At 71.3% G+C, this 55,723-nt stretch carries 55 protein-coding genes (1 of these 55 cut by a window edge); 26 read left to right on the top strand and 29 right to left on the bottom strand.

Going from position 1 to position 55,723, the window contains the following annotated elements:
• Nucleotides 1–298: the 3' portion of a type II toxin-antitoxin system VapC family toxin gene (locus ABEA62_RS10320; RefSeq protein ID WP_286216551.1), read on the top strand. It extends 128 nt beyond the left edge of the window; the window shows 298 of its 426 coding nt (coding positions 129–426); its start codon lies off the left edge, out of view; the stop codon is at nt 296–298.
• A gap of 33 nt (nt 299–331) precedes the next feature.
• Here the strand turns inward: ABEA62_RS10320 and ABEA62_RS10315 are convergent, their stop codons facing one another.
• From ABEA62_RS10315 to ABEA62_RS10280, 8 genes are all read right to left on the bottom strand, one after another.
• The gene (locus tag ABEA62_RS10315) at nt 332–2,338 is read right to left on the bottom strand and encodes an ATP-dependent helicase (protein WP_345379986.1); all 2,007 of its coding nucleotides are present in this window, start codon (nt 2,336–2,338) and stop codon (nt 332–334) included.
• 129 nt (nt 2,339–2,467) lie between these two features.
• Nucleotides 2,468–2,860 carry a hypothetical protein gene (locus ABEA62_RS10310; RefSeq protein ID WP_286216554.1) on the bottom strand — a complete coding sequence of 131 codons (393 nt, stop codon included), beginning with the start codon at nt 2,858–2,860 and terminating at the stop codon, nt 2,468–2,470.
• A gap of 243 nt (nt 2,861–3,103) precedes the next feature.
• A complete protein-coding gene (locus ABEA62_RS10305; protein WP_286216555.1) occupies nt 3,104–3,697 on the bottom strand; it encodes a thymidine kinase in 594 nt (197 codons plus the stop codon).
• A 9-nt stretch (nt 3,698–3,706) separates the two neighbouring features.
• The gene (locus ABEA62_RS10300) at nt 3,707–4,795 is read right to left on the bottom strand and encodes a peptidase C39 family protein (protein ID WP_345379983.1); all 1,089 of its coding nucleotides are present in this window, start codon (nt 4,793–4,795) and stop codon (nt 3,707–3,709) included.
• A 1-nt stretch (nt 4,796) separates the two neighbouring features.
• Nucleotides 4,797–6,362: a dipeptide ABC transporter ATP-binding protein gene (locus ABEA62_RS10295; protein ID WP_286216557.1), complete on the bottom strand. Its 1,566-nt coding sequence runs from the start codon at nt 6,360–6,362 to the stop codon at nt 4,797–4,799.
• Nucleotides 6,359–7,258, bottom strand: coding sequence for an ABC transporter permease (locus tag ABEA62_RS10290; protein WP_286216558.1), 900 nt, complete (start codon nt 7,256–7,258; stop codon nt 6,359–6,361). Before ABEA62_RS10290 ends, ABEA62_RS10295 begins: the two co-directional genes overlap by 4 nt.
• Nucleotides 7,255–8,250: an ABC transporter permease gene (locus ABEA62_RS10285; RefSeq protein ID WP_286216559.1), complete on the bottom strand. Its 996-nt coding sequence runs from the start codon at nt 8,248–8,250 to the stop codon at nt 7,255–7,257. Before ABEA62_RS10285 ends, ABEA62_RS10290 begins: the two co-directional genes overlap by 4 nt.
• 5 nt (nt 8,251–8,255) lie before the next feature.
• Nucleotides 8,256–10,940: an ABC transporter substrate-binding protein gene (locus ABEA62_RS10280; protein WP_345379978.1), complete on the bottom strand. Its 2,685-nt coding sequence runs from the start codon at nt 10,938–10,940 to the stop codon at nt 8,256–8,258.
• Between the two features lie 91 nt (nt 10,941–11,031).
• Here ABEA62_RS10280 and ABEA62_RS10275 point away from each other — a divergent pair, with 91 nt between their 5' ends.
• Nucleotides 11,032–11,784, top strand: a complete 753-nt coding sequence (locus ABEA62_RS10275) for a DUF1684 domain-containing protein (RefSeq protein ID WP_286216563.1) — start codon at nt 11,032–11,034, stop codon at nt 11,782–11,784.
• Between the two features lie 2 nt (nt 11,785–11,786).
• Here ABEA62_RS10275 and ABEA62_RS10270 read toward each other — a convergent pair whose 3' ends face one another.
• Nucleotides 11,787–12,770, bottom strand: a complete 984-nt coding sequence (locus tag ABEA62_RS10270; protein WP_345379975.1) for a LysR family transcriptional regulator — start codon at nt 12,768–12,770, stop codon at nt 11,787–11,789.
• A gap of 128 nt (nt 12,771–12,898) precedes the next feature.
• Between ABEA62_RS10270 and ABEA62_RS10265 the strand changes: the two genes are divergently transcribed.
• The 4 genes from ABEA62_RS10265 (at nt 12,899) to ABEA62_RS10250 (ending at nt 16,214) form a co-directional block, all read left to right on the top strand.
• Nucleotides 12,899–14,026, top strand: a complete 1,128-nt coding sequence (locus tag ABEA62_RS10265) for a MalY/PatB family protein (protein WP_286216569.1) — start codon at nt 12,899–12,901, stop codon at nt 14,024–14,026.
• 41 nt (nt 14,027–14,067) lie between these two features.
• On the top strand, nt 14,068–15,447 hold the full coding sequence (locus ABEA62_RS10260; RefSeq protein WP_286216570.1) for an MFS transporter: 1,380 nt from the start codon (nt 14,068–14,070) through the stop codon (nt 15,445–15,447).
• A gap of 99 nt (nt 15,448–15,546) precedes the next feature.
• The gene (locus ABEA62_RS10255; RefSeq protein WP_286216571.1) at nt 15,547–15,819 is read left to right on the top strand and encodes a type II toxin-antitoxin system VapB family antitoxin; all 273 of its coding nucleotides are present in this window, start codon (nt 15,547–15,549) and stop codon (nt 15,817–15,819) included.
• Nucleotides 15,816–16,214: a type II toxin-antitoxin system VapC family toxin gene (locus ABEA62_RS10250; protein ID WP_345379970.1), complete on the top strand. Its 399-nt coding sequence runs from the start codon at nt 15,816–15,818 to the stop codon at nt 16,212–16,214. Before ABEA62_RS10255 ends, ABEA62_RS10250 begins: the two co-directional genes overlap by 4 nt.
• Nucleotides 16,215–16,225: 11 nt before the next feature.
• Here ABEA62_RS10250 and ABEA62_RS10245 read toward each other — a convergent pair whose 3' ends face one another.
• Nucleotides 16,226–16,618, bottom strand: coding sequence for a ribonuclease E inhibitor RraB (locus ABEA62_RS10245; protein ID WP_286216574.1), 393 nt, complete (start codon nt 16,616–16,618; stop codon nt 16,226–16,228).
• 153 nt (nt 16,619–16,771) lie between these two features.
• Between ABEA62_RS10245 and ABEA62_RS10240 the strand changes: the two genes are divergently transcribed.
• Complete coding sequence (locus ABEA62_RS10240) at nt 16,772–16,942, top strand: hypothetical protein (protein WP_286216575.1); 171 nt, start codon at nt 16,772–16,774, stop codon at nt 16,940–16,942.
• Nucleotides 16,943–17,099: 157 nt separating this feature from the next.
• Nucleotides 17,100–17,324 carry a TM2 domain-containing protein gene (locus tag ABEA62_RS10235; protein WP_286216577.1) on the top strand — a complete coding sequence of 75 codons (225 nt, stop codon included), beginning with the start codon at nt 17,100–17,102 and terminating at the stop codon, nt 17,322–17,324.
• Nucleotides 17,325–17,511: 187 nt separating this feature from the next.
• Here the strand turns inward: ABEA62_RS10235 and ABEA62_RS10230 are convergent, their stop codons facing one another.
• From ABEA62_RS10230 to ABEA62_RS10220, 3 genes are read right to left on the bottom strand one after another with little or no spacing between them, the layout of a single operon-like run.
• Entirely contained in the window at nt 17,512–19,020 is a 1,509-nt protein-coding gene (locus ABEA62_RS10230) for a type III PLP-dependent enzyme domain-containing protein (protein WP_286216579.1), read from the bottom strand.
• Nucleotides 19,013–20,671, bottom strand: a complete 1,659-nt coding sequence (locus tag ABEA62_RS10225) for an FAD/NAD(P)-binding protein (RefSeq protein WP_345379966.1) — start codon at nt 20,669–20,671, stop codon at nt 19,013–19,015. The genes ABEA62_RS10230 and ABEA62_RS10225 overlap by 8 nt, the downstream gene beginning before the upstream one ends.
• Nucleotides 20,664–21,713, bottom strand: a complete 1,050-nt coding sequence (locus ABEA62_RS10220) for a pyridoxal-phosphate dependent enzyme (protein WP_286216582.1) — start codon at nt 21,711–21,713, stop codon at nt 20,664–20,666. The genes ABEA62_RS10225 and ABEA62_RS10220 overlap by 8 nt, the downstream gene beginning before the upstream one ends.
• A 203-nt stretch (nt 21,714–21,916) precedes the next feature.
• On the opposite strand from ABEA62_RS10220, the gene ABEA62_RS10215 reads away from it, so the two are divergent.
• The 5 genes from ABEA62_RS10215 (at nt 21,917) to ABEA62_RS10195 (ending at nt 26,873) form a co-directional block, all read left to right on the top strand.
• Nucleotides 21,917–23,173: an arginine deiminase gene (locus ABEA62_RS10215; RefSeq protein ID WP_345379963.1), complete on the top strand. Its 1,257-nt coding sequence runs from the start codon at nt 21,917–21,919 to the stop codon at nt 23,171–23,173.
• A 70-nt stretch (nt 23,174–23,243) separates the two neighbouring features.
• The gene (locus ABEA62_RS10210; protein WP_286216583.1) at nt 23,244–23,882 is read left to right on the top strand and encodes a biliverdin-producing heme oxygenase; all 639 of its coding nucleotides are present in this window, start codon (nt 23,244–23,246) and stop codon (nt 23,880–23,882) included.
• A complete protein-coding gene (locus tag ABEA62_RS10205; protein WP_345379959.1) occupies nt 23,882–25,030 on the top strand; it encodes a heme/hemin ABC transporter substrate-binding protein in 1,149 nt (382 codons plus the stop codon). Before ABEA62_RS10210 ends, ABEA62_RS10205 begins: the two co-directional genes overlap by 1 nt.
• Nucleotides 25,031–25,035: 5 nt before the next feature.
• On the top strand, nt 25,036–26,100 hold the full coding sequence (locus tag ABEA62_RS10200; protein WP_425558025.1) for a FecCD family ABC transporter permease: 1,065 nt from the start codon (nt 25,036–25,038) through the stop codon (nt 26,098–26,100).
• Nucleotides 26,097–26,873: a heme ABC transporter ATP-binding protein gene (locus ABEA62_RS10195; RefSeq protein ID WP_286216585.1), complete on the top strand. Its 777-nt coding sequence runs from the start codon at nt 26,097–26,099 to the stop codon at nt 26,871–26,873. The genes ABEA62_RS10200 and ABEA62_RS10195 overlap by 4 nt, the downstream gene beginning before the upstream one ends.
• A 303-nt stretch (nt 26,874–27,176) precedes the next feature.
• Here the strand turns inward: ABEA62_RS10195 and ABEA62_RS10190 are convergent, their stop codons facing one another.
• Complete coding sequence (locus ABEA62_RS10190) at nt 27,177–30,038, bottom strand: HtaA domain-containing protein (RefSeq protein ID WP_286216586.1); 2,862 nt, start codon at nt 30,036–30,038, stop codon at nt 27,177–27,179.
• Between the two features lie 253 nt (nt 30,039–30,291).
• On the opposite strand from ABEA62_RS10190, the gene ABEA62_RS10185 reads away from it, so the two are divergent.
• Nucleotides 30,292–32,097 carry an alpha/beta hydrolase gene (locus tag ABEA62_RS10185; protein ID WP_345379956.1) on the top strand — a complete coding sequence of 602 codons (1,806 nt, stop codon included), beginning with the start codon at nt 30,292–30,294 and terminating at the stop codon, nt 32,095–32,097.
• A gap of 7 nt (nt 32,098–32,104) precedes the next feature.
• Here the strand turns inward: ABEA62_RS10185 and ABEA62_RS10180 are convergent, their stop codons facing one another.
• Nucleotides 32,105–32,950 (bottom strand): DUF4432 family protein, encoded by an 846-nt coding sequence (locus tag ABEA62_RS10180; protein WP_345379954.1) that lies wholly within the window; start codon nt 32,948–32,950, stop codon nt 32,105–32,107.
• On the opposite strand from ABEA62_RS10180, the gene ABEA62_RS10175 reads away from it, so the two are divergent.
• Both ABEA62_RS10175 and ABEA62_RS10170 read left to right on the top strand, forming a co-directional pair.
• Nucleotides 32,844–33,374: a DeoR/GlpR family DNA-binding transcription regulator gene (locus ABEA62_RS10175; RefSeq protein ID WP_345380022.1), complete on the top strand. Its 531-nt coding sequence runs from the start codon at nt 32,844–32,846 to the stop codon at nt 33,372–33,374. The two genes, ABEA62_RS10180 and ABEA62_RS10175, sit on opposite strands and share 107 nt — an antisense overlap.
• A 68-nt stretch (nt 33,375–33,442) precedes the next feature.
• A complete protein-coding gene (locus ABEA62_RS10170; protein ID WP_345379952.1) occupies nt 33,443–34,036 on the top strand; it encodes a MarR family winged helix-turn-helix transcriptional regulator in 594 nt (197 codons plus the stop codon).
• Between the two features lie 11 nt (nt 34,037–34,047).
• Here ABEA62_RS10170 and ABEA62_RS10165 read toward each other — a convergent pair whose 3' ends face one another.
• From ABEA62_RS10165 to ABEA62_RS10155, 3 genes are all read right to left on the bottom strand, one after another.
• A complete protein-coding gene (locus tag ABEA62_RS10165; RefSeq protein WP_286216589.1) occupies nt 34,048–34,206 on the bottom strand; it encodes a hypothetical protein in 159 nt (52 codons plus the stop codon).
• Between the two features lie 9 nt (nt 34,207–34,215).
• Nucleotides 34,216–35,673, bottom strand: a complete 1,458-nt coding sequence (locus tag ABEA62_RS10160; protein WP_286216590.1) for an NAD(P)/FAD-dependent oxidoreductase — start codon at nt 35,671–35,673, stop codon at nt 34,216–34,218.
• Between the two features lie 113 nt (nt 35,674–35,786).
• Nucleotides 35,787–36,173: a phage holin family protein gene (locus ABEA62_RS10155; RefSeq protein ID WP_345379948.1), complete on the bottom strand. Its 387-nt coding sequence runs from the start codon at nt 36,171–36,173 to the stop codon at nt 35,787–35,789.
• 292 nt (nt 36,174–36,465) lie between these two features.
• Between ABEA62_RS10155 and ABEA62_RS10150 the strand changes: the two genes are divergently transcribed.
• Nucleotides 36,466–38,088: a cation:proton antiporter domain-containing protein gene (locus tag ABEA62_RS10150; RefSeq protein WP_286216592.1), complete on the top strand. Its 1,623-nt coding sequence runs from the start codon at nt 36,466–36,468 to the stop codon at nt 38,086–38,088.
• 222 nt (nt 38,089–38,310) lie between these two features.
• On the opposite strand, the gene ABEA62_RS10145 is transcribed toward ABEA62_RS10150, so the two are convergent.
• Nucleotides 38,311–38,724, bottom strand: a complete 414-nt coding sequence (locus tag ABEA62_RS10145; RefSeq protein WP_286216593.1) for a carboxymuconolactone decarboxylase family protein — start codon at nt 38,722–38,724, stop codon at nt 38,311–38,313.
• Nucleotides 38,725–38,917: 193 nt separating this feature from the next.
• Here ABEA62_RS10145 and ABEA62_RS10140 point away from each other — a divergent pair, with 193 nt between their 5' ends.
• Entirely contained in the window at nt 38,918–39,145 is a 228-nt protein-coding gene (locus tag ABEA62_RS10140) for a hypothetical protein (protein WP_345379944.1), read from the top strand.
• Between the two features lie 73 nt (nt 39,146–39,218).
• Nucleotides 39,219–41,972, top strand: a complete 2,754-nt coding sequence (gene valS / locus ABEA62_RS10135; RefSeq protein ID WP_425558021.1) for a valine--tRNA ligase — start codon at nt 39,219–39,221, stop codon at nt 41,970–41,972.
• A gap of 140 nt (nt 41,973–42,112) precedes the next feature.
• On the opposite strand, the gene ABEA62_RS10130 is transcribed toward valS, so the two are convergent.
• The 4 genes from ABEA62_RS10130 to ABEA62_RS10115 all read right to left on the bottom strand — a co-directional run bounded on the left by ABEA62_RS10130 (nt 42,113) and on the right by ABEA62_RS10115 (nt 46,199).
• Nucleotides 42,113–43,054 (bottom strand): endonuclease domain-containing protein, encoded by a 942-nt coding sequence (locus ABEA62_RS10130; protein ID WP_286216595.1) that lies wholly within the window; start codon nt 43,052–43,054, stop codon nt 42,113–42,115.
• 367 nt (nt 43,055–43,421) lie between these two features.
• On the bottom strand, nt 43,422–44,678 hold the full coding sequence (clpX, locus tag ABEA62_RS10125; RefSeq protein ID WP_345379939.1) for an ATP-dependent Clp protease ATP-binding subunit ClpX: 1,257 nt from the start codon (nt 44,676–44,678) through the stop codon (nt 43,422–43,424).
• Nucleotides 44,679–44,907: 229 nt separating this feature from the next.
• Nucleotides 44,908–45,624, bottom strand: coding sequence for an ATP-dependent Clp protease proteolytic subunit (locus ABEA62_RS10120; protein WP_345379937.1), 717 nt, complete (start codon nt 45,622–45,624; stop codon nt 44,908–44,910).
• Nucleotides 45,621–46,199 (bottom strand): ATP-dependent Clp protease proteolytic subunit, encoded by a 579-nt coding sequence (locus ABEA62_RS10115; RefSeq protein WP_286216705.1) that lies wholly within the window; start codon nt 46,197–46,199, stop codon nt 45,621–45,623. The genes ABEA62_RS10120 and ABEA62_RS10115 overlap by 4 nt, the downstream gene beginning before the upstream one ends.
• 563 nt (nt 46,200–46,762) lie before the next feature.
• Between ABEA62_RS10115 and ABEA62_RS10110 the strand changes: the two genes are divergently transcribed.
• The 3 genes from ABEA62_RS10110 (at nt 46,763) to ABEA62_RS10100 (ending at nt 48,011) form a co-directional block, all read left to right on the top strand.
• Complete coding sequence (locus tag ABEA62_RS10110) at nt 46,763–46,981, top strand: DUF4190 domain-containing protein (protein ID WP_345379935.1); 219 nt, start codon at nt 46,763–46,765, stop codon at nt 46,979–46,981.
• A 115-nt stretch (nt 46,982–47,096) separates the two neighbouring features.
• Nucleotides 47,097–47,552, top strand: coding sequence for a DUF4190 domain-containing protein (locus ABEA62_RS10105; protein ID WP_286216597.1), 456 nt, complete (start codon nt 47,097–47,099; stop codon nt 47,550–47,552).
• Between the two features lie 99 nt (nt 47,553–47,651).
• Nucleotides 47,652–48,011, top strand: a complete 360-nt coding sequence (locus tag ABEA62_RS10100; protein ID WP_286216598.1) for a DUF4190 domain-containing protein — start codon at nt 47,652–47,654, stop codon at nt 48,009–48,011.
• Nucleotides 48,012–48,087: 76 nt separating this feature from the next.
• Here the strand turns inward: ABEA62_RS10100 and tig are convergent, their stop codons facing one another.
• Together tig and ABEA62_RS10090 are read right to left on the bottom strand one after the other, a co-directional pair.
• The gene (gene tig / locus ABEA62_RS10095; protein ID WP_286216599.1) at nt 48,088–49,419 is read right to left on the bottom strand and encodes a trigger factor; all 1,332 of its coding nucleotides are present in this window, start codon (nt 49,417–49,419) and stop codon (nt 48,088–48,090) included.
• Between the two features lie 140 nt (nt 49,420–49,559).
• Nucleotides 49,560–50,378 carry a hypothetical protein gene (locus ABEA62_RS10090; RefSeq protein WP_286216601.1) on the bottom strand — a complete coding sequence of 273 codons (819 nt, stop codon included), beginning with the start codon at nt 50,376–50,378 and terminating at the stop codon, nt 49,560–49,562.
• Nucleotides 50,379–50,481: 103 nt separating this feature from the next.
• Between ABEA62_RS10090 and ABEA62_RS10085 the strand changes: the two genes are divergently transcribed.
• Entirely contained in the window at nt 50,482–50,886 is a 405-nt protein-coding gene (locus tag ABEA62_RS10085; RefSeq protein ID WP_286216602.1) for a DUF1304 domain-containing protein, read from the top strand.
• A gap of 37 nt (nt 50,887–50,923) precedes the next feature.
• Here ABEA62_RS10085 and ABEA62_RS10080 read toward each other — a convergent pair whose 3' ends face one another.
• From ABEA62_RS10080 to ABEA62_RS10070, 3 genes are all read right to left on the bottom strand, one after another.
• Nucleotides 50,924–51,481, bottom strand: coding sequence for an NYN domain-containing protein (locus tag ABEA62_RS10080; protein WP_286216603.1), 558 nt, complete (start codon nt 51,479–51,481; stop codon nt 50,924–50,926).
• A gap of 22 nt (nt 51,482–51,503) precedes the next feature.
• Nucleotides 51,504–51,830, bottom strand: a complete 327-nt coding sequence (locus ABEA62_RS10075; protein WP_425558024.1) for a DUF2200 domain-containing protein — start codon at nt 51,828–51,830, stop codon at nt 51,504–51,506.
• A 68-nt stretch (nt 51,831–51,898) separates the two neighbouring features.
• Nucleotides 51,899–52,387: a MarR family winged helix-turn-helix transcriptional regulator gene (locus ABEA62_RS10070; RefSeq protein ID WP_286216605.1), complete on the bottom strand. Its 489-nt coding sequence runs from the start codon at nt 52,385–52,387 to the stop codon at nt 51,899–51,901.
• A gap of 89 nt (nt 52,388–52,476) precedes the next feature.
• On the opposite strand from ABEA62_RS10070, the gene ABEA62_RS10065 reads away from it, so the two are divergent.
• From ABEA62_RS10065 to ABEA62_RS10055, 3 genes are read left to right on the top strand one after another with little or no spacing between them, the layout of a single operon-like run.
• Nucleotides 52,477–53,508: an LLM class flavin-dependent oxidoreductase gene (locus ABEA62_RS10065; protein ID WP_286216607.1), complete on the top strand. Its 1,032-nt coding sequence runs from the start codon at nt 52,477–52,479 to the stop codon at nt 53,506–53,508.
• Between the two features lie 3 nt (nt 53,509–53,511).
• Nucleotides 53,512–54,192 (top strand): NADPH-dependent F420 reductase, encoded by a 681-nt coding sequence (locus ABEA62_RS10060; RefSeq protein WP_345379927.1) that lies wholly within the window; start codon nt 53,512–53,514, stop codon nt 54,190–54,192.
• Nucleotides 54,193–54,229: 37 nt separating this feature from the next.
• Complete coding sequence (locus ABEA62_RS10055; RefSeq protein WP_345379925.1) at nt 54,230–55,045, top strand: MerR family transcriptional regulator; 816 nt, start codon at nt 54,230–54,232, stop codon at nt 55,043–55,045.
• Between the two features lie 458 nt (nt 55,046–55,503).
• Here ABEA62_RS10055 and ABEA62_RS10050 read toward each other — a convergent pair.
• Nucleotides 55,504–55,723: IS3 family transposase (locus ABEA62_RS10050; RefSeq protein ID WP_345379923.1), on the bottom strand; the 220-nt coding region annotated here is incomplete at its 5' end.

Here is a 55,723-nt window from a genome sequence, read left to right as displayed (position 1 = left end):
GGCCGGGATCGGGCGACTACCCGCCGGCGCCCGCAAGGACGCACTTGCTGCGCGGGTGGGCGCAGCGATCGAACCATATCGCGGGAGCGGATCCGTGTTGCCGTTCGACGACGCGGCCGCGGTCCACTACGCGGACGTCCTCGTGTCCCGCGACCGGGCGGGAGCGCCGATCAGCATGGCCGACGCGCAAATCGCCGCGATCTGCCGTGCCCACGGCGCCACCTGCGCGACCAGGAGCGTCAAGGACTTCGCCGACACCGGCATCTCACTGGTCGACCCGTGGGCGCCACAGCCGTAGTCGCACCGCGGCGGGCGGGGCCGGGCACAACCGTCAGAGCTCTCCCAGGTCGACGCTGAGGTCCACCTCCGCCGGCACCGCGAGGCCCGGCGGGGGTGCGGGCCGCGGTGCGCGACCCGGCACGTGCACCGTCTCGCGCACGAGCAGCTCGGGCAGCGTTCCCAGGAAGTACGCGTCCTCGACAAAGCCGGCGCTCGCGCCCGTGCCGACCCACGCGCGCACCGGCGTGTGGGCGACGGTGCGGGTCACGGCGAGCCGGTCGCGCGCCCGCGTGAGCGCGACGTAGAGCACGCGCCGCTCTTCCTCGAGTTCGTTGACGTCGCCCAGCGACCGCGCCGAGGGATACGCGCCGGCCGAGACCCCCGCGCAGAACGCCCAGTCCCGCTCGAGCCCCTTCGCCGAGTGCACCGTCGACACGATCACGTGGTCGCCGTCCTTGGGCTCGGCGGTCAGCTCCGAGGCGAACACGGGCGAGAGCAGGAACTCCTCGATGAACTCGGTGATGCTCCCCCGAGTCGCCGCGAGGCGCTCCACGTGCGCGAGGTCCCTGGCCCGCGCGTCCCAGTTCTCGTTGCGGTACTTGTGCGCGAGGACCGGCTGGAGCATGGCCGCGGCCCTGCCCACGGCATCGTCCACTTGCCCGGCCGCCTCCTCGATCGCGTCGAGCCCCGCGCGCAGCCAGCCGGGCAGTGCGGCGAGCGCGCCGGCACGGGCGTCGCGCGCGGAGGCGCCGTCCGCCCTCGCGGCGAGCACCGCATCGAATGCCCTAGCAGCCGTGACGTCACCCACGCGCGGCACGAGCGTGAGGAGGCGCATCCACGCGACCTCGTCGTCAGGATTCGCGATCACCCGGAGCGCGGAGAGCACGTCGCGCACGTGCCTGCTCTCGAGCAACTTGGTGCCGCCGAAGAACACGTACGGGATGTCGTTCTCGACCAGCCGCGCCTCGATGGCCCGGCCCGAGTAGTTGGTGCGCACCAGGATGAGGTGCGTGCTCCACGGCAGCCCATCGTCGCGCGCACGGAGCAGCTCGCCCGTGATCCAACCGGCCTCGTCCTGCGGGGTCTCGAAGCTGTGCAGCTCGGGCTTGGCGCCGCTGCCGCGCACCGCGCGCAGGTGCTTGCCGTAGTGCAGCGGCGACTGCTCGAGCAGCCAGTTGCTCAGGTCGAGGATCTCCTGCGTGGACCGATAGTTGTCCTCGAGCCGCAGCACTCGCGCGCCCGGCACGCGCTCCCCGAACGAGTGGATCGACGCGAAGTCCGCCCCGCGAAAGCCGTAGATCGACTGGGCATCGTCACCCACGCAGTAGAAGCGCGTGTGCGTGACCAGCGGGTCGATGATCGCCCACTGCAGCGGGTTGGTGTCCTGCATCTCGTCGATCAGGATCTCGTCGTAGTGGCCGCCCACCCAGGCGGCGACGGCCGGATCCTTGAGACGAGCGGCACACACCGCGAGGACGTCGTCGTAGTCGAGATAGCGGCGCTCGCGCTTGCGGGCCTCGTACGCGCGCACCGCCTCGCCGAGCACCTTCGCGTCGATCTCCGCATCCGGGTGCTTGGCCGCGATCGCGTCCGCGAGCGTGCGCCGCGTGTTCCTCGCGAAGGACAGCACGCCGATGATCTGCGCCGCCTTGAGGCCCTCCACGCGCTTCCCGCGTCCGAGCACGCCACGCATCACCTGCAGTTGGTCGTCCGCGTCGATCACGCTCCAGCCGTCGTAGCCGAACACGTCCGGGCTGGTCCGCACCTCCCTCATGGCCCACGCGTGGAAGGTCATGGCGGGCACGGGGGACGATGCCCTGGCCGGGTCCTGCACCCGGCTGCGGATCTCCGCGGCGGCCCTTCGCGTGAAGGTGAGCGCGAGGATGCGGTCAGGGGCGGCGCCGCCCTTGATGAGGTGGCGGATGCGCGCGACGATCGTGGTGGTCTTGCCGGTGCCCGCACCCGCGAGCACGAGGTTGTGGCTCGCGCCGGTCTCGACGGCGGCGCGCTGGGCTTGGTTGAGGCCGTCGCCGCCCTCGCTCGTGCCCGCTCCTGCCATGCGCGCCAGTCTAGGTGGGGGTGGGGACAGGGCCGCCTCCCCTGGCTGCGGGACCACCGCTCCGGCAGAACCCACCGCGCCCGTGCGAGGATGCCTCCACGCTGTTTCACTCCACGCTCAAATAGGCCTTCACGCGACCACAGAGGGATGCCGATCCCAGATGGGCCGGATCCCCGCCTTCAACTCCGGGTACTGGGGGTCGTGCCAGATCAGCCCGTGCTTCTCCGCCAGCGCCGCGACCACAGCCGTCGCGATCCGCCACTCCGAGAAGACGGACTCGCAGTCCCACACCGGTCCGCTCGCAGCGTCGACCGCCGACCACTTCCACGGACAGCCCGGAACCCGATGATCGGGCGTCTCGGGCCAGATCGACTGCAGCTCCGCGACGAAGGCAGCCATCTTCTCGGTCGGCGGAGTCGGCGGTCCGCCAAGGTACGTGTCGGCGAGTCGCACGAAGTGGCGGTGCGCCTCGAGGTCCGAGTGCGGCATCGGACCCTCCCACACATGCAATCGATGTCCCATGCGGCGACCGTAGGCAGGCCAGCAACGCCCCTTCCACGACTCACGTCAGATCTGTGGACGGCACACCCAGCGCCGTGACCCCGGAGCATCGGCCGCGCTTCGTGCGTGAAATGCGCGAGCGTCGCGGAACCACTCGCCGCGCTTCGTGCGTGAAATGCGCGAGCGTCGCGCAACAACGGTCGGGGTCCGGCGGCGACGGGTCGAGCGCCCGGCGCCCGGAACCCGCCGCGCCCAAGAAGCCAACTAAGAACCGTGCGCGACCGGACCCACCTTGTCGACGTAGCAGCGACCGCACAGCGACTCGTACTCCGCGTGCTGCCCGTCGATCGCGACCTGCTCGCCGTGCGTCACAAACTGTCCGCCCACCCGGCGGCCGTTGAAGATCGCCTTCGACCCGCATCGGCAAATGGTCTTGAGCTCCTCGATCGAGTGCGAGATCTCGAGCAGACGCATCGATCCGGGGAAGGACCGCGTCGTGAAGTCGCCGCGCAGCCCGTAGCAGAGCACCGGGACGCCGTGCAGGACGGCCACCTCGAAGGCCTCGTCCACCTGGGCGGGGGTGAGGAACTGGGCCTCGTCGATGAAGACCGCGTCGATGTCCGCGTACGGCCGCAGCGCGAGCAGCCGCTCGCGCAGCGACTCCTCCGCCCCAAGCACCACGTCCACCGGACGCTCGACGCCCACGCGCGAGGACACCGACTGCCCCGCCTTGGTGTCGACTCCCGGCTTGACGATCACCGGATGCTGGTCGCGCTCCTCATAGTTGTGAGCCGCGGTCAGCAACAGCGCCGTCTTGGACGAATTCATCGCTCCGTAGCGGAAGTACAGCTTGGCCATGCAGGAACACTACTGGCGTCGCAGGAAGACGATGCCGCGGTACCCCTCCGGCCCCCACGCCACCATGCGGTCCAGGTCCTCCGCGGCCACGGGCATCGCGTGCGTGTCGACCCACGTCTCCCCCGCCGCGTCCTCGACCCACGGGTCCTCGACCACGAACATCCCGTCGCGCGCCGCATGCGCCACGATCCAATGCGCGCCGGTCACCCCATGCATCGGAGCCTCGTCGACCAAGAGCAGCGCGACCTCGCCGCCCGTGAGGCGCGACTCGAGCTCCGCCATCGAGACGCGCTCGCGCCCCACCGGCACCCCGAGCGCCTCGGCCCGCGACAGCGACTGCTCCTGGAGCTCCGCCCGGTACTCGCGCTCGAAGCCCTCGTACCCCTCGAGCAGCACGGGGCCGTCGGCATCGAGCGCCACCTCGACGCCCGCATCGGCCCCCACGTCCTCCCGCAAGCGCACCGCGAGACCCACCGGCTCGCACGCCGGGTGGTTGGTCGCCGCGCGCCAGAAGTCGAGCTCGCGGTCGCGATCGGCCGCATCACCGGCGAAGCCCCGCGCGCCGCGTGCCTCGACCGCCATGAGTGCGGCGACCGCGCCACACGTGTAGAGCGTGGTCTGGGCGTAGTACCCGAGCTCGTCGTGCGGAAGGTCGACCAGCCACAGTACGCCGCCACCGAACCGCTCGGTCCCCTTCGCGGCCCACGGAGAGCGCAGCGGCACGAAGCCCCGCTCGACCGCGAGCGCGGGCAGCTCCTCGCCGGGCGAGAGCTCCCACTTCACGGCCGCGTCCTGGTGCAGCCACGACGCGGCCACGACGGTGTCGAGCAGCGCACCCGCCTCCGCGAGCCCTGCCTCGGACCCGTCCCACCACAGATCGACGATCTTCACCGCGGCCGTCGCCGGGCGACCCGAGGTCAGGACCGCCGCCACCGGCGCGCCGTCGACGCGAGCCACCCGGATGGTCGGACGGTACTGGCCGCGATTCACGAGCCAACGCGCCGCCCTGTCGGGGCCGAGCGCCGCCTCCAGGGCATCGTCCCAACCGCTGGGACGCACGGGGGCCTCCGGCCGCGCGGGTGCACTGAATCCAGACACGTCATTCCCTCCCGATTTGAGGCGCCGTGTTCTCACGGAGCGCCGCCGCCACCAACAGGCGGGTGTATTCATGCGTGGGCGCCGTGAGGACGTCACGGCACTCTCCGCGTTCGACCACGCGGCCGTTCCACATCACCACCACGGAATCCGCGATCATCCGCACCACCGCGAGGTCGTGCGAGATGAACATCACCGCGATCCCGAGCTCGTCGCGCAGCCCCGCGAGCAGCCGCAGGATGTCCGCCTGCACCGACACGTCGAGCGCGGACACCGACTCATCGCAGATCAGCAGCCGTGGCCGGGGCGCGAGCGCGCGCGCAATCGCCACCCGCTGACGCTGCCCTCCCGACAACTGCGCGGGGCGCTTGCGCACGAACTGCGCCGGCAGCCCCACCGTCTCGAGCAGCCCGTCCACCTCGGACGCGTCCCGTCCGGCGACGCGCAGCGCCTCCGCGAGGATCGCGCCCACGCTCATCATCGGGTTGAGCGACGAGTACGGGTCCTGAAAGACGATCTGCATCTGGTCGGGAGTGCGCGAGGCTCGCCCGGGGGCCAGCGCCACGCCGTCGATCGAGATGGTGCCGCCGTCCTCGTGCTCGAGGCCCGCCACGCAGCGCGCGAGCGTGGACTTGCCCGAGCCGGACTCGCCCACGATCCCCAGGATCTCCCCGCGGGACACATCGAGGCTGACGTCGTCGAGCACCCGATGAGTGCCGAATGACTTCTCGAGGCCCATGACGCGCACCACGAGCTCGCCCTCGACCGGCTGCGCCGGCGACAGGCGCGTGCCGCTTTGCGCCGCGACCACGGGATCCGCCTCGATCAGCGCCCCGGTGTACGGGTGGCTGGGAGCGGCGAGCACCGAGGCGGTCTCGCCGCGCTCCACGACATGGCCCTCGCGCATCACGAGCACCTGATCCGTGCGCCCGCGCACCACGCCCAGGTCGTGGCTGATGAGGATCACGGACAGCCTGCGCTCAACCTGAACCGCGCGCAGCAAGTCCAGGATCTCCGCCTGGTTGGACGCGTCGAGCGCCGTCGTGGGCTCGTCCGCGATGAGCAGCTGCGGATCCGACGCCAGCGCGGCCGCGATCGCGACCCGCTGGCGCATCCCGCCCGACAGCTGATGCGGATACGCGCGCGCCGCACGGGCCGGGAGCTTGACCTCGGCGAGCCGGGCCTCGACGACGGCGTCGCGTTCGCTCCGTGCGAGCCTGGAGCCGGTGGCGGCCTCGACGGTCCACGCGATCTGATCGCCGCACCGATGCACGGGAGACAGGCTCGTGAACGGGTCCTGGAGCAGCAACGATGCCGTGCGGCCGCGGATGGCGCGCCACGCCGACTCGCCGCCCGCGAGCGGCAGTGCCACGCCACCCACCTCCGCGGCGCCGGTGGCCGTGAAGCCGCGCGGGAGCAGCCCGACGAGGCTCTTCGCGGTGAGGGTCTTGCCCGAGCCCGATTCGCCGATCAGCGCGAGCGTCGCGCCCGGCTCGACGGTCGCGGACAGCGGCTCGACCATGACCCCCGCGGGGCCCACCACCGACAGTTCCGAGATGCGCACGGTCATCGCACGTCCTCCCCCACGCGGGACAGCCGCTGGCCGATCCAGTCGCCCACGAGGTTCGCCGCGACCGCGACCACCACGATGAGCAGTGCAGGCATGAACACCGCGGCCGGGTTGACGAACATGATCGCGCGGCCGTCGGTGAGCTGGCGGCCCCAGTCGGCGATGCCGGGCGAGACGCCCACGCCGAGGAACGACAGCGACGAGAACGCGACCAGCGCGAACGCCACGTTGAGCATCGCGTTGGTCACGACCAGGCTCGTGACGTTGGGCAGGATGTGGCGGAACATCACGCGCCAGCGCGACAGCGACAGCATCTGCGCGGCCTCGATGTACGGCCGCGCGGACTGCTCGAGCACGCCCGCCCTCACGATGCGGATGTCGGACGGCGAGAACAGCACGATGAGCAGCACCACGGTCACCCAGTAGCCGCCGCCGAACACGCCGGAGACCACGATCGCGGCGAGCAGCACGGGCAGCGCGAGCAACAGGTCGGTCCAGCGGCTCACCGCGAAGTCGATCCAGCCGCGCTGATACCCCGCGAGCGTGCCGAGCACGACGCCGCACGCCATCGACCCCAGCGCGACAATCACCGGCCCGAGCAGCGCGGAGCGCGCCCCCGCGACGGACATCTGCAGCACGTCGCGGCCCAACTCGTCGGTGCCGAGCGGATGGCCGGGAGAGCCGGGCGGCAGCTGCGACGCGAGGATGTCCTGCGTCATGGCATCGGGAAAGATCAGCGAGCCGAACGCCGCCGCGCCGAACGCGATCCCCAGCACGAGCAGCGCCAGGGCGACCAGGACCGGCCGGCGACGGCGCGGGCGCCGTGCGCTCGGGCCGCGCAGCGCGGGCGGCTGTGGGGAGGTGGTGAGGGACGATGCCCCGAGCGGCTGGGTCATGACGCGGCTCCCATCTGACGGCGCACCCGAGGATCGAGCAGCAGGTAGGCGACGTCGGCCAGCAGGGCGATCACCGCGATCACCGCCGCGACGAAGAGCGTGAGGGACTGCACCACGGGCAGGTCCTTGAACAGGACCGAGTCCTGCAGCAGCGTCCCGAGCCCCGGCAGCGCGAACGTCGTCTCGGCGAGCACGGTCCCTCCCACGAGGAAGGTCAACACCAGGCTCGCTCCCGTGACGATCGGGATCGCGGCGTTGCGCAGCGCGAGGCGGTTGACGACGCGCGGGCTGAGCCCGCGCGCCCGCGCGAACGTCACGTAGTCGGACTCGAGCTCGCGCAGCATCGCGGTGCGCGTGAGCTTGACGATGATCGCGCCCAGCCCGAGCGCGAGCGTCACCGCGGGCAGCACCAGGTGTCGGAGCGTGTCGAGACCGCCGTCGCCCCCGCCGTAGATCGGGAAGATCGGCACGTAGTACGCGAACAAGTAGAGCAGCACGAGTCCCACGGCGAACGTGGGGGCGCTGAGGCCGAGCACCGCGAGGGCGCCGCCGATGCGGTCGAGCCACCCGCCGGCCTTGACCGCGCTGCGCACGCCCAGCGGCACCGCGACGGCGACCGCGATGAGGAACGCGAGCGCGCTGAGGGCCGCGGTGAGCGGCAGGCGGTCGCCGATCGCGTCGATGACGGGCACCTGGAGGCGGATCGACTGGCCCAGGTCGCCGGTCAGGACGCCGCCGAGCCAGTGCAGGTACTGCTCGACCACCGAGTCGTCGAGGCGGTACTGTTCGCGCACCGCGGCGATCGCCTCCGGCGTCGACGGCCGGTTGCCCAGCAGGTTCTTCACGAGGTCGCCCGGCGCGAGGTACATCATCGCGAAGACCACCATCGACAGCACCCACAGGACGCCGAGCACGCCGAGCACGCGCACCGCCACCATGCGGCCCAGGGGCCACCGGCGGGGTGCGCGTGCTCGCGTGGCGAGGAGGCTCACTCCTGCTACTCCCCCGCGCGGTACAGCTGCGTGGGCCACGTCGACACGAAGGTGAACGGGCTGAAGTCCGTCACCCCCAGGTCGTTCGCGAAGCCGGTCGCGGACTGACCCCACCACAGCGGGATGTTGATCGCGTCCTCGGCCTGGAGGGTCTCCGCCTCGACCAGCAGGTCGATGCGCGCGGCGGGGTCCGTCTCCGCGCCCACCTGGCTCAGCAGCTCGAGCACCTCGGCGTTGTCGTACTGCGCCGGGTTGCCCGCACCGATCAGGTACGTGGGGATCTCGGCCGGGTCGCCCAGCGTCGAGAAGTACCACATGTAGTTGAGGCCGTACCCGGCGGACGGGTCGAGGCTCGCGAGCCACTCCTCGATGGGCACCTCGCGCACGTTGAGCGTGATGCCCACCTCGGCAAGGTCCTGCGCGAGGGCCTGAGCCGCCGTGCCGAGCTGCGGTCCGGTGTTGGGCGTGAGGATCTCCGTCGTGAAGCCCTCGGGCACGCTCGACTCCGCGAGCGCGGCCTTGGCCGCCTCGAGGTCGTACTCCCACTGCGGGATGGTCGCGAGCAGGGCCCGCGCGTCCTCGGGGCTGTGCACCGAGGTCAGCGACTCGGGCGTCATGATCGCGGTGGCCGCCTCGCCGTGGCCGTCGAGCAGCGTGCTGACGAACGCGTCACGGTTGACGGCGTGGGCGATCGCCTGGCGCACCGCCGGGTCATCGAAGGGTGCCACGCCGATGTTGAAGTAGAGCCCCACGTAGCTGAGGTCGTTGACGTACGTGACCCGCATGTCGTCGAGAGCCTCCCACTGGGCGGCCTGCGCGAACGGCACGTTGAACGCGATGTCGACGTCGCCCGACTGCGCGGCGAGCAGTCGCGTCGACTCGTCGGAGATGAAGTCCACGCGGATCGACTTCACGGCGGGCAGCTCTCCCCACCACGTGTCGACGCGTTCGAACGCGACGTGCGAGTCGGGCACGAACTCGGTGACCTGGTACGGGCCGGAGCCGAGCAGCAGCGAGGTCGACGTGCCGACGTCGCCGCCGTGCTCCTCCCAGAACGCCTGCGACGTGATGAACGCGGCGCCGGCCGAGGTCATGTTCGCCGCGAACGCGGCGTCGGGCTCGAGCAGGCGGATCGTCACCTGCGCGTCGCCCGACTTCTCGATCGTGTCGACGTTGGTGAGGTAATACGCCAACCCGGGCGACTGCGTCTCGTCACGCGCCATCTCGAGGCTGAACACCACGTCGTCGGCCGTGACCGGGGTGCCGTCCTGGAACACGGCATCGTCCCTGAGGTCGAACACGTAGGTGACGGGGTCGGGCTGCTCCCACGACTCGGCGAGCCCGGGCTGCAGGGCGCCGTCCGCGTCGATCGACAGCAGGCCCTCCTGCGTGACCGCCGCGATGTAGTAGTTGAGGATTCCCGACTCCTGGCCCACGTAGAGGCTCGACAGCGACCCGGGCAGGGCGACGGTGATCGACTCGATCTCCTCGCCGGTGTCCTCACCGATCACCACGTCGGGCGTGGCGGAGGGTTCGGACTCGGAGGTGGGGGTGCAGCCCGCCAGGGCGAGCGCGCCCGCGGCGGTGGCGACGGCGACGCGCGCGAGCGTGCCGGTGGAGGTGAGTGCCATGGTGGGTGTCTCCTCGGGGTGGGTAGGAACGATGCCGACTCCGGCCAGGGACGCGAAGCGCGCCCGGTGGCCGGCACTGCGACGGCGGGCGTCGAGGGTGGCCTCGACGGCGACTAGGGACGGCTGGTGAGCCGCAAGCACGCGCAGGGCGGCCGCGACGGCCGGGATCTCCGCTGACTCCATGAGGGTCGTGGCGACGATGCGCCGGCGCACGGGGGGCGTGAGGCCCACCGCGCGCAGGTGGCCGGGCAGCGACAGCCCGGTGAGCGCGCCCTCGACCACGAAGGCGGTGCCGCGGCCGTGGGAGGCGAGGGCGATCGCGGCATCGGTGCGGCTCACCGCGGTGTCGCCCGCGTGAGCGACGCGCGAGACGTGTGCCGCGACGGCATCGCTGCACGTCCCGAGCCCGCCGATCCACGGCTGCTCGACCAGCGACTCCGGCGCGACCCTGCCCGCGTCGGGAGGCAGCGGCGCGTCGGTGAGGGCGACCACCTCCTCCGAGAACAGGAAGGTCGACCGCATTCCGCCCGTCCGCGAGGCGGCCGCGAGCCCGCGGCCAAAGAGGGGCGACGGCGCGACGGCGATGTCCGCGGCGCCCGAGCGCACCAGCTCGACCGCTGCCTCGCCGTCCGCCGCCTCGCGGATGAGGACGTCGACGTGGGGCAGCAGCGCGGCGAGGCGTGCGGCCGCGGGCGCCACGACCGGTCCGATCGCGTCCGGCGGCGCCGCGAGGCGCACCTGGCCGGCGCGGCTGCCCAGCGCCCGGGCGAGCTCGGTGGCCGCGGCAGTGAGGCTCGCGTCGATGCGCGGTGCGTGGCGCGCGAGCAGGGCCCCGACCGGGGTGAGCCGCGCGGATCGCGCGGTGCGCGCCACCACGGCCGCGCCCAGGCGGTCCTCGAGGCGCTGCACGTGCTGCGTAATGGTGGGCTGGCTGTAGCCGAGCGCACGGGCGGCAGCGCTGATCGACCCGTGCCGCTCGATCGCGACCAGGATCCGCAACGAGTGGACGTCGATCGCTCTCGCGAGGACATCGATCTCGGGCTCGGCCCCGTTATCCATAGGCCGAGGCTATACACCTTCCAGTTTCAATCACATGACCCAATGTTTCGATTGTGTAAGGAATCGCGACCTGGACCGCCAGAATGTCCGCATGAGCGACGCACCCGAGCAGTTCCGCGACGAGCACCGCGACTGGACCACCACCCGCGACCGCGCGGCCTGGGGCCCCGCGGGCCTCGCCGCGCTTGCCTCGATGGCGTGGCTAGACGCGACGCCGCGCGCGCATGAGGGCATCCCGGGCACGTGGGCGGCGATCGGCTCGGGCCCCGCCGGAGGCGTGGCGGTGGGCACTCTCGACCGCGAGAGCGTCGCGCTCGCGCCGGGCGAGGAGGCACGCCACGGCACACTCACGCTGCGCGCGTTCGCCCGCGACGGGGAGATCTCGATCCGCGTCCTCGACCCCGCGCGCGCCACGGGCCCGGCAGCCGGGGCCATCGACCGCTACCCGTACGACGCGGCCCTGCGCGTCCCGGGCACGTTCGAGGAGCGCGCGACGGCGCCCGTCGAGACCCTCGCGGTCGACGGACACCGCTCGACGACCCGCTACGCCGGGGTCGTGACATGCGAGGTGGGCGGCACGCCGGTCGAGCTGTGGGTGCACCGCGACGGCGGCGACCTCTTCGCGGCCTTCTCCGACTCGACCGCTGACCCCGCGCGCTACGCGTTCCGCATGCTGCGCGTCCCGGCACCCGCCGGCTCGGGACCGGTCACGGTCGACCTCAACCGCGCGTACCTCCCGCCCAGCCGCTTCTCTCCGCACTACGTGTGCGTGACGCCCCCGCCGGCCAACCGCTGGACGGTACCGGTCCGTGCGGGCGAGCGGGGCATCGTCCCCTCCGCCTAGCGCTACCGCGCCGCCACCCGGGCGCGCTGGGCCGTGACCTGCGCGCGCTGCGCGGCAGCAATGGTGGCGCCCGCCTCCGCGAGCGCGGCGAGCGTCTCCCTCACGCCGGGCACCTTGAGCAGGGCCTCGCTCGCGACCGCCTTGACCACGCGCGTCACCACCGGGGAGACCGGGCGTAGCGCGACCGTGTCCTCGGGCCGCGCCGCGTCGAGCATGAGGTCCGTGACCAGGGCCACCCCCAGTCCGGCGCCGACGAGCCGCAACAGCGCGACGTAGTCGTCCGTCTCGAAGCCCAGGTGCGGGGCGAAGCCCCAGCGCCGCGTGATGCCGAGCAGATGAGCGCGGCACACGGGACAGCCGGCGATCCACGTCTCGTCGCGCAACTCGGGCAGGGGAATGCGCGCCTGCGCGGCCCGCACGTGCGAGCGCGGGATCGCGAGGTGGACCTCCTCCTCGACGAGCGTGAGCGCGAGCTCCCCCGGCTCGAGGGTCCACGGCACGTCCTCCGGGGCGTCGTCGGCGGTGCCGTCGACCCGCCACTCGTAGATGACCGCGAGGTCGCACTCGCCGCGCCGCAGCATCGCGAGCGCCTCGGCGGTCTCGGCCTCGCGCAGCGTGAACCCCAGGTCCGGGTGCGCCTCGCGCATCGACACGAACGCGCGCGGCAGGATCGTCGCCGCGGCGGACGGGAAGCTCACGAGGCGCAACGTGCCGCCGTGCAGGCCCGCGATCGCGGCGATCTCGGACTCGGCGCGCGAGGCCGAGTCGAGGATCTGACGCGCGTGGCCCGCGAGCACGCGCCCGGCCTCGGTGAGCCGGAAGCCGCCGGGAGTGCGCAGCGCAACCGCGGTGCCGAGCCGACGCTCGAGAGTGCGCAGCTGCTGGCTCGCGGCGGGCTGAGACACGCCCACGGCGCGGGCGGCGGCGGTGAGCGAGCCCTCGTCGTCGATCGCGACCAGCAAGGCTAGGTGACGAAGGTCGATCATCCTCGCATCATAAGTTCGACTTATGCCATCGCCAACACACTGGGCCTTGCCCCTATGGACGGGCGGTGGGACGGTCGGTACCGACGGCATCGTCACCCCCGACCCCACCCAGCCCACCGGAGCAGGACATGACCGCACCGCTCGATCACGCCACCCGCAAGTGGTCCGTGCCCGCCGGGGTCGTGGGCGCGGGCATCGCGGAGTCCGACCTGGGCACCGCGCCGGTCATCACGGAGGCGCTCCACCACGCGATCGACTCGGGCTTGCTCACGTACCTGCCGGACTCCGCCGACAGCGCCGCGCGCGAAGCCTTCGCCGGCTTCGCGGCGCGCCGCTACGGCTGGGACGTCGACACGGACGCGGTCGCGACCATCCCAGACGTGCTCACCGGCCTCACGCTCGCCCTGACTCACCTCGTGCGACCCGGCGCGGTGGTGCTGCCCACCCCGGCATATGCGAACTTCTTCCCGACCCTCGCGGGGAGCGGCCGCGAGGTCATCGAGGTGCCCAGCCGCGGCAGGGGCCACGGCTTCGCGCTCGACCTCGACGCGATCGAGTCCGCGCTCGCGCGCGGCGCGGCGGCCGTGGTGCTGTGCCATCCCCACAACCCGACGGGGACCGTCGCGGACCGCGCGACGCTCGTCGCGCTGGCCGCCATGGCGGAGCACCACGGCGCACGCGTGTTCTCCGACGAGATCCACGCGCCGGTGGTCTACGACGGCGCGCGCCACGTGCCCTTCGCGAGCGTGTCCACCTCCGCCGCGCACGTGGCCATCACGGCGACCTCCGCGTCCAAGGGCTGGAACGTGCCGGGCCTCAAGGCGGCGCAGCTGGTCCTCACGAACCCGGCGGACCGCGGCGTGATCGCCGCGCGCGCCCTCGCGCCGGTGCACGCGGGCTCGGTCCTCGGAGCCGTCGCGGCCGCGCATGCGTACTCCCCCGACGGCGAGCGCTGGCTCGACGCGACGGTTACGACGCTGGAGGGCAACCGGGATCGGCTGGCCACCGCGCTGACCACCCTTCCCACCCGGCCGTTGAGCGTGCTGCCGGCGGCGACGTATCTCGCATGGCTCGAGATCGGATGCACCCCGGAGCCGGACTCGTGCGGCGCGGCACGACTGCGGCGTGCGGGACTCGCCACCACGCCCGGAGAGGCGTGCGGGTCCGGCTACGCGGGCTTCGCCCGCTTCAACTTCGCGCTCCTGCCCGACGTCCTCGACGTCGCGATCGACAGGCTGCTGGACGCGCTCGCATAGCGCGACCCCACCCCGGACCCCACGCGGGCCTAGCCTGGACCATGGCCGCCACCCCGGCATCGTCACGGCTCACCCTCGGGATCGCGGTCCTCGCGAGCTTCGTCGCGTTCCTCGACGGGAGCATCGTCACCGTCGCCCTGCCCGCGATCGTGCGCGACCTGGGCGGAGGCATCTCCCTCCAGCAATGGGTCGTGGACGGCTACCTCATCACGCTCGGCGCGCTGATCCTGGTGGCGGGGTCGCTGTCGGACATGTTCGGCCGCGTGCGGGTGCTGCGCGCGGGACTCCTCGGTTTCGGCGTGACGTCCCTGGTGATCGCGCTCGCACCGAGCGGCGCCGTGCTGATCGCCGCGCGCCTCCTGCAGGGGGTCGCGGGCGCGCTCCTGGTGCCCAGCAGCCTCGCGCTCATCATGAGCACGTTCACGGGGCCCGCGCAGGCGAGGGCGATCGGCACGTGGACGGGCGCCACGACCGCGGCCTTCGTCGCGGGACCGCTGCTCGGCGGCCTGCTCACGGACCTCGCGAGCTGGCGGTGGGCCTTCGCGATCAACGTGCTGCCCATCGCGGTCACGCTCGCCATGATCGCCGCGCTCGGCCGCGCCGGCTATCGCGACACGACACGCGAGGGCGCGCGCGTGGACCTGTGGAGCGCTGCCCTGTGTGCCGGCGGACTCGGCGCCGCGGTCTTCGCGCTCATCGAGCAGCCTCACCTGGGCTGGGGTCACCCGGCCATCTGGGGCGGCGCGTTACTCGGGATCGGCGCGCTCGCGGCGTTCCTGGTGCGCCAGTCCCGCTCCGCGGATCCGATGCTCCCGCTGTCGCTGTTCCGCGCCCGCAACTTCGCATGGGGCAACGCCGCGACCTGGCTCATCTACGGCGCGCTGTCCCTCAACGGCTTCATCGTGGGCGTGTATCTCCAAGACGGCGCCGGGCTCTCCGCCACGGCCGCGGGCCTCGCGTCGCTGCCGGCGACCGTGCTGCTCATCCTGGGCAGCTCTCGCGTGGGCGCGTGGGGAGGGCGGCTGGGGCCCCGCGCGTTCATGACTGCGGGCCCGCTCACTATGGCGCTCGGCTCGTTCATGCTGCTGGCCGTGAGCGACGACTTCGACTACTGGACACAGGCACTGCCCGGGCTGGTCGTGTTCGGCGCGGGGTTGACGCTGACGGTCGCGCCGCTCACGAGCGCGATCCTGGGCGCGATCGAGACCTCACGCTCGGGCATCGCGAGCGCGGTCAACAACGCCGTGGCACGCATCGCGGGCCTGGTCGCCGTCGCCCTCCTGGGCACGATCGTAGGCGGACAGCTCGACCTCGCGGGCTTCCACCGCGCGACGGTGGTGACGGGCGTCCTGCTCGTCGCGGGCGGGCTCGTGTCGTGGGTGGGCATCAGGAACGATGCCGGGGTCACCGCCCCGCGATGAGCGCCTCGAGCGGCATGATCGCCGCGGAGTCTCGCACGCCCCGGGCCCGACGAGAACGTGAGGGTAGACGCTCTACCTGCCTCCATCTACCCTGGACACATGAGCCTCAACATCAAGAACGCGACGACCGTGAGCCTGGTCAGAGAGCTCGCCGAGCGCACGAACCAGACGCAGACGAGTGCGATCGAGAACGCAGTGCGCGCGGCGCTCGCCGAGCTCGACACCAAGGCGACGCACGACCAAGGCGCCGCACGGCTCGACCGCGCGCGTGCGGTGCTCGCCGAGATCGACGCGAGCCTGACCGACGAGGACCGAGCCGACCTCAAGCGGGCAGAGGCCACGATGTACGACAACGCTGGACTCTTCGCGTGATCCTCGACACCTCGGCCATCATCGCCATCATCGCGAATGAGCCCGCGCGCGAGCGCCTCACCCACGCGCTCGCCGCCGCGCCAGCGCGCCGTGTCAGCGCGGCGACACTCGTCGAGATCGATGCCGTCACCACGCGGCGCGACGACGGCTCGCTCTCCCGCAGGGCACACCGCCTGCTGCGGGCCTTCGAGGTCGAGACCGTGCCATTCGACGCCACCCAGGCCGCGATCGCGGCTCGCGCGTATCGCGAGTATGGGCGCGGCACGGGCCACGCGGCTGCGCTCAACCTTGGAGACTGCTTCTCCTACGCCCTCGCTCTCCACCTCGACGAGCCCTTGCTGTTCGTCGGCGACGACTTCCCCCGCACGGACGTACAGCAAGCCCTCGCTCAGTGAGCCCGCCGACGCTACGTCGCGTCCTTCTCCTCCGAAGTGAGCAGCCCCGCCCAGCCCTCGTAGTCCCCGCCGTGGCGCGCGGCGATGTCCTCGCACAGGTCAACCGTGTCGCGCAGGACGTTGGGCACCAAGGGCGCGTTGTACCGGCGCACGAAGATCATCCACTCGGGGATGTCGTGCGACGGCTCGACCAGCTCGTGGGTGACGCGCGCGGAGCGCAGCTCGTCGGCGGCCGCCTTGGCCCTCACGTCGGACGTGAACGAGAGGAAGAACTCGGACTCCCGCGGAGCCTCCGGGACGCCGCCGCGGGCCGCGAGCGCCGCCAGCTGCTCGGCATCGTCGCTCCACAGCCCGTGGGGCTCCACCCGCTTGCGACCGCCAAACACCTTCGTGAGAAAACCCATAGGCTCACGCTAACCCGGGCGACCCGGGACCCCGCGCCGCGCTTCGACTTGACAGATACCCCCAGGGGTATGCAGACTAGTCAGCGAGCGGCCGGCAACACCCCCCTTCAGCCGGCCGCATCATCCGAAACGAACCAACAGAGGAGAACGAGCATGTGCTCTCGCATCACCTGCAACCAGTGCGGCAAGGCCACGTGGACCGGCTGCGGCCAGCACATCGACCAGGCGCTCGCCGGCGTCGCCCAGGACCAGCGCTGCACGTGCGACCAGTCCTCGAGCAACGGCTCGTTCGGGTCGATTTTCTCGAACATCTTCTCGCGCTAAACGCGAGCGGGGCACGGGTCTGCCGTGCTCCTTCTGGGGAGAGGCCCCGTCGCACCCACCCGGTGCGGCGGGACCTTCGCCATGCCCGGGCGCACCGCGCGGCTCCGACTAGGCTCGAGGGAGAGTTCCTCGCCGCACCCTTCCACCGGAGAACGCCATGAACGCCGCACCGCTGCCCCTCAAAGACACGGCCATCACCTACATCCTCTGGTTCTTCCTCGGGATCCTGGGCGTGCACCACTTCTACATGGGCAAAATCGGCCGCGGGATCCTGTGGCTGCTCACGGCCGGACTGTTCGGCATCGGCTGGCTGGTCGACCTGTTCACCATCCCGTCGCAGGTGCGCACCGTCAATGCGCGCCGCATGATGGGCATGAAGTAGGACGCGCCGAGCTGTCAGCCGCACCTCTCACGACTCCCCCAGGCCGCTCCTAGCGGACTCCCAGGCTCGAGCGATGTGCTGGAGCCATGGAACCTCGACGACGACTCCTCAGCATCGCCGCGGCATCGGCCGCCCTCGCACTCGCCATCGCGGGGTGCGCCCCTGTCTCCGCGGAGGCCGCCCCGGTTCACGGCATCGGACCCCACGGGACGTCCCCCGTCGCACTGGCCGCACCGGTCGCCCCCACCGCGTCAATCCCGTCTCGCACCCACGCGGACTCGGACCCCGGACTCGAGCCCGACGCAGCCTGAGGCCGCCGTTTCACCACGGTCGCCGCGAGCGGCAGCTGATGAGACGCGCTCTCGAGGATGTGCATGAGGTAGCCGCCCGTGTTGACGAAGGCCGCGATGTCCCCGCGGGCCACGCCGTCGGGGAAGCACAGCCTCCTGCGAAGCAGCAGCTCCTCCTCGACGCAGTACGCCCCCACCAGGAAGCCCTCGAACGGCTCTGAGGTGTCCCTGGTGTCCGCCGGCCGGACCCAGCGCGGGTCCACCAGGAAGTCGGCGGACGTCGACCGGACCTGCGTGCGATTCATGTGCAGGCCGACCAGCGGGACGCCGTCGCTCGTGGACTTGCGAAAGGCCACCGAGGCCAAGGTGAGCCCGCACCCATCGAGCACCGACCTCCCCGGCTCGCACCTGAGCTCGAGACCCCTCGCCGCCAGTTCGCGCGCGACGGTGGATCCCTCCCCTGCCGGGGCAGCGAGCACGTCCCTCAGCCACTCGCCGCGCACCCGCTCCTGCCAGTACGGATACACGCTCGCGGAGGGCCGGTCGGCGCGCGGATCCTGGAGCCCCAGCCGGTCGCCGCGCCACGTCAGCACTTCCTCGCGGTCGCCCTCCAGGGCCTCCCAGAAGCGGCGCCACTGCTCGCGGTCCTCGAGGTAGCGCATCGGCACCCCGCCTCCCATGTCGATGAACGCGATCGCGTGCCCGCGGGATCGCAACGCGTCCGTCCACGTGAGCGCCTCGCGCAGCACGATGGCGCGCTCGCGCGCGCTGTACCCGTTGAGGTGGAAGTGGATGCCCTCGAGGCGCAGCGGGGTGCCGCCTCCGCCCGCCTCGCCCACCACGCGGTCCCAGTCGCGTGCCGTCATCCCGAAGCGCGTGGGCGCAATCGCGGGATCGGACGAGGCCAGCCTCGGCGCGACCCGCGCCGTCACGCCCCGTGCGCGAGCGATGCTCGCGACGTCCTCCGCCTCATCCGCGTTGTCGAGGCTCACCAGCACCCCGGCCGCGAGCGCCGCCTCGATCAGCGCGGTCGACTTCACGGCGGCCGTGAGGATCATGTCGTCCGCCGCGAACCCCACGTCGAGGCACTGCGTGAGCTCTGCGAGCGACGCCACATCAATGCCGAGCCCCACGCGCCGGGCCTCGTGCACCAGCCCCAGCGCCTTGTTCGCCTTGCGCGCCACGTACACCCCGAGCCGCACACCCTCGGAAGCCGCGGCCTCCACGAGCTCGGCCGCGTTGCGCCCCAGCGGCGCGAAATCGAGCACGTTGACCGGCGAGCCGTACTCCTCGATGAGCGCGGCGCACCGTTCCGGGTGCGCGAGCAGCTCCTCCATCCACGGCTCGGTGCGCCCCGTCAGCGGGGTCAGTCCCGCGACCGCGTCCGCCGTCACTGCCTCACCCATAGCTGCGTTCCCTTCGTGTCTCGCTCCAGGCTCGCTCGTCCCACTCGCGCGCGATCCTGGCCGCCCATCGCCGGGTGTCCCCGTGAAGGGCACGCTGCAGCGAGTCGTGCCCGATCACCACGTCCTCCGTAGGCCGGCCCAGCGCGTAGAGCCCGGGTGTCTGACGCCCGTCCGCGCCGACACACGCGCCATCGGGCGCCGTGAACACCCCCCGCTCTCCCGCGCGCACGGTCACGTCGCCCCGGCGGAGCAGACCCTCCCACGGCGCCCACGGCATCGGCCCCTCTGCGCCCGCATCCCATGGACGCGGCGCGCTCAGCACCCCTGGTCCCCGCGTAAAGGCGTCGAGTGTGACCGCGCCGGGTGGGATCAGGGCGAGCGCGGGAACGATGCCGAGGAGGCCGGCCTCCCTCAGGGCCAGCAGGCGCCGATGCGTCTCGAGCGGCGGGCCGAATGCCCACCTCTCGAGTCGGGCCGCACGGGCTCGCCAGCGTGGCCACGTGTCGGCGTCGCGAGGAGCGCGCTCGAGGGAGCGCACGACGTCCTGGTAGCCCGCCGACCAGGCGCGCCCCCACCACCATGCGGGGTCGGCGTCGACGTCGCCCTCGGCACGGCGCACGTCACGCTCCCACCTCTCGCCGGGGTCGGCCGCGCCCTCGCGGGCGCGCCCGTCAGCCGCGACCGCGCCGGTCGTGGCGTCGAGCACGTCCCACAGGGCCGCATGCTCGAGGCGGACCCCCGCGGCCCGCGCCGCGGCGACGGCGGCATCGGCAAGAACGCCCCACCACGCGTCGTCGGGCGTCGCGCTCGCTCCCCACCGCCTCGTCTGCTCAATGACGGCGCGCGCGAGCGTCGCGGCAACGGCGGCAGGCTTGGGCAGCATCGGCTCCCCCGACCGCGCGACGAGCGTGACCGACGCGGGCTCGCGACCACCAGGGAGGTAGCGCCGCCCCGACGGCCGCGCAGCGTCCTCGATCCATGCTCCCCCTCGCGCCGCCGTGAGGTCCATCACCACGTCGAATGCGGTCAGCGCGGCACCGCGCACCACGACATCGGCGCCGGGTGCGGGGCCCCGGTCGGGGTCGGCCAGCCGCGCGTGATCCATCCCCACACCACCCGCGTGCCCGGTCGCGAGCAGCACGCGCGGCGCCGTGACGGGCACGTCCGGTGGCCCCTCCGGAGTGACCGTCTCGCAGCTCCACCTGTCTCCGTCGCGCACCACGTCGGTGACCCGCACGCGGCGGCTCGCGAGGGCCATGCGCGGCGACTCGCGCAGGCGCTCCCACGCCCAGGCCAGGTAGCGGCCCGCCGTCGCGCGCGGTGGGTAGCGGTCGAGCGTGGGGTCCCGGAGGGCGCCGTTCGCGGCCAGCCACTCGACGAACGTGAGGGGCACCGACGGACACGTGAGATCGACGATTCCCGCGTCGACATTCATGCGCAGATGCACCCCCTGCGCGGGATCCCACACCGCACCCGGGCCGGGAGTCGCGGGGTCGAGCACGCACACCCGCGGCGGGACGCGGGTCGCGTCCGGCGAGGACTGCGCGAGCTCGTGGTCGAGGTCGGCGAGCGCGCGCAGCGCCTGCGGACCCGCACCCACCATGACCAGGTCGGCGTCGGCAGGCGCGCGGTCCGAGGACGCGTTACCCACGGCGGCGCGCGTCGCCCGCCACAAACGGGTTGGCGGCATCGAGCGGTCCGAGGGCCTCATCCGCGTCGGCGATCTCGGCGCGCACCCACGCCTCGTTGTAGACGGTCGGCAGATACGCGCTGCCGCTGTCGTGGATAAGCATTGCGACCGTGTCGCACAGCGACAGCTCCGGAAGGTCGCGGCCGATCGCGGCGACGATCGCTCCGGACGATGCCCCCGCGAGCAGTCCCTCGCGCCGCGCGAGGAGGCGGCAACCGCGAACCATGGCGGCCTCGCTCACGCGGCGCACATGGTCGGGGCGGGCGTGGCGCGAGAGCTCGGTCTCGAAGCCCGCCCCCAGGCCGGGCAGCTTGCGCTCCGCGATCACGCCGCCAAACAGCGCGGATCCTTCGGCGTCCACGCCGACAAGTTCGGTGGCCCATCCCTCGCGCTCGATCGCCTGCTGGCATCCGAGCAGCGTGCCGGTGGTGCTCATCGCGACATACAGCCGCGACGGCGGGGCCCCCAGCGACGCGACGAGCTCGGGCATGGTCGAGGTCGCGTGCGCGGCAGGATTGTCCGGGTTGCCGTACTGCTGCGTGGTGACGGCGGTGGGATCCTCCGCCAGGAGATCGGCGACGCGCTCGACGCGGGCACGCAGGCGGTTCCCGTCCTGCGGCGTCTCGACGCGCTCGACACGTGCGCCATAGGCCTGCATGGTCTGGCACGCGGCCGCGTTGGCCCGCGCATCGACCACGGCGATGAAGCCGTAGCCGCGCTGGGCGCATTGACGCGCGAGCGCCATCCCCAGGTTGCCCGAGGTGGACTCGACCACCGTGCCGCCCGGCACGAGCCTGCCGTCGCGGATCAGGCCGTCGAGAAGCGAGCGCGCGGTGCGCTCCTTGGTGCTTCCCGAGAGCTGGAGCTGGTCAAGCTTGGCAAAGACGGGCACGCCTGAGCCCGGAAAGAGCTTGTCCAGCCGGGTCACGGGCGTGGGCAGATAGCCGCCGTGCACGGTGCCAGCGGGAGACGTGAGAACGGGTGCGTTGTGATGATGCGTCATCGCTGCGAGCCTTCCTGGTCGAGTGGTACCTGGAGTCGGCAGTCGCGAGTCGGGTCCCTCAAAACCTGGCCACGCTGTCCTTGGGTGCCAACGGGTGGGGACCGGGAGGCATTCCCCGCGGAACCCTCCCGCGCCGCGGCCGGGAGGAGCGCATCGGCATCCTGCTACCGTCGAATCACCCGGCAGGAAGGCACTCGCGGACCATGACCGAGATTCAGGCACCGCCGCTCACGGCACCGCGCTACGGCGTGCACAGCGAGGTAGGTCGACTCCGCACGGTCCTCACGTGCGCGCCCGGCCTCGCCCACCATCGGCTCACGCCGTCCAACTGCCATGACCTTCTCTTCGACGACGTCATGTGGGTCGAGAACGCCCAGCGGGACCATGCCGGATTCGTGTCGCTCATGAGGGAGCGCGGCATCGAGGTGCTCGAACTGCACTCGCTTCTCGCGGAGGTCCTCGCTCTCCCCCACGCTCGCGCGTGGCTTCTCGATCGCAAGATCACTCCCGCGGAGGTGGGGCTGGGCCTGGCCGCGGACATTCGCGCCTACCTCGACCAGATGGACTCGCTCGAGCTTGCGCGGCACCTGATCGGCGGGCTGTCGACGCACGACCTGCCTCACGAGATCTCGCCGCCGGGATTCCTCCTGGTGCGCGAGGAGTCCGGCATGCGGGACTACCTGCTCCCGCCGCTGCCCAACACGCTCTTCACGCGCGACACGACGTCGTGGGTGTACGGAGGCGTCACCCTCAACCCCCTGTACTGGCAGGCGCGCCACGCCGAGACCCTGCTGATGAAGGCCGTCTACGCCTTCCACCCCGACTTCGGCGACGCGGTCAACGTGTGGTGGGGCGACCCCGAGCTGCCCAACGGACTCGCGACGCTCGAGGGCGGGGACGTCATGCCGATCGGCGGCGGCACTGTCGTCATCGGGATGTCCGAGCGCTCGAGCCGGCAGGCGATCACGCAGCTCGCCATGGAGCTGTTCATCCGCGAGGGCGCGGACCGCGTGATCGTCGCCAAGATGCCGCGGCTGCGCTCCGCGATGCACCTGGACACGGTCTTCACCATGGCCGATCGCGACCTCTGCACGGTCTTTCCAGGGATCATCGACGAGATCGAGACGTTCACGATCCGCGAGGCCCCCGCCCCCGTGTTCCTCGACGTGCGGCGCGAGGAGCGGCCGTTTGTCGACGTGGTCGCGGACGCGCTGGGCGTCGACATGCGAGTGATCGCGACGGGCGGCGACCGCTACGCCTCGGAGCGCCAGCAGTGGGACTCGGGCAACAATCTGCTCGCGCTTGAGCCGGGAGTGGTGGTCGCCTACGACCGCAACACCCACACCAACGAGGAACTGCGCGCCGCGGGCGTCGAGGTGCTTGAGATCGTGGGCGCGGAGCTGGGCCGCGGCCGCGGGGGCGCCCACTGCATGACGCAACCGCTGCTGCGGGAGGCGTAGTGCACCGTGCCCTCGCCTCCGAAATAATTACGCAACCACACCGTCACGAAATGTGGCTAGACTCTCGCCCATGACCGAGCCCTCCCCGCTCTCCGCCCGTATTCGTGAGGCCACCGCGCTCGAGCACAAGGCCGCCGAGACCCGCGGCTTCATCACGCGACTCATGGACGGCGAGTTCGATCTGGCCACGTACACGCGCTACCTCATCCAGTACGCGCACGTCTACCGCGCCCTCGAGTCGCGCATTCCGCAGCCCGGCGATCCGGCCTTCATCAACGACACCCGGCTCGACCGCTTCCCCGCGATCGCGAGCGACCTCAGCCGCCTCGGCGCGAGCGACTGGGACAACCACGCTCCCCTGCCCGCCACCGAGGCCTACGTGTCGCACCTCGAGTCCATCCCCGCGGCGGACGTGGCGCGCTATCTCGCGCACCACTACACGCGCTACCTGGGCGACCTCTCGGGCGGCCAGGCGATCGGCGCGCTGATGGCGCGTCACTACGGCGCAACCCCCGACCAGCTCGCCTTCTACCGCTTCGACGCGCTCGAGTCGGGGCCGCGCTTCAAGAACGAGTACCGGGCCTCGCTCGACGCCCTCGACTTCACTCCCGAGCAGGAGGACGTGTTCGTCGCGGAGTCCCTCGCCGCATTCCGCTTCAACGGCGCCATCTTCGACGCCCTCGGCGAGTCCGTGGGGGCGGCCGTCTGATGCGTCGCACCCTCGCGGCCCTCGCGGCCGCGGCCCTCCTCGTCGCGGGCGCCGCCGGGTGTGCGGGACCCGCCGCCTCGCAGTCTGCCGGAACGCAGGCGCCGTCCTCGCTCGCCGGGTCGGGAACGACCGCCCCCTCGCCGGACGCCGCCCCCCTCGAGGGCATCGTCCCTCTCGAGGATCCCGCCTCCTACCAGGGACCTTCCACCGCGGTGCTGAGTGCGGCAACCATCACCCCGGTCGCGGATCCCACGCCCGACTTGCCCGCGACCGTGACCTCGCACGCGCCCGACGGCGATCAGGAGGTCACCGTGACCTCGGTCGACCGCGTGGTCGCGATGGACATCTCGGGCTCGATCGCGGGCACCGTGTGGGGGCTCGGGCTGGGCGCATCGCTCGTCGGGCGCGACATCGCCGCGGACTTCCCCGGCACCGAGGACGTCCCGGTGGTGACCGGCGCGTCGCACAGCGTCAACGTCGAGGCCATCCTCGCTCTCGAGCCCACGCTGGTCCTTACGGACGGGTCGATCGGCCCACGCCGCGCGGTCACGCAACTCGCCGACGCGGGCATCACCGTGGTCTTCCTCGACAACCAGGCGAGCTTCAACGGCGCCGCTCAGCTCGCGCGCGACGTCGCCGCCGCCCTCGGAGTGGACGATGCCGGGGAGACGCTCGCGCAGAGCATCCTCGCTGACGTCGAGGACACCGCGGCGGCCATCGCGGCGATCGCGCCGGCGACGCCGCTGCGCATGGCGTTCGTGTACCTGCGCGGCAGCGCCGACGTCTACTACCTCTTCGGCGAGGACTCGGGGGCGGACCACCTGTTCGAGGCGCTCGGCGGAGTCGACGCGGGCTCCGAGGCGGGAATCAAGGGCGAGCAGCCCATGACGGACGAGGCGATGATCGCGATGGATCCGGACGTGATCTTCGTGATGTCGTCGGGGCTTGAGTCGGTGGGCGGCGTCGACGGGCTGCTCGCGTCCAAGCCCGCCGTCGCGCTCACGACCGCGGGCCAGAACCGCCGCTTCGTGGACATGGACGACTCCCTGGTGCTGTCCTTCGGCCCGCGCTCCGCGGACATCCTCGAGGCCCTCGCGGTGGCCGTCTACGCGCCCATGGACTCGGGCGCCGCGGCCGCGTCCTCGTGACGTCCGTGCGCGCGACCGGCCGCCTGCGCGCGTGGCTGGGCGGCACCCCGCACTGGGTCACGTTCCTCGTGCTCGCGGTCGCGCTGGTGGCATCCGCGCTGGTCTCGGCCGCGGTAGGCCAGTTGGGCGTGACCTTGACCGATGTCGTGGGCACGCTGCTCGCGGGCGCCGGGATCGACACAGCGTGGGCTCCGGCGGACGACATCACCGCGCAGGCGCTGTGGCAGATCCGCTTTCCTCGCGTCGCGATGAGCATCCTCGTGGGCACCGCGCTCGCGCTCGGCGGCGCGGCCATGCAGGCCGTGTTCGGCAACCCCCTCGCCGAGCCCGGCGTGGTCGGCGTCTCTTCCGGTGCCGCTCTCGGTGCCGCGACGGTGATCGTCACCGGCGCGACCGTGGGCGTCCTCGGGACCGCCGCCGCGGCCTTCGTCGGCGGGGTGCTCACCACGATCCTCGTCTACGTCATGGCACGTGCGAACGGCCGCACCGAGGTGGTCACCCTGCTCCTCACCGGAATCGCCGTGCAGGCGTTCGCCGGCGCGGGGCTCGCCTTCGCCGTGTTCTCCTCGAATACCTCCGCGCGCGAGCAGATCGTGTTCTGGCAGCTCGGATCGCTCAACGGCGCGCGGTGGACCGAGGTCGCGCTGGTCGCGGTCCTCACGCTCGCCGGTCTCGCGGCGCTGCTCGGGTGGGCGCGACAGTTCGACCTGCTCGCCCTGGGCGAGCGCACGGCGGGGCACCTGGGCGTCAGGGTCGAGCGGCTGCGCGCGCTGTCGATCGTCGTGATCGCGGTGCTGACCGCGGGCGCGGTCGCGTTCGCCGGGATCATCGCGTTCGTGGGCCTCGTGGTCCCGCACCTCATGCGCCTGTTGCTGGGGCCGAGCCACCGCGGGCTGCTGGTCGCCTCGGCACTCGGCGGCGGCGTGCTGCTGTGCGTCGCGGACATCGCCGCGCGGACGCTCGTCACGGGCGCCGACCTGCCGATCGGCATGCTCACCTCGCTGATCGGCGGACCGTTCTTCTTCTACCTGCTGCGTCGCGCGCGCTCGAGCCAGGGAGGGTGGGCATGACCGCGCTCGAGGCCCGGTCCGTGTCCTACGCGGCGCCGGGCGGCGCCATCCTCGTGGACGACGTCACGCTGACCGCCCCCTACGGCCACCTCCTCGCGCTGCTGGGCCCTAACGGCGCGGGCAAGTCGACGCTCCTGGGACTGCTCTCGGGCGACCTCACGCCGTCGCGCGGGTCGATCGATCTGGACGGCCGCCCGCTGCGCGCGTGGCGCGCGCCCGACCTGGCGAGGCGCCGCGCGGTGCTCACGCAGGCGAACGCGATGGCCTTCTCCTTCCGCGTCCACGAGGTGGTCAAGATGGGGCGCCACCCGTGGGCGGCGACCTCGACCGACGAGGACGATGCCCGCCACGTCGACGCCGCGCTGGCCGCGATGGACGTGGCGCACCTGCGCGACCGCGTGTTCCCCTCGCTGTCCGGCGGAGAGAAGGCGCGTGTGTCGCTGGCCAGGGTGCTCGCCCAGGACACGCCGGTGGTGATGCTCGACGAGCCCACCGCGGCGCTCGACCTGCGCCACCAGGAGGACGTCATGACGACGGCGCGCGCGCTCGCGGACGCGGGCCGCGCGGTGGTGGTCGTGGTGCACGACCTCGCTCTTGCTGCGGCCCATGCGGACTCGATCGCGGTGATGTCCCGCGCGCGGCTGGTCGCTCACGGCTCGCCCGCTGAGGTCGTGACGCCCGAGCTGGTCGAGGACGTCTACGGCATCGCCGTGCACGTGGTCGAGGGCCCCGAGGGCGCCCCGCTCGTGGTGCCCAAGCGCGGCAGGGACTGACTCGCACCCACGCCCACCAGGCGACCCACTCCACGCGCCGCACCCCGCGCACCCCCGCGCACCCCACCCCGCGCACCCCACCCCGCGCACCCCACCCCGCCGCTTAGTGCAGAGGATTTTGCGATTTCCGAGGCTGTTTCGAGCTTCGCGCATAGCGTGGTGCGATTCACCCAGGCCGGAGCGGGTCGCCACCTGCAGATCTGATGCGCTCAACCCGATCTCGGCCTCGAAATCGCACCAGGCGCTGCGCGAAGCGGCCGAGCGTCCACCTGAGAGCGGGTCGCCACCCGCACATCTGACCCGCTACGCGCGCCGGCGCCCCACCACGTAGCCTCCGCCAGCGGCGGCGAGCACCGCGGCGGCCGCCACGGCCCACCACACCGCGGCTGGGGTGGTCGACGTCGGCTCGGCGGCCGCGTCAATGACCGTGTCGCTCGTCGCGAGCGGCTCGGCGGATGGCGATGACACCGGCTCCGGCGCGACCTCGGCGCCCGCGAGCGCGAGGATGCAGCCGTCGTCGGAGGACACGGTCGCGCTGAGCGGTGCGAGCTCCTCACCCTCGCCATAGGTACCAAAGTCCGCGGAACCCGCGGCGGTCAGCACTACCGGCACCTCCTCGAGCGTCACCGTGGAACCCTCGCCCGTCACGGATCCGGCCGCGAGATCGAGCTCGCCCAGCCGTACCTGGGTCACCGAGACCTCGGCACCCTCCTGAGTCGTAGTCACCAGGTCCGCGAGGACGTAGTCACCGTCCGCCGAGAACTCGAGCGTGGGGTTCGCGAGCGTCGTGTCGAGCACTCCCCCGTGCCCCGTGAAGCGCACGGAGCCGCCGGCAGTCACGGTCCCGACCGCGAGCTCGGGGTCCACCGCGCCGCCGGTCACCGGCCACACGAACGTGTAGCCCAGATCCTCCACACCGCCGGCGACCTCCCACGTTCCATTCGCGATCGACGAGTCGATGTACGCGAGGAAGGAGTCCTTGAACGCCCACTCGATCTCACCGCCGGAGGCGAGACACATGCCCGGCTGCGCCGCACGCTCCGGGATGTCGAGAGCGATGCCGTAGCGCGCCCCCGAGGACGCGCCCACGAAGACGAGGTCGTGCGCGCCCGAGTACGAGGCGGGAATCGCCCCGGTCCAGGACACGGCGCCACGCGCGTCCGCCTCGAGCGTCGCGAGCACGACAGGATCGGAGTACAGCACCACGCTGACCTCCTCGCCCGACTCGAAGCCCTCGACGTCGAGGGTCACGAGCCCTCCGCGCTGAAGCAGCTCAAGCGTCGCGGCGTCGACAGCGAGCTCCTCGAACTCGCCCGCCTCGGGCGTTGCGTCCTCGGTCGCGGACGCCGACCCGGCCGTCGCCACCTGCGCCGAGGCGGTGGGCCGCTCGGCCGCGGTGGCCGCGGCACCGAAGGTCACCGTCACGGCATCCATCACGGCGCCCGCCGGGTAGAAGCCGCTGCCGTTGTAGGAGAAGACCCTCGCGCCCGCGGAGGTCAGCGTCGCGGGGGCGCCGCTGATGGTCACCGCGCCGCCTCGCGTGCTGCGCGTTCCCGCGGCCACGTCGACGGTCGCGATCGCCGTCGACGTGCCGTTGACGGTCATCACGAGCGAGGCGCGGCCGGCGCCCTCAAGCGTCACGCGCGGGTTGGCCATCGTGACGTCGAGGATCCCGCCGTGGCCGACGAACCGGACCGCCCCGTCGTAGCGCGCGGTGCCCGTGCCCGAGACCGGGTTCGCGTTGCCGCCGTCCTGAAGGAAGACGAACCGGCCGTCGCTGTACGCCGCTCCGGACGACACGGTAATGCTGCCGCGGGCGATGGGTCCCGTCACGTAGGACCGGAACGCCTGCTTGACGCCCCACTCCAGGCGACCCACCGCGAGATCCGTGGAGCCGTGGGCGGGCGCGCTGGGAGTGGGCTTCGGAGCGGGCTGGGACGGCGTGCCGCCACCCGTCCCGCCCCCGTCGCCTCCGGAGCCACCATCACCTCCACCATCGCCGCCCGACCCACCGTCGCCGCCGCCGTCGCCTCCGGACCCACCGTCGCCGTCGACGACGGCCGCGGTGAAGGTCACGGGCGCGAGCACCGTTCCCGCCGCATAGAAGCCGCTGCCCTGGTACGCGAACACCGCGGTGCCATCGACCGTGAGCGTCGCCGGCACTCCGGCCCAGGTCACGGTGTCGGCGTCCTGCGTGCGTGCGGCGGCCGCCAGGTCCAGGCGCGCCATCACGAGTCGCTCGCCGTCCACCTCGACGGACAGGTACCCGGTCGAGCCGTCGATCACCTCGACACGCGGCGCGTCGAACGTCGCATCGAGCTCCCCCGCGTGCCCCGTGAAGCGCACCGCACCGCCGTAGCTGGCGGTGCCGGTGAGGTCCTCTCCCAGCGCCGATGCCGTGGCGGCAAACGTAAACGTGTCGCCTTCGCGCGTCGCGCCTCCGGCGACCTCGATCGCGCCGTGCGCGATGGGACCCTCGACGTACGAGACGAAGGACTCCTTGACGCCCCAGTTCAGTTCTCCCGTGACCCCGGGCGTCGGCGTCGGGGCCGGCGAGGGCGACCCCGACGGCTCGGGCGACGGCTCGGGCTCCGACCCGCCGTCCTCGGCGAGCGCGATCGTGAACGTCGCGGGGTCCATCGCGGTGCCCGCCGGATAGAAGCCCTCGAGCGCGTCCGATCCGGCCTGCGTCAGGCTCACGGGCGCTCCCGTGTACGTCGCGGCGCCATCGGCCTCCGCGTACGCCGCGCCCGCCAGGTCCAGGGTCGCGACGTCCGTGGCGACGCCGTTGACCACCACGGTCAGCGTCGCGGCGGCCTCCCCAGCGATCCTCACGACGGGATCGGCGAAGGTGAGGTCGAGCACGCCCTCGTGTCCCGTGAAGGTGACCGCGCCGGCAAACTCCGCGGCGGCATCGTCCCCACCGGCGGCGGCGAAGCCGAAGCCGCCCTCGACCTCGACGGCCGGCGCGCTCACGGAGATCTGTCCGCGCGCTTTGGGGCCCACCACGTAGTCGCGGAAGCTCTGCTTGACGCCCCACACGAGGCCCGAGGCGGGGGTCGAATCGGCGGCCGCAGCAGGAACGATCCCCGCGGACAGCGTGATCAGTGCGGCGGCGACGACGGCGGCGAAACGGCGGGGCGCGGTGAGGAGACGTGACGACACCCCCGCACTCTACGGTCCCCGGCGCGATAAACGCAACGCGGCCGTCACGAAATTGCCGCGGGGCAAAAGAGAGGTGCGGACACGCCATTGTGTCCGCACCCTCCGACGCTAGCGAAGATCCGGGCCCAAGGGCCCAAAGTTATCGAATAGTTGCAGTGCCAGCGCTTACATTCACCCGCGGGGGACGATGCGCAACGGCGCGTCCGCGCACCCCCTCCTCCGCTACAGTCCAGGGGGAAGAGGGGTGACGCTCATGACGGGTACCGCCACGCGCGCGACAGAGTCCGCCGACAGGCCGGCACAGCACAAGCCGAGCGACCGCAGGGCACGCACCATCGCCGGCTCGCGCCAGGCCCGCCGCGAGGCCCGCCCGGGCTATCGCCGCCCACCGGGCATCTTCGAGCCCAGCTTCTCCGCTGTCGGACTGGTCCTGGGCGCCTTCTTCATCGCCGTCTCCCTCGAGCCCTCGCTGCTGCCGCGCATCCCCGTGGTGCAGGGCGTCGCGTCGGGCGTGTCCTTCATGGTCGGCTACGGGCTCGGCGCGGGCGGTCACGCGGTGTGGAACTACCTCCACGTGCCCAACCTGCAGGGCCGCGCGCGGAGCATCGTCGCGTGGACGCTGCTAGGGATCATCGGGCTCAGCCTGTCGCTGTCCGTGTGGCGCTGGGTGGGATGGCAGAACGAGATTCGCCGGACCTTCGGCATGGAGGAGCTCGACCCCACGGCGTGGCCGGTTGTGATCGGGGTCGGTGCCCTCGTCGCGGCGCTGGTGCTCGCGGTCTCCCGCTCGCTGCGTGCCGCGTTCCGCTGGGCGGAGAACCTGCTCGACCGCTGGCTGCCCCGCCGCCTAGCCGTGGCCCTCGCGGTAGCCGGCATGCTGCTGCTCCTGTGGCTGCTGGTCTCCGGCCTGCTCGTGCGCGGCTTCTTCGCTGGCGCCAACGCGGTGTTCTCGGTGCGCGACGGGGAGGACCACGCCGGCGTCGAGCAGGTGACGTCCGAGTTGCGGTCGGGCGGGCCCGAGTCCGCGGTCGCGTGGGGGGAGCTGGGTCGCCAGGGCCGCAGCTTCGTCTCCTCCGGCCCCACCGTCGAGGAACTCGAGAGCTACGGCGGCGACGGCGCCCTCGAGCCCATCCGCGCCTACGTGGGCCTCAAGTCGGCCGACACCCTCGAGGAGCGCGCGCAGCTCCTCCTCGACGAGCTCGTCCGCATGGGGGCCTTCGACCGCCGGGTGCTCGTGCTGGGGACCACGACCGGCACCGGCTTCCTCGAGCCCAATGCGGTCGACTCCCTCGAGTTCCTCCACCACGGCGACACGGCGATCGCCGGCCTGCAGTACTCCTACCTGCCCAGCTGGATCTCTCTCCTCGCCGACCAGGCTGCGGTACGCCAGACCTCGCAGGTGAGCTTCCGCATCATCCACGACTACTGGCAGGAGCTCCCCGAGGACTCGCGTCCCGAGCTCTACCTCTACGGACTCTCGCTGGGGTCCTTCGGCGTCGAGTCCGTGCTGTCGAGCATCGACATCATCAACGAGCCGATCGACGGCGCGTTCATGTCGGGTCCGCCGTTCGTCAACTACCTCCACAATGAGCTCGAGCGCTCGCGCGACGAGGGATCGCCCGCGTGGATGCCGGTCGTGAGCGACGGCCGCACCGTGCGCTTCACGGGCGAGGAGAACATCCTCGACCAGCCCGGTGCCACCTGGGGGGACACGCGAGTGGTCTACTACCAGCACGGATCCGATCCCGTGGTGTTCTTCACCCCCACCGCCTTCTATCGCGAGCCCGAGTATCTCCAGGGCACGCGTGCGCCCGACGTGTCCCCGCAGATGAACTGGTTCCCGATCATCACGGGCTGGCAGTTGCTGCTCGACATGCCGGGTGCGGGTGCGGTTCCCGAGGGCTTCGGCCACATGTACACCGCGAGCGGCAACCTCGCCGCATGGGCGGCGGTCACGGACCCCGAGGGCTGGACGGCCGCGGACACCGAGCGCCTGGGGGCGGTGCTCGATGAGCGCCGTGAGGAGCAGCTCTCGCTCCTCGAGCAGTTGGGCGAGTAGCGCGCCCTCACCCGAGGGTGAGCGTCACCCCGGCCGTGCGGGTCTCCCCCGGCTCGAGCACCGGCGCCCCCGCGTGGGGACCGGAGCGATCCGTGCCAAACAGCGGAGCGTTCGTGGGTTCGATGCCGAGCGCCCAGCCGCCACGCGTCGGGTAGATCCACTGCACGCACCGCGGCAGGTCCTCGGCGCGCCAGGACACGGCTGCCTCGAGCGGCGCCCCCAGCGTCGCCTCACTCACCGCGGCGGGGGTCCGCACGACCGCCCGCGCGCGGCCCTGGCCGTCGACCGCGAGCCCGGTGTGCTCCCACACCGACTCGGTCGTGTGGTCGACCGGATAGGGGAACACCTCCCACGGCACGGCCTCGGCCGCGGCGTCCCGCGGCGTCCGTCCGAGCGCCGCGAGCGACACCGTGGTGCCCGGCACCACGACCGGCACCCCGAAGTTGACGTGATTGAGCACCGCGACGTCCGCGGGGGCGGGACCCTCGTTGACGATCACGTCTTCGACCAGCACCTCGGGCCGGCCCAGCGCGATCCGGATTCGCCTGCGCAGCGTCACGCGGCGCCCGAACACGCGGGACGAGTCGACCACTCCGCTCACCTCGACGTCGCCCTCGGGGGTGCGGGTGATCGCGACGTCCTCGGCGGGGGTGAGGTGGTGCGAGCCGTGCAGGCCCCGTCCGTCCCGCGCGGGGCCGATGTTGTCGAGGCCGCACGTGTCGAGCGCGCCGCCGCCGAACCGCCCGATCCAGCCCTCACCGGCCGGATCGAGAGCGCCGCCGCGCGGAATCATCAACGGCGGCACGACCACGCTCGCACTCGCGCGCCACCTGCGCGAGCGCTCGGACCTCACGGTCGCGACCAACAACCTGCTGTTGCCGAGCGAGATCAGCCCGACCGTCTACCGCAGCCTCTACCTCTTCGGAGGCACGGTGCGCCCGAGCGCGCAGGCGACCATCGGGCCCGTGACGTTCGCCCCCAACGGCAGCGCGGGCGTCGAGGTCAACGGCGACCTCGCTCTCATCTCGGTGGGCGGACTCACGGTGTCCGGCGGATACTCGACGTCGAACATCGCCGAGGCGCAGATGATGCGCGAGATGATGGACCGCTCCGAGGAGGTCGCGGTGCTTATCGACTCCACCAAGTTCGGGCGCAAGCTCTTCGCCCAGTTCGCGCCGCTCGAGGCGGCCACCTACATCGTGACCGAGGTCGCACCGCCCGAGGAGTTCGCCGAGGCCTTCGCCGAGCGCGGCATCCAGGTCATTCACCCCGACTGACCCGGCCCGGGCATCGTCCCGGCGCCCGCCCGTTGGTTGTAGATAAAACCTCCGCGTACGATGAGGAGATGCGCGCCGCCGCTCCCACCGCCCCCCTGACCCACCCCGAACGGGTCGCGGTCGCGCGCCTGCACGCGCTGCTCGAGCTGCTCCCGACCGCGCTCGATCATCGGCTCGCCGGGGCGGGCATCACCGCATTCGAGTACTCGCTCCTCGAGGCGCTCCACGAGGCGCCGGACACCCGCATGCGCCTCAGCGCGCTCGCATCGCGCACCAACGCGACGCTGCCCCGCCTGTCGCGCGTGGTCACGAGCCTCGAACGAAAGGGCCTCGTCACGCGCACCCCGTGCGCGGAGGACGGGCGCGCCTTCAACGCCGTCCTCACCGAGTCCGGCGCGACGCTCTACCGCGACACGCTCCCCCTCCACGCCGACGCCGTGCGGGAGATGATTCTCGCGGACCTCACGGACGCGGACGTCGACGCCCTCGCGGAGCTCACGCTGAAGATCCTGGGCAGGCTCGACCCCAACCGTCGGCTCGCGATCACCGCAAGCCTCGCGGGCACCCCGTGCGCGGCCGATCCGGAGATCGCCTGCGCGGCGGACCCGGCGCCGCTCGGCGAGTCCTGCCCCGCCGACCCTCCCGCCTCACTCCCCGAATAGCCCCGCGCTCGTCAGTGGTGCTTCTGCGCGAGCCTCCACATGGTCCATGAGGTCCCGACGAACCGCGCGAACTGCACCACCACGTTGCGCCGCCTGCGCAGCTCCCTCGCGGTGGGCAGCGGCGCCTGCGCGAGGCGCTCGTCCGTGGTGCGCTGATCGATGTTGTCCATGGCCGCCTCCTACTCCGGGATCCAGGTCCAGCCCGGACGGGCCTTCGCCTTGTAGATGAACAGGGTGTGGAGCATGCGCTTGACCCAGTGACCCGCGAGCCCGATCTCCCCGCGCGTGGCGCGCAGGTCGCGACCGGTCTCGGGGTACTTCTCCCAGTCGGGCACCACGGGGCTCATGGTCATCGACGCCGCCGTGCCCGAGCGCATCCCGTGTCCCGCCGACGCCACGCACGCGGCCGCCATCTCCGACATCGACGCGCCGTGCGTGGGCTCGGGGGCGCCGCGGAGGATCATGTCCGCGATCGACTTGGCGACCACCTTGCCCATGGTTCCGGAGGGCATGCCGGTGCGCGGGGGCGACGGCGCGACCGCCAGCCCGTCGGGAGTCGCGCGCGGCTTCGAGATCTGGTGGGGCGGCGCGAATGCGATGCCCACCGCGAACACGTTCCGGTAGGTCGGGTTCTGATACGTGCGCGGCCAGTCCTTGGCGCTCCACTCCTCGTAGGGCCGGGGCGTGTAGTCCGCGTCGACCTTGAGGAAGCCCGAGGGGGCGAAGATCGTCGAGGTGATGTCCGCACCCGCGCGGTCGTAGGCCTTCCAGTCGTTGCCCTTGAACGGCGGCAACAGCATCGCGAAGTCGAAGCCGAGGTCGCGGTGCGAGCCGTCGAGTTGGTCGTAGTGGATGACGCCCGGCTCGATCGAGGTCACGGCCGCGCCCGTGATGGCGCGCACCCCGCGCTCGCGGAACAACGACTCGGTCCACAACTGCGAGGTGGTCCGGAAGCCGTTCTGCTCGAACTGCATCCCGCCCACGCCGAAGTCGCCAAGCTCGTTCTCGTTGGTGAGGTAGACGATGTCCGCGTTGTCGCGCACGCCCGCCTCCCGCAGCTCGTGCTCGACGTTGAACGTGTACTCGAACGCCGCCCCCTCGCACGTGCACGTGCCGTGCCCGACCCCGATCACGACCGTCTGCTTGCGCGTCCTGAGGATCCCCTTGAGTTCCTCGAGACGGGACGATGCCTCGGTCGCGTGATCGGGCGTGCACACCGACAGGGTGTGGCCGCCGTCGGGGCCAAGGCCCGGCGTCGCGCCGAAATTCAGCTTGGGGCCGGTCGCGTTGACGACGTAGTCGTAGCGCAGCCTCTCGATCTCGCCCTCGCGGCCAGGCGACGTGTGTTCTACCTCCACCGCGGGGCGCGCATCGTCGGCGTCGCCGTCGGGCCACAGCGCAAAGGCCTTGGCCTGGACGAACGTCACGCCCTTCTTGGCGTAAATGGGGGCGAGGTCGAACACCACGTCCTCGTGGGACATCTTGCCCACTCCCACCCAGATGTTCGAGGGAATCCAGTTGTAGGTGGGCTTGGGGTTGACCACCACCACCTCATGCTCCTTGGGCAGGAGCTTGCGCAGGTAGAGCGCTGCGGTGTGGCCGGACACTCCGGCACCCAGGACAACCACGCGGGCCATGCCGATCACCTTCTCTGTCGATGAAAGAGGGCTCGACGTTGAGCCCCCTCCTCGACACTACTATACCCGTGGGGGTATCAGGCGCGAGGGCCCAAGGTCCCGGGCTCGCGCGCTCAGTCGCGACGCCTATTCACCTGGTTGCGCAGGAAGATCAGCGGCAGCACCAGGGTCGCGGCGGCGGTGATGAGCCACACCAGGATCGTCGCGAGCACCCACGTGGAGACCCCGTCGATCGACAACCCATCGACGATCAGCGTGGTGATGAGCAGCGCAACGAAGGTCGACACCAGGCCCACGCCGCCGATGAACGCGTTCGCATACTTGCGCGTCATCTTGAACACGAAGGGCGCGAGAAGGCTCTGCGCGATCGCAAAGATGACGGTGGCGGTCGCCAGCGCCACGAAGTCGATCGTGAAGCCGTCGAGCACGAGCGACGTGATCCACAGCCCCAGGGCGGCGGAACCAAGGAAGATCAGCGCGTTCACCAGGAACCTCACCATGACGCTGACGCTACTCCACGGTGCCCGCGCGTGCGCGGCGACCAGCGCGATCGGCCGCGAGCGCGCGACCCCGGCATCGTCCCGAATCCCGCCGTTGACACGACGAAGGCGCCTCCCGGGGAGAGGCGCCTTCGTGTGCTGTCGACGTCCGGCCGCCAGGGACTCGTGGCCGGATAAGACGATGCGGTCTAGGACCTTGTGCCCGGAACACTAGCGCACGCCAGGACATTCCCGAGGTGCGGGCGAGTGCACCGGCAATCTGCCCGTCACGTGCCCCCGGTAGAATCGGCACATGTTGCACCATGCCCCGCTGATCACGACCATCGCGGTGGGCCTGGTTGCCGCCTTCATCCTCGGCTTCATCGCGCAGAAACTGCGCCTGTCTCCGATCGTGGGCTATCTCACCGCGGGACTCGTCGTCGGGCCGTACACCCCGGGGTATGTGGGGGACGTGGATCTCGCGACACAGTTGAGCGAGATCGGCGTGATCCTGCTGATGTTCGGCGTCGGGCTCCACTTCTCCTTCCGCGAACTCCTCGCGGTGCGCAAGATCGCCATCCCCGGCGCGATCGCGCAGATGACGTTCGCCACCGTGCTGGGCACGGGGCTCGGCTTCCTCATGGGCTGGGGCACCGCGGGATCACTGCTCTTCGGGCTCGCGCTCTCCGTCGCGTCGACCGTGGTGCTGCTGCGCGCGCTCGAGGAGCGGCAGCTGCTCGACACACGCGCGGGTCACATCGCGGTCGGGTGGTTGATCGTCGAGGACCTCGCCATGGTCATCGCGCTGGTCGTGGTGCCGGTGCTCGCGGGCGACGGCGCGACCGGCGGGGAGCTCTTCACCGAGCTCGCGTTCACCGTCCTGCGGGTGGGCGGCTTCGTGGCACTCATGTGGATCGTGGGTAGGCGCGTCATCCCGTGGACGCTCGCGCGCGTCGCGGACACGGGTTCACGCGAGCTCTTCACGCTCGGCGTGCTCGCGATCGGGCTCGGCGTCGCCGTGGGAGCGGCGTGGATGTTCCAGGTGTCGTTCGCGCTCGGCGCGTTCTTCGCGGGCATGATCCTGCGCGAGTCGAGCCTCGCACACCGCGCCGCCGAGGACTCGCTGCCGCTGCGCGACGCGTTCGCGGTGCTGTTCTTTGTCGCGGTGGGAATGCTGGTCGACCCGAGCATCATCCTGCGCCAGCCGCTCGCGCTGATCGCGACCGTCGCGATCATCGTCGGCGGCAAGTTCATCATCGCGTTCGGCCTGGTGCGCGCGCTCAAGTACTCGCGCTCGATGGCGCTCGTGATCGCCGCGTCGCTCGCGCAGATCGGCGAGTTCTCGTTCATCCTCGTGACGCTGGGCGCGGACCTCGACGTGCTCCACCAGGACGCGCGGGACCTCGTGCTCGCCGGTGCGATCTTCTCGATCATCCTCAACCCGCTGATCTTCGCGTGGGTGTCGAGGTACTACGCGCGCAAGCACGAGGAGAACGATCCCGAGGAGGAGGCCTTGCCCGTCGCCACCACGGCTCAGGGTCACGTGATCGTCGTGGGCTACGGCCGCGTGGGCGCGCGAGCCGCGCAAGCGCTCTGGGATCAGGGCGTGCCGACCGTGGTGGTCGACGACGACGAGGACCGTGTCAAGGCGATCCGCGAGGACGGGCACGAGGCGATCCTCGGCAACGCCGCGCGCGGCAAGGTGCTGCGTGCCGCGGGAATCGAGTCGGCACGTGCGGTGCTGGTCGGGGTGCCCGATCCGCTCAACGCGGGCGCCGTGGTCGCCAAGGCGCGGTCGCTCGCTCCCGACGCGGACATCGTGGCGCGCGGCCATCGCGAGCCCGACGTCGCGTACCTCGAGGAGCAGGGCGCGAGCCACGTGCTCGTGGGCCCCCACGAGGTGGCCGACCTCATGGTGACGCGCGTCGCCGACTAACGGCGCCCGCCTGCCACCCGCACCCACCCGGCGCCCACCCACGCCCATCCGCGCCCATCCTCGCGGCTCCGCCACACGCGGCCACGGCTCCGCCACACGCCGCCACGGCTCCGCCACACGCCTGCGCGCCATGGGACGCTCACGGTCGCTTTCGAGAGGTCAGTGCTCGCCATGGGACAACCACGGTCGCGCGCACCCGCAGCCGTGTGGCGGAGCCGCCGCCTAGTCCGTCCCCCGCAGCACGCGATTCCACGCGGACGTGATCGCGACCGTCTCGACGATCGCCCCCAACTGCGCGGCATTGAACCACGCGCCGGCGTCCGCACGGGCAGCGGGCTCGAGCGCTCGCGGCGCATCGGTCAGTACCTCCGCCAAGCGCAGCGCCGCGACATCCCCGTCCGACACGAGTCCCGCGCGAATCTGCAGCGCCGGCCGCGCGAGCGCGCTGATGACGTCAGGCCGCGCACCCGAGCGCGCAAGCGACTCCGAGTGGACGCGGATCGAGCGGTGACATCCGTTGAGGTGAGAGACCCGCAGCCGCAGCATGTCGCGCAGCCGCGGCTCGAGCACGTCGCCCGCACGCGACTCGAGATCCTCCAGCGCCTTGAGGAACCCGGCGCCCACCCTCGCCTCCATGCGCCAGAGGCTACCCGGGCATCGTCCCCACACGACCCATCCGCGCCGCGGCGGCGCGCGAACCCCCTCGCGACGCCGGAGACTCGCGGGCACTGAGGTGCCCGCGGGGTGTCGGTGCGGGCACGTCCCGCCTCGACGTCCCGGCTCACGCGTCCCGGCGATGTCGGAGCACGATGCTTGGATGGGAGGGTCGATGATCGCAGGGACCGCATGGCGTGCGGAGGTCGCCGTGGACCTCGACGCGGCGCGCGATCGCCGGCACGCTGCCCGCGTTTCTGGGGGGCAGGCGTATCAGGTGTGGACCGTGCCGCTCGACGGGACGGCGGCCATCGCGGTGTCGGTCGAGCCGTGGGATCCGGCCGAGCCCGAGCGGGGCTCGACCACGCCCACCGAGGTCGTGGCCGCGGTCGAACTCGCCTAGCCCGGGCATCGTCGCTGGGCCCGGGCCGCCCGGGCGACCACTGCATCGTCCCCGCTCTGGAAGAATGTCCCCCATGACTGCGCGCATCCCCGACAAGGCCACCGTTGACGGACTCGAGGACCGCTGGAACGAGGCCTGGGAGGCCGCCGGCACGTACCGCTTCGACGAGTCCGCGACTCGCGAGCAGGTGTACTCGATCGACACCCCTCCGCCCACGGTGTCGGGCTCGCTGCACGTGGGCCACGTGTTCTCGTACACGCACACCGACGTGGTCGCGCGCTTCCAGCGCATGCGCGGCCGCGAGGTCTTCTACCCGATGGGGTGGGACGACAACGGGCTGCCCACCGAGCGCCGCGTGCAGAACTACTACGGCGTGCGCTGCGACCCCACGCTCCCCTACGTCGAGGGTTACGAGCCCCCGTTCGAGGGCGGCGAGGGCAAGTCGGTCAAGGCGGCCGACCAGCAGCCCATCTCGCGCCGCAACTTCGTTGAGCTGTGTGAGCGCCTCACCGCGGAGGACGAGAAGCAGTTCGAGGCGCTGTGGCGCCACCTGGGCCTGAGTGTCGATTGGTCCCGCACGTACCAGACCATCTCTCCCTCCTCGCAGGCCGTCGCCCAGCAGGCCTTCCTGCGTGGGCTGTCGCGCGGCGAGTGCTACCAGGCCGAGGCCCCCACGCTGTGGGACGTGACGTTCCGCACCGCGGTCGCGCAGGCCGAGCTGGAAGACCGCGAGCGTCCCGGCGCGTATCACCGCATCGCGTTCGAGCCGGCGGCGGACATGGAGGAGAAGACGGGCTCGTACGCCTCGGTGTACATCGAGACCACGCGCCCCGAGCTGCTGCCCGCGTGCGTGGCCCTGGTGGCCCACCCCGACGACGAGCGCTACCAGCACCTCTTCGGCACCCACGTGCGCACGCCGCTGTTCGGCGTCGAGGTGCCCGTCGTGGCTCACCACCTTGCCTCGCCCGACAAGGGTTCCGGCATCGCAATGATCTGCACGTTCGGCGACGTCACGGACGTGACCTGGTGGCGCGAGCTGCGTCTGCCTACGCGCCCGGTGCTCGGTTGGGACGGGCGGCTGCTCGCCGAGGCCCCCGAGGGCATCACCTCTCCTGAGGGCGTCGCTGCATACGGTGAGCTCGCCGGGCTCACGGTGTTCAGCGCGCAGCAGCGCGTGGTCGAGATGCTGCGCGAGGCGGGGGTGCTCGACGGCGAGCCCAAGCCAACGCAGCACCCCGTCAAGTTCTTCGAGAAGGGCGACAAGCCCCTCGAGATCGTCACCACCCGCCAGTGGTACATCCGCAACGGCGGCACGGACCGCGCCCTCAACGACGCGCTCGTGGCCCGCGGCTCGGAGCTCGACTTCGAGCCCGACTTCATGCGCGTGCGCTACGAGAACTGGGTGCGTGGCCTTACCGGCGACTGGCTGATCTCGCGACAGCGCTTCTTCGGCGTGCCGATCCCGGTCTGGTATCCCGTGCTCGCCGACGGCTCCCCCGACTACGACCACCCGATCGTGCCGAGCGAGGACGCGCTGCCCGTCGACCCCTCGGTGGACGTGGCGCCCGGCTTCGACGCATCGCAGCGCGACGTCCCCGGCGGCTTCACAGGCGAGAAGGACATCATGGACACGTGGGCGACGTCCTCGCTCACCCCGCAGATCGTGTGCGGCTGGCGCGACAACCCCGGGCTGTTCGCCGCGACTTTCCCCATGGACCTGCGCCCCCAAGGGCAGGACATCATCCGCACGTGGCTGTTCTCCTCCGTGGTGCGTTCGCACCAGGAGCACGGCACGCTGCCGTGGAAGCATGCCGCGATCTCGGGCTGGATCCTCGACCCGGACCGCAAGAAGATGTCGAAGTCGAAGGGCAACGTCGTCACACCCATGGGGCTGCTCGAGACCCACGGGTCCGATGCCGTGCGTTACTGGGCGGCCGCCGCTCGCCTGGGCACGGACGCGGCCTTCGACGAGGGCCAGATGAAGATCGGCCGTCGCCTCGCGATGAAGGTGCTTAACGCCTCCAAGTTCGTGCTCGGCGCGACCGGCATCGCGACGGTGGCAGCGGAGTCGCTCGAGGAGGGCCTGCGCGCGACCGCGCACGTCACCACGAGCGCACCCGTGACCGAGCCGCTCGACCGAGCGATGCTCGCGGCACTGGCGGACGTGGTCGACACCGCGACCGCCGCGCTGTCCGCGTACGACCACACGCGTGCTCTCGAGGTCGCGGAGACGCTGTTCTGGACCTTCTGCGACGACTACCTGGAGCTCGTGAAGACCCGCGCCTACGACGGCGCGGCGCCCGGTGAGGCGATCGACCCGTTCGCGCCGTGCTCCCCTGGCGCGGCCTCCGCGCGCGCCACGCTCACCCTCGCGCTGCACACGTTCCTGCGCCTCTTCGCCCCCGTGCTGCCGTTCGCGACCGAGGAGGTGTGGAGCTGGTTCCAGGAGGGATCCGTGCACCGCGCATCCTGGCCCGACTCGGCGCGGGTGCGTGCCGTCGCGGGCGAGGACACCCCCGGTGCGCCGCTGCTCGCGGCCGCGGGCGAGGCGCTGTCCGTGCTCCGCAAGGTCAAGTCCGAGGCGAAGGTGTCGCAGCGCACCGAGATCGCGTCCATCGACCTGCTGGTCCCCGAGGCCAAGGTCGCGTGGGTTCGTGCGGCGGAGGCCGACCTCCGTGCCGCGGGACGCGTGTCCGCGATGCAGATCGTGGACGCGAGCCTGGCCCTCGAGCCCGGTGTGGACGGACTGGCGCCCGAGGACGGATCGAACGACGAGATCGCGGACCCGACCGTGATGCGGACGGAGAACGCGCGCCTGGCGGAGTAGGGACTCGCCCTCCTCCCCCACCCCTGCGCGCCCGCTTCACCCACCCCAGCGCGCCCGCTTCACCCACCCCTGCGCGCCCACGTCAGCCACCCCAGCGCGCTATGGGACGCTCATCGTCGGTTTCGCGAGGTTTGAGCGTCCTATGGGACGGTGAGTGTCGTTGACCGCGACCGGATCACTCCCCTGACGAGGGCGCGACACCACTCGGGCCGCTCGGTGATGTCGCGATAGCTGAGGCGCAGCGTAAGGATGCCGACCGTCGCGAGCGTCGCGTCGCGCGTCATGTCTCGCTGCCGCTGCTCGGGATCCGAGTGGTACGTGTCCCCGTCGAGCTCGATGGCCGTCATAGTCTCGGGGTCATAAGTGTCGATCCGGAAGCGCTCGCCGTCGACGCGTGCCCAGTGTTGACGCGCAAGCCTCGCGAACTCCTTGGTGTTGAACACCTTCCGTAGCCCTCGCTCCTCGAGGTAGCTCTCGGCTCCGCGGGCGCCCGCATCGATGCGTCGCATCAGCTCGCGCCGCATCGGGCACCTCGGCACGCGGTCGAGCGCTTGACTCAGCGCGCGCGGAGAGGTCAGGCCAGAGCGCAACGCGGCATAGAACGCCGATGCGCGGTCTCGGGGCGGCAACGCGCCATAGCCGAAGATCACCGCCAGATCTGGCCCCACCACGGTCGCCCTCCCCAGGCGGGTCGTGGGAGGTCGGTAGCTCAGCCTGCGGACCACGATCCACCCGGGCGGCCGCGGTCGATCCGCGTGAGGCACCACCACCTCGATGACCTCGGGCGGATGGGCAGCGAAACCCCAGGCAAACATCGCCGCGGCACCTGACAGCGCGGCGTTGGGGCCGGCCCACAGGAGCGCGGCGTCGACCCGCGCCAGAAACGAGTCCGCGTGAAGCGCCGACACGTAGGCGTTGGGCAGGAGGCGCACTACCTCTCCTCGGTCGATCGCGGTCCGAGCCTTGCGCGCCGAGGACATCCCCACGAGCTCATCGAACGTGAAGGCCCGCGGCGTGCGCCGCAACACGTCCGTGAGCGCAGACGGTTCGGCGACGCGAGGAAGCGGACGCAAGTGAGTCATGAGTCCAGGTGTAAGACGCGCGGGCGCCGCTCATGCCCGCCGATAGCGATGCCGTGGACCACTGGCGCGAGGCGCCGGGCCGTGGACATCACCCGGTCGAGAGTGGCGTCCGACAACCACCGTCCCATGGGACGCCAGAACCCCCCGAAATCGACCATGAGCGTCCCATAGCGCGCGGGGGTGGGTGGAGAGCGGGTGGGCGCGCGGGGGTGGGTGGAGAGCGGGTGGGCGCGCGCAGGGGTGGGCTGAGAGCGGGTGGGCGCGCGCAGGGGTGGGCTGAGAGCGGGTGGGCGCGCGCAGGGGTGGGCTGAGAGCGGGTGGGCGCGCGCAGGGGTGGGCTGAGAGCGCGCCGCGCTCCCGCTCGGGCCTACGCCGCGCCCTGCTCCTCTGCCCGGCCCTCGTAGGCGGGCATCGCACGCGAGATGACGGTGTCGCGAGTGACGGTGACGCGAGCGATGTCGTCGCGGCCCGGGACGTCGAACATCGTCTCCTGGAGGACCTCCTCCATAATCGCGCGCAGTCCGCGCGCCCCGGTGCCGCGCTCAAGCGCCTGCTCCGCGATGGCGCGCACCGCCTCGGGCGTGAACTCGAGCTCCACGTTGTCGAGCTCGAACATGCGCTGGTACTGCTTCACCAGCGCGTTCTTGGGGCCGGTGAGGATGAGCACCATCGCCTCGACGTCGAGCGGGTTGACGGTCGCGATCACGGGCATGCGCCCGATGAACTCGGGGATGAGCCCGAACTTGTGAAGGTCGGCCGGCGTCACCTCGGAGAAGAGGTCGGTGTTGTCCGACTCCTTGAGGGTCGCCCCGAAACCGATCCCCTTGCGTCCCACGCGCGAGCTGATGATCTCCTCGAGGCCCGCGAATGCGCCGCCCAGGATGAACAGCACGTTGGTGGTGTCGATCTGGATGAACTCCTGGTGCGGGTGCTTGCGCCCGCCCTGCGGCGGCACCGACGCGACCGAGCCCTCGAGGATCTTCAGGAGCGCCTGCTGCACGCCCTCGCCCGACACGTCGCGCGTGATCGAGGGGTTCTCTGCCTTGCGCGCAACCTTGTCGATCTCGTCGATGTAGATGATGCCGCGCTGCGCCTTGTCGACGTCGTAGTCGGCGGCCTGCAGCAGCTTGAGCAGGATGTTCTCGACATCCTCGCCCACATAGCCGGCCTCGGTCAGCGCCGTGGCGTCCGCGATCGCGAAGGGCACGTTGAGCATCTTTGCGAGCGTCTGCGCGAGGTAGGTCTTGCCGGTGCCGGTGGGACCGATGAACAGCACGTTTGACTTGGCGATCTCGACCTGGTCGTCGTCGCCCTTGAGGCGGGTCTCCCCCGCACGCACGCGCTTGTAGTGGTTGTACACCGCGACGGACAGCGCACGCTTGGCCTGGTCCTGGCCCACGATGTACTGCCCCAGGAAGTCGAAGATCTCGCGCGGCTTGGGAAGCTCGGTGAGCTCCGCCTCGACCTGCTCGGCGAACTCCTCCTCGATGATCTCGTTGCACAGCTCGATGCACTCATCGCAGATGTACACGCCGCCGCCCGCGATGAGCTTGCGCACCTGCTTCTGCGTCTTTCCGCAGAACGAGCACTTCAGCAGGTCGCCGCTGTCAGCGGGTCGATTCATCGGGGAGCTCCTCTCACGAACGAATCCGTGCTCAAACCAGGCTACCTACGGGGTCAGACAGCGGGGCGGCGACGCGCCGACAGACACCGAGCCCGTCGCATGTAGCAGGGACGATGCTCGCCCCCGATGCACGATCGTGACCTTCCGCGCGGCCCCAGGAAAGTAGCGAGGGGCGCGCGCCGCCACCGCAGTGACCGCGCACGCCCCTCCCGGACTGCGTGAGAGCGAGTTACGCTCCCGCGGGGTGGACCGCCGAGACTCCCTTGCGTGACTCGAGCACCTGGTCCACGAGGCCGTACTCGCGCGCCTGCTCGGCGGACAGGAACGTGTCGCGCTCGATGTCCTCGCGCACCTTCTCCGGCTTCTGGCCCGAGTGGAACGCGAGGGTGTTCTCGAGCCACTCGCGCATGCGGAGCATCTCCTCGGCGTAGATCTCGATGTCGGAGGCCTGCGCACGCGCGCCGCCCTCGATGCGCGGCTGGTGAATCATGACGCGAGCGTTCGGAAGCGCGAGGCGCTTGCCGGGGGTGCCCGCGGCGAGCAGCACGGCGGCGGCGGATGCGGCCTGGCCCAGGCACACCGTCTGCACCTCGGGCTTGATGTACTGCATCGTGTCGTATATCGCGGTGAGCGCGGTCTGCGAGCCACCGGGGCTGTTGATGTACAGCGTGATGAGCCGGTCGGGGTCCTGCGACTCCAGGACGAGCAGCTGCGCCATCACGTCGTCGGCCGAGGCATCGTCAATCTGGACACCCAGGAAGATGATGCGGTCCTCGAACAGCTTCGCGTACGGGTCCTGGCGCTTGAAGCCGTAGGCCGTCCGCTCCTCGAACTGAGGAAGGATGTATCGCGACGACGGTGCGGCGGCGCCGCCCCCGTACGCCCCGCCACCGAATACGCCGGCCGTGCGTCCGGCCGCCTGGAATGCGCGCTGAATCTCGCTCACGCCTTGCCTCCCTGGGACTTGTCGCCGGCTTCGGCGGCGTGGGTGATGACCTTGTCGACGAACCCGTACTCGAGCGCCTCGGTCGCGGTGAACCAGCGGTCGCGGTCCGCGTCCTTGTTGATCTGCTCGACGGTCTTGCCGGTCTGCGTCGCGGTGAGCTCCGCGAGCACCTTCTTCATGTGCATGATGAGCTCCGCGTTGATGCGGATGTCCGTCGCGGTGCCGTAGATGCCGCCCGAGGGCTGGTGCATCATGACGCGAGCATGGGGCGTGGCGTAGCGCTTGCCCTGCGCGCCCGAGCTGAGCAGGAACTGGCCCATCGAGGCCGCCATGCCCATCGCGACGGTCGCGACATCGGGCTTGATGTACTGCATCGTGTCGTAGATCGCCATGCCCGCGGTGATCGATCCGCCGGGGCTGTTGATGTACAGGTAGATGTCCTGGTCCGGGTCCTCCGCCGCCAGCAGCATCAACTGAGCGCAGATGGCGTTCGCGTTGTCGTCGCGCACCTCGTCGCCGAGCCAGATGATGCGCTCGCGCAGCAGCCGGTTGAAGATGGAGTCATTGAGGCCCATGCTGGGCCCCTCGCCTCGTGCCGTGATCTCGTTCACGTGTGTCCTCCTGTCGAGCGTCCTGACCGACATTAACGCGCGCAGGCGACGGGACGATGCCGTTTCCCGCCTGGTTTCGCTACGGGGAGAACACCGCGGACGGGCCGTTCGCCACGCGCGTAGCGGCGCGATGCGTGGAGACCGGACACCGGAGGCGCCCGCGCACGGCGCGGGTCGGTAACGATGCGGTGTTTCGCCTGGTTTGAGCGGTGGCGCAGGCGCTAGTCTCGCCACGGGCGCGAGGGACGCGCCACACTCAGGCGCCACTCCAAGGAGCATCCATGAGCACCAACGATCCGTTCTCCTCGCAGCCGGGCGAGCAGGGCATGCGCCCGGCCGAGCCGAGCGCTCCCGCGGGGTTCACCCCGCAGGAGCCGACTCCGTAGCAGTCCACCCCGTGGGGCACTCCCCCCGAGGGCGGCTACGCGCCCGCCGGTCAGGCACCGATTCCCCCGGCTCCCGCCGCCCCGCCGGCGCCCGGCTACCAGCAGGCCTACTACCCGCCCGCGCGTCCGCCGAAGAGCTGGATGAACATCACGTCCTTCATCACGTCGCTGCTCGGGCTCAGCATCGTCGGGATCATCTTCGGTCACCTGGGCGTCAACGCCGCCAAGCGCGGTGAGGCGGACTACAAGGGACTCGGCATTGCGGGCCTGGCCATCGGATACCTCGGCCTCGTCGTGGGTGTGATCTGGGTGATCGCGGTCATCGCGTTCTTCGCCACCGGCGAGACCACGAGCTACTAGGGGATGCCCCCGATCCGCCCGCCCGAATGATCGGGCGGGCGGACGATGCGTCGGCGGGTCTCCCCGCACTACCGTCGGAGGCGGAGGCGGCCAAGGGGCCGCCGAGGAGGAAGACATGTCAGACGCACCCCGCGACCCCGTCAACCCGGCCGACCAGGCCGAGCCCATGCCGTCGTACCAGACGGCCCCGCCGCCCGCGCCCGCCCCGCAGGCACCGTACGCGCAGGCTCCCTACGGCCAGCCGCAGTACGCCGCGCAGCCGTACACGCAACCGCCGGCCCCCGCGGGCACCACGGACAAGAACTGGATGGGCATCACGTCGCTGATCCTGTCGCTCGCGGGCCTGTTCACCGGCATCACCGCCATCGCCGGAATCGTCTTCGGACACCTCAGCCTGAGCGCGGTCAAGCGCGGCGAGGCGGACAACCGAGGAGTCGGACTCGCGGGCCTCATCACCGGCTACGTCATCACGGCTCTCGGCATCATCGGCCTGATCCTGTTCGTGATGGCCATCGGATGGGTGGGCGTCGAATGCGGCGGTTCCGACCCCGCGGCGTGGTGCGAGTCCTAAGGTCACCGCGCCCCCCGCGCTGCCCTCGCCGCGCCCGCTCGCCCCTGCACGACTAGCGTGGATCACGGCCCCGTCGCGTCCACCAGGAGGAGCACCACCATGACCGTACCCCCGCAGCCCGACCAACCCGGGATGCCGCCCGTCGCCCAGCCGGGCTACGTTCCGCCCGCACCGCCCGCCGCGTCCAAGCCCAAGACCTGGATGAACATCACGTCGCTCGTCACGAGCCTGCTCGGGCTCGGGCTGGTCGGCGTCATCTTCGGCCATCTCGGGGTGAGCGCGGCCAACAAGGGCCAGGCGGATCTCAAGGGGCTCGGCATCGCGGGCCTCATCCTCGGCTATCTCGAGATCGTCGCGGCCATCGTGCTCGCGATCGTATTCATCGCGCTGATCAACAACTGCGCCAACGATCCCGCGTGTGTCGACTGGTGGTCGAACCTGGAGACCACCTCGTCCTAGGCGCGACACCCCGGACAGCACGAGACCCCGGCCACCTCACGGTGGTCGGGGCCTCGTCGCGTCTGTCAGGCGCGGACTACTCGGCAGCCTTCTCGTCGGCGGCCTCGGTCGCCTCGTCCTTCTTCTCGTCCTCGAGCGAGCCGATCACCTCGGAGAGGTCGACGGCGGCACCCGTGGTGTCGACCACGGTCGCGCGGCGCAGCGCGAACGCGGTGGCCTTCGAGCGGGCGACCTCGGCCACCATCGCGGGGATCTGGCCCGCCTGCTCGACCTGCTGAATGAACGTGCCCGGGTCCATGCCGTACTGGCGCGAGGCGTTGATGAGGTAGTCGAGGAGCTCGGGCTGCTCGACCTCGATGTCGAGGTCGTCGGCGAGCTGGTCGAGGAGGATCTGCGTGCGCAGGGCCTTGGTGGCCTCCTCGGTGACCTCGGCGCGGTGCTCGTCGTCCTCGAGGCGGTTCTCGTTCTCGAGGTGGCTGTGCACCTCGTTCTCGATCACCTTCTTGGGGAGCTCGAAGTCGGTGGCCTCGGTGAGCTGCTCGAGCAGCTTCTCGCGGGCCTCCATCGCCTGGTTGTTCGCCTTGATCTTGGCGGCCTGGACCTTGAGGTCCTCGCGCAGCTCCGCGATCGTGTCGAACTCCGACGCGAGCTGGGCGAAGTCGTCGTCCGCCTCGGGCAGCTCGCGGGTCTTAACGGCCGTCACCTTGATGGTGATCGACGCGGTCTCGCCCGCGTGGTCACCCGCGGCGAGCGGGCCGTCGAACGTGGTCTCCTCGTCGGCGGACAGTCCCGTGACGGCCTCGTCGAGGCCCTCGAGCATGTTGCCCGCACCCACCTGGTACGAGGTGCCCTGCACGGAGTCGATGGTCTCGCCATCGATCACCGCGGTGAGGTCGAGCGTGACGAAGTCGCCATCCGCGGCGGGACGGTCGACACCCACGAGGGTGCCAAAGCGCTCGCGCAGCGCGTCGAGTCGCGCGTCGACGTCCTCGTCCGAGATCTCCGCGGGCTCGACCTCGATCGTGAGGTCGGCGGGCGCGGGAAGCGTCACCTCGGGGCGCACCTCGACGATCGCGGTGAACTCCAGGCCCTCGTCGCCCTCGACGACGCCGGGGATCTTGGTGACCTCGACCTCGGGCTGGCCGAACGGGCGGATGCCCGTCTCGCGCACCGCCGCGGAGTACCAGCCGGGAAGGCCGTCGTTGACGGCGTGCTCGATGATCGCACCCTTGCCCACGCGCTGCTCGAGCACCTTCGCCGGTACCTTGCCCTTGCGGAAGCCGGGGATCTGGACCTCGCGGCCCACGTGCTCATAGGCGTGCGCCAGGCTGTCGGCGAGGTCCGCCTCGGTGAGGTTGACCGTCAGCTTGACGGTGGTGGCGTCGATCTTCTCGAGGGCGCTGGTCACTACGTACTCCTGTGGGTGGATGGTGGGGCCCGCGGGTGCTCCGTCGGCTCCCGTGTTCGGGCAACCGTCCCATGGTACCCGGCACGCGCGGAGGTCCCAATTCGGAGGGGACGATGCCGGGGGCACCCCCGCGCGAGGGCCTAGCGGGCGGTCTCGGGGAGTCCCTCGCGGCGCCATTCGACGGTCTGGACCACCCAGAACGCCGCGAAGAGCGCGAGCAGCAGCGCCTCGACCCAGAAGATCAGCGTGCCGGTGCCCACCGTGTCCGCGCGGCGCTGGACCACGTAGACCACGATCCCCCACGCGATGACAGCCGCGATGCCCGCCGCGACGCCCTGGTACAGCCTGCGCAGGCCCACGTGGCGTCCCGCGACCTCGACCTCGCGTCGCGTCTCGCGCGCGTTGACCAAGGCGATCACCACCATGAGACCGAACGCGGGGATCGCGGCGGCGTAGTGGCCGTAGTCGAGCAGCCAGGCGCGCACGCCCTCGCCCCACCACCGCGCGAAGCCGGGGACGTAAAGCAGCCACACCGCGACTCCCGCCGCGATCCCCACCCGGTCCGGCCATGTGCCCCATCCCTGGGATCGCAGCGTCCACAGCGCAAAGGCAAGACCCAGCACCGCGAGCCACCCCAGGGCCCCGATCGCGCGGTCGACCTCGGGCAGGAACTCCTCGGGCACGCAGCGCTCGGTCGCGGAACCACATAGCGACTCGTCGAGCACCGGCGTGGGGATGATCGCGACCAGCACCAGCAGGATCGCGGCACCGATGAGCGTGCTCACGAAGATGGGCTGCACCGCGGTGTAGAAGTACGCGCTGATGGACCCGTGCGGGGGCCAGCCGGCGTCGACAATCTCGAGCGCGAGGGCGATAAACAACAGCGCGATCGCCGCCACGATCGCGACCCGTAGGTACAGGTAGGTGCGGACCGTCGGCTCGGCCAGGTGACGGGTCATGGGGACGTCCTCCCGTGCAGTGCTCTCCACTATCCCCGCCCGCGCGATCCCGCGCGAACCGGAGGCCCCCGCCCCCGCATCGTCCCCTCCCTAGACTGGCGCCATGACTGCCGTCGCCTTGGTGCTCGCAGGACTCGCCGCGCTCGTTCACGTGTACATCTTCTGGCTCGAGGCGGTCGCGTGGATGCGCCCGTCCACCCGGGCGGTGTTTGGCATCGCGTCGGAGGACGATGCCAGGGTCACTCGGTCGCTGGCGTACAACCAGGGCTTCTACAACCTCATGCTCGCGGTCGTCACGCTCGTCGGGATCGCGATGATCGCGGCGGGGTCGTCGTCGGGCTCGACCGCGGCGGGCGCGGCGCTCGTGTTCGCGGGCTGCGGGTCGATGGCCGTCGCCGCTCTCGTGCTCGTGACGGCGTCGCGCGATCACGCCGGCGCGGCCGCGAAGCAGGGCGTGCTGCCGCTGCTCGCGGTCGTCGCTCTCGCGGTCGCGCTCGTCGCGGCGTAGCCGCGCCTCCTCCAGGGTCGCGGCGTAGACGCGCGGCCTACAGGAACGCTGCCGGGTCGAACTCGTCGATCGGGATGATCCTCACGCGCGGCAACTGCGCGGTGAAGGCCTCGACGTCGTACTCGAGGTCGAAGAACTCGACGCCGCGGTCGACCAGCTGACCCAGCGCGCCGTTGCGGAACTCGACGAAGCCCACGACGCCCACGCGTCGTCCCTCGAACGGGTGGTCGAGCGCCTCGACGAAGTCGCCGTCGTTGCTCACCAGCATGAGGTCGGCCTCGCGGCGGCGCAGCTCGTCGAGCGTGCGCTGAATCGCGATGTCGACCACCTTCTGGCCCGGCGCTCCCGACAGCGGGATCGGGCGGTAGCCCATCGCGAGCAGCGCCTGCACGAAGCTCATGGGGAGGTCGCTGTTCGCGGCGAGGAAGAACAGCCCGGCAGCCGGCTGACCCCACTCGTCGCGCGCGAAGTGCAGGAGGCGGTCCCAGCGCGGCCGCTCCTCGGGGCGAGGGCGCCGGCCCAGGATCGAGTTGCCGAGCGTGGCGTCGATGTTCTCCCCGTCGACAAGGACGTAGGTGGTGCGAGGCGTGGCCATGCGTCGAGCCTAGAGGTGCGGGTCAGTCGCCGCGAAGCACCTTGTCCATCGCCTTACCCCGCGCGAGCTCGTCGACCAGCTTGTCGAGGTAGCGGATCTGCTGCATGAGCGGGTCCTCGATGTCCTCGACCCTGATCCCGCAGATGACCCCCGTGATGAGGCCCGCGTGGGGGTGGAGGCGCGCCTGCGCGAAGAAGTCCTCGAACGTGGTGCCCGCGTCGAGGTGGGCGCGCACCTCCGCGTCGCTGTAGCCGGTGAGCCAGCGGATGACCTCGTCGACCTCTGCGGCCGACCGCCCCTTGCGCTCGACCTTCGCGACGTACAGGGGGTAGACCCGCGCGACCGGCATCGTGAAGACCTTGCTCACGTGTGTCAGCGTAACCCCGGTCCGCGGGTCGGCGGGGCGGATGGGAGCGCCTAGTCTTCCCGGGCTCGCTGCGTGTGGGAGGCGAGGGCGGCCATGGCATCGTTCAGGGCGGCGAGCTGCTCGGGAGTGAGCCCCCGCGCGAACTCCTCCTTGACCGCCCGCAGGTGCGGCGCCGTGGCCGCCCGGAACAGCCGCTCGCCGTCCTCGGTCAGCACCACTTCGGCGCCGCGGCTATCACCCTCGACGCGCTCGCGGCGCACCAGGCCGCGCCGCTCCATGCGTCCCAGGTGGTGCGAGAGGCGGCTTCGCTCCCAGCCCACGTGGTCGGCCAGGTGCGAGGAGCGCATGCGTCGCTCGGGATGCTCGGTGAGCGCGACCAGCACCGCGTAGTCGCCCCCGGACAGGCCGGTCTCCTCGAGAAGGCGACGCATGACGACTCCGGTGACGCGCTCCGACGTCTCGACGAAGAGCCGCCACGTGTCGAACTCGGCGCGCGTGAGGGACCGCTTGCGGCGCGGGGCGGAGGAGGGAATGCTCATGAGTGGCCCTTTGTTTGACACGTCAACCACTACTGATCATGATTGACATATCAATCATACTGACCTCGACGCCACGGAGGCGACCCACCATGACTGCCCTGGAATTTGGCCTCGACACCTTTGGTGATCTGCCCACCACGGACGCGGGAGAGCTCGCGAGCCACCCCGAGGCGATTCGCCAGGTGGTGGCCGAGGCCGTCCTCGCCGACCGCCTGGGCGTCGACGTCTTCGCCGTCGGCGAGCACCACCGCGAGGAGTACGCGATCTCCTCCCCCGAGACCGTGCTCGCGGGCATCGCGACGCAGACCAGCCGCATCCGGCTCGCGTCCGGCGTCACGGTGCTCAGCTCCGACGACCCCGTGCGCGTCTTCCAGCGCTTCGCGACCGTCGACGCACTCTCCCACGGGCGCGCCGAGGTCATCCTGGGTCGCGGCTCGTTCACCGAGTCCTTCCCCCTCTTTGGCTACGACCTCAGCGACTACGACACACTCTTCGAGGAGAAGATCGAGCTGTTCTCGCAGCTCCTCACAGAGGAGCCCGTGACGTGGAGCGGCACCATGCGCGCGGCCCTCCACGAGGCGGACGTGTTCCCCAAGACCGAGTCCGGCAAGCTCTCGACGTGGGTGGGCGTGGGCGGCTCGCCGCAGTCCGTGGTCCGCACCGCGAAGTACGGTTTCCCACTCATGCTCGCGATCATCGGCGGCAGCCCCGAGCGCTTCGCCCCGTACACCGACCTCTACCGTCGCGCCGCCGAGCAGTTCGGCACGACCGCGCACCCGATCGGCATGCACTCCCCCGGCTTCATCGCGGACACCGACGAGGAGGCTCGCGAGATCTTCTTCCCGAGCTACAAGGTGATGCGCGACAGGATCGGCCGCGAGCGCGGCTGGCCGCCCATGAGCCGCGAGGAGTTCGAGAATGAGGTCGCTCACGGCTCGATGTACGTCGGCTCCCCCGCCACGGTCGCGCGCCGCATCGCGGATGCCGTCACGGCGCTCGGGGTCGGCCGCTTCGACCTCATCTACTCGGGCGGACCGCTCCCCATGACCGCGCGCCTGCGTGCGGTCGAGCTCTACGGCTCGGAGGTCATCCCCCTGGTCCGCGAGATCCTGGCGGACTGACGGGTGAACCAGCCACAGGCATCGTCCCTTCCTCACGCCACGACCGTGAGCATCCTGGGCGCGGGCAAGGTGGGCACCGTCCTGGCGAGGCTCGCGGTGGGCGCGGGGTACCGCGTGCTCGTGAGCGGGTCGGGCGACCCGTCGGCGATCGCCCTGACCGTCGACGTGCTCGCGCCGGGGGCGATCGCGACCACGGCGGCCGATGCTGCGGCGCTGGGGGACGTGGTGATCCTGGCCCTGCCGCTGGGCAAGTACGCGTCGCTTCCGGCCGATGCTCTCGAGGGCAAGCTCGTGGTGGACGCGATGAACTACTGGTGGGAGGTGGACGGCGAGAGGGACGACCTCACGGACCCGCGCACCACCACGAGCGCGATCATCCGCGACTTCCTGCCCGCCTCGCGCGTCGTCAAGGCGTTCAACCACATGGGCTATCACGACCTCGACGAGGGGCACCGCCCCGCCGGCGCTCTCGACCGCAAGGCGATCGCCGTCGCGGGTGACGACCCCGAGGCGAGGGAGGCGGTCGCGGCGCTGGTCGACGCGCTCGGCTTCGATCCGGTGGTGCTCGGAGCGTTGGACGAGGGCGCAATCCTCGAGCCGGGGCGCGCGCTGTTCGGGGCAAATCTGGGTGCCGCCGAGTTGCGCGCCGTCGTGGACGCGCACCGGAGCACCACGCGCGCTTGACCCTCACACTGTGTCAGGGTGGAGCGTGGATTCCGCCATGTACACCATCGGAGAATTCGCCGCCCTGGGCAGGGTCAGCCTCAGAATGCTGCGTCACTACGACGCGACGGGCCTGCTCACGCCCGCGAGCATCGACCCCCACAACGGCTACCGCCGCTACGCGATTCACCAGCTCCCACAGCTGCTGAGGATCGTGGAGCTCAGGCAGCTCGGCGTGGGCCTCGCGCGCATCGCCGACGTGATCGCTGCCGACGACCAGGATGCCGCGTTGCATGCCGTGCTCACCGAGCGCCGCAGCGAGCTTGAGGCATCGGTGGCCGACGACCGCGCCCGCATCGCCCGGATCGAGCGACGTCTCCTCGCCCTGGAAGGAACCACCATGTCTGACGTCATCTACAGAAGCGTCGAGCCCGTCACCGTCTACGCCGCACACGAGTACGCACAGGGGATGGGGCCCGAGAATGTGGGGCCGGTCGTGGGGCCGCTCATCGAGCGCCTCGACCGCGCGCTGGCCGCGGCCGGTCGACCCTGCCTCGAACCCGGCATCTTCTGGTACGACGCCGAGCCGGACGACAGGTTCTCGGTGCACGTCTCCTACACCGCCGAGGCCCAACCCGTCGCTGGCCCGGGCTACGACGTGGTCGCACTCCCCGCCATGCCCACGGCGGCGACGCTGCTCCACCGCGGCGACATGACCGGGATCGGCGAGTCGTGGTCGGCACTCATGGAGCGGATCGCGGCGGACGGGTACCGAGTGGTCGGAGCGGCGCGCGAGGTCTACCTCGAGGCGGACGGCCACGTGCCGGGGCCCGACTGGGTGACGGAACTGCAGGTGCCGGTCGAGCGCGTGTGACCGCTTCCCTCGCGAGGGCTCGGTCGCCTTAGCGCCCTCCAGGCCGGGCCTCCCTACCTGCCTGAAGGGCGAGAGGCGCTCGCGGACGTCAGCTCCGAGTTGTCCTGAAGCCGCGACCTCAGCATGAGCGAGGCCCGACGGCGCCGTCCTCGCCTCGTGCTGACACACGAGTGTCTGCTTCTGGCGACAGTCGTGCACTCATGTGTCACGGTCCGCGAGCGCGAGCGGCGCCGCCCCACCGTCGGGCTGACAGGATTTGAACCTGCGACCCTCTGGAGGATCCGGCGAACTCTCGGAGCCTCACGGTCGTCCCGGGAACTCACGAGTTCCCTCGTGATGCGAGGGAAGTTGGCGGTTGACTCATTCAGACTGCACCCGAAGCCCGAGCGCCCCACGGGATCACGCCAAACCACTTCCACAGAGCTCCCTGTTGCGCCCCGGGTTTCGTGGAGGCCCGGTTAGTTGGAACCGGCCCCGACGGGGACGGGTGCTTCAGAGTAGTGGTCGGATCGGACGGTGGCCCAGTGGAGGGCCTCGAGCTCGACGGGTGGGACCATCCCGATTTCGCCATGGAGGCGTCGGTGGTTGAACCAGTCGACGTACTCGGCGGTGGCGATCTCGACGTCCGTGACGGACTTCCAACCGCCCTTGGGACGCATCACGGGGTTGCGGATGCAC

The sequence above is a fragment of the Demequina sediminis genome (genome assembly GCF_039545075.1).
GTDB lineage: Bacteria > Actinomycetota > Actinomycetes > Actinomycetales > Demequinaceae > Demequina > Demequina sediminis.
This window is presented reverse-complemented; position numbering and strand designations above follow the sequence as displayed.

Coding starts and splice junctions, on each gene's coding strand:
- ABEA62_RS10315 (WP_345379986.1), bottom strand. CDS start 2,338: ATGGCAGGAGCGGGCACGAGCGAGGGCGGCGACGGCCTCAACCAAGCC.
- ABEA62_RS10310 (WP_286216554.1), bottom strand. CDS start 2,860: ATGGGACATCGATTGCATGTGTGGGAGGGTCCGATGCCGCACTCGGAC.
- ABEA62_RS10305 (WP_286216555.1), bottom strand. CDS start 3,697: ATGGCCAAGCTGTACTTCCGCTACGGAGCGATGAATTCGTCCAAGACG.
- ABEA62_RS10295 (WP_286216557.1), bottom strand. CDS start 6,362: ATGACCGTGCGCATCTCGGAACTGTCGGTGGTGGGCCCCGCGGGGGTC.
- ABEA62_RS10290 (WP_286216558.1), bottom strand. CDS start 7,258: ATGACCCAGCCGCTCGGGGCATCGTCCCTCACCACCTCCCCACAGCCG.
- ABEA62_RS10280 (WP_345379978.1), bottom strand. CDS start 10,940: ATGGATAACGGGGCCGAGCCCGAGATCGATGTCCTCGCGAGAGCGATC.
- ABEA62_RS10275 (WP_286216563.1), top strand. CDS start 11,032: ATGAGCGACGCACCCGAGCAGTTCCGCGACGAGCACCGCGACTGGACC.
- ABEA62_RS10270 (WP_345379975.1), bottom strand. CDS start 12,770: ATGATCGACCTTCGTCACCTAGCCTTGCTGGTCGCGATCGACGACGAG.
- ABEA62_RS10265 (WP_286216569.1), top strand. CDS start 12,899: ATGACCGCACCGCTCGATCACGCCACCCGCAAGTGGTCCGTGCCCGCC.
- ABEA62_RS10260 (WP_286216570.1), top strand. CDS start 14,068: ATGGCCGCCACCCCGGCATCGTCACGGCTCACCCTCGGGATCGCGGTC.
- ABEA62_RS10255 (WP_286216571.1), top strand. CDS start 15,547: ATGAGCCTCAACATCAAGAACGCGACGACCGTGAGCCTGGTCAGAGAG.
- ABEA62_RS10245 (WP_286216574.1), bottom strand. CDS start 16,618: ATGGGTTTTCTCACGAAGGTGTTTGGCGGTCGCAAGCGGGTGGAGCCC.
- ABEA62_RS10240 (WP_286216575.1), top strand. CDS start 16,772: ATGTGCTCTCGCATCACCTGCAACCAGTGCGGCAAGGCCACGTGGACC.
- ABEA62_RS10235 (WP_286216577.1), top strand. CDS start 17,100: ATGAACGCCGCACCGCTGCCCCTCAAAGACACGGCCATCACCTACATC.
- ABEA62_RS10230 (WP_286216579.1), bottom strand. CDS start 19,020: ATGGGTGAGGCAGTGACGGCGGACGCGGTCGCGGGACTGACCCCGCTG.
- ABEA62_RS10220 (WP_286216582.1), bottom strand. CDS start 21,713: ATGACGCATCATCACAACGCACCCGTTCTCACGTCTCCCGCTGGCACC.
- ABEA62_RS10215 (WP_345379963.1), top strand. CDS start 21,917: ATGACCGAGATTCAGGCACCGCCGCTCACGGCACCGCGCTACGGCGTG.
- ABEA62_RS10210 (WP_286216583.1), top strand. CDS start 23,244: ATGACCGAGCCCTCCCCGCTCTCCGCCCGTATTCGTGAGGCCACCGCG.
- ABEA62_RS10205 (WP_345379959.1), top strand. CDS start 23,882: ATGCGTCGCACCCTCGCGGCCCTCGCGGCCGCGGCCCTCCTCGTCGCG.
- ABEA62_RS10195 (WP_286216585.1), top strand. CDS start 26,097: ATGACCGCGCTCGAGGCCCGGTCCGTGTCCTACGCGGCGCCGGGCGGC.
- ABEA62_RS10185 (WP_345379956.1), top strand. CDS start 30,292: ATGACGGGTACCGCCACGCGCGCGACAGAGTCCGCCGACAGGCCGGCA.
- ABEA62_RS10170 (WP_345379952.1), top strand. CDS start 33,443: ATGCGCGCCGCCGCTCCCACCGCCCCCCTGACCCACCCCGAACGGGTC.
- ABEA62_RS10165 (WP_286216589.1), bottom strand. CDS start 34,206: ATGGACAACATCGATCAGCGCACCACGGACGAGCGCCTCGCGCAGGCG.
- ABEA62_RS10160 (WP_286216590.1), bottom strand. CDS start 35,673: ATGGCCCGCGTGGTTGTCCTGGGTGCCGGAGTGTCCGGCCACACCGCA.
- ABEA62_RS10155 (WP_345379948.1), bottom strand. CDS start 36,173: ATGGTGAGGTTCCTGGTGAACGCGCTGATCTTCCTTGGTTCCGCCGCC.
- ABEA62_RS10150 (WP_286216592.1), top strand. CDS start 36,466: ATGTTGCACCATGCCCCGCTGATCACGACCATCGCGGTGGGCCTGGTT.
- ABEA62_RS10145 (WP_286216593.1), bottom strand. CDS start 38,724: ATGGAGGCGAGGGTGGGCGCCGGGTTCCTCAAGGCGCTGGAGGATCTC.
- ABEA62_RS10140 (WP_345379944.1), top strand. CDS start 38,918: ATGATCGCAGGGACCGCATGGCGTGCGGAGGTCGCCGTGGACCTCGAC.
- valS (WP_425558021.1), top strand. CDS start 39,219: ATGACTGCGCGCATCCCCGACAAGGCCACCGTTGACGGACTCGAGGAC.
- ABEA62_RS10130 (WP_286216595.1), bottom strand. CDS start 43,054: ATGACTCACTTGCGTCCGCTTCCTCGCGTCGCCGAACCGTCTGCGCTC.
- clpX (WP_345379939.1), bottom strand. CDS start 44,678: ATGAATCGACCCGCTGACAGCGGCGACCTGCTGAAGTGCTCGTTCTGC.
- ABEA62_RS10115 (WP_286216705.1), bottom strand. CDS start 46,199: ATGGGCCTCAATGACTCCATCTTCAACCGGCTGCTGCGCGAGCGCATC.
- ABEA62_RS10110 (WP_345379935.1), top strand. CDS start 46,763: ATGAACATCACGTCCTTCATCACGTCGCTGCTCGGGCTCAGCATCGTC.
- ABEA62_RS10105 (WP_286216597.1), top strand. CDS start 47,097: ATGTCAGACGCACCCCGCGACCCCGTCAACCCGGCCGACCAGGCCGAG.
- ABEA62_RS10100 (WP_286216598.1), top strand. CDS start 47,652: ATGACCGTACCCCCGCAGCCCGACCAACCCGGGATGCCGCCCGTCGCC.
- ABEA62_RS10090 (WP_286216601.1), bottom strand. CDS start 50,378: ATGACCCGTCACCTGGCCGAGCCGACGGTCCGCACCTACCTGTACCTA.
- ABEA62_RS10085 (WP_286216602.1), top strand. CDS start 50,482: ATGACTGCCGTCGCCTTGGTGCTCGCAGGACTCGCCGCGCTCGTTCAC.
- ABEA62_RS10080 (WP_286216603.1), bottom strand. CDS start 51,481: ATGGCCACGCCTCGCACCACCTACGTCCTTGTCGACGGGGAGAACATC.
- ABEA62_RS10075 (WP_425558024.1), bottom strand. CDS start 51,830: ATGCCGGTCGCGCGGGTCTACCCCCTGTACGTCGCGAAGGTCGAGCGC.
- ABEA62_RS10070 (WP_286216605.1), bottom strand. CDS start 52,387: ATGAGCATTCCCTCCTCCGCCCCGCGCCGCAAGCGGTCCCTCACGCGC.
- ABEA62_RS10065 (WP_286216607.1), top strand. CDS start 52,477: ATGACTGCCCTGGAATTTGGCCTCGACACCTTTGGTGATCTGCCCACC.
- ABEA62_RS10055 (WP_345379925.1), top strand. CDS start 54,230: ATGTACACCATCGGAGAATTCGCCGCCCTGGGCAGGGTCAGCCTCAGA.